Origin of the sequence: Bradyrhizobium sp. MOS001 (assembly GCF_004634465.1) — a bacterium.
In the GTDB taxonomy this organism is placed as follows: domain Bacteria; phylum Pseudomonadota; class Alphaproteobacteria; order Rhizobiales; family Xanthobacteraceae; genus Bradyrhizobium; species Bradyrhizobium barranii.
Map to the genome: position 1 here is coordinate 1 of NZ_SPVJ01000053.1, position 48063 is coordinate 48063.

The following is a 48063-nucleotide window of genomic DNA, read 5'->3' on the forward strand; positions in this document are numbered from 1 at the left end:
CAAGAAAGCGAGGTCCAACACCCCGCTTTCCTGCAAAATCGAATACTACATCAAGACAAATTCTGCTTATTTCTCAGATCAATCCGCATTCTTCACGGACGACGAAGTACACGTGGGGCATGCCGCGAAAGACGACATTGGATCGCGGTTGGGCCGCGCTCTGCTTCAGCGGCCAGGACTATTGCGGCAGGTGGATGGAGTCGGTGTCCGCGCGCGCCGAGCATTTCGTCAGACGCCAGTTCACCGTGCAGGCGACGCTATGGGGCAAGCCCGGCCTGACGCGGGACGTGGTCGTGCTGATCGTGCCACCGCGAACGAGCAGCGCGACGCCCGAGAGCGCCGCGCAGGACTTCAGCGCCAGCAGGCGCCCGACGGACTAGGCTTTGCGCTCAGCAGTGGCTGTCGCGGATTCGCTCGAGGCCTTCGCTCGCGAAGGGGGGAGTGAACGCAGTTCGGTCGGCGCCCGACGTCGGGCGTTCCGTTTCCGCCCGATCCGGGGTGGTGCTGTCTTCGCGATGTTCCGGTTCCATGAGGCGGCCTTTCGAATTGCTGCAGTACAACATCGATGCGGCCGGGAAGTTCCTCATGCGATGGGACGATGATGCGGCTTGAACAGCCGTCCTTTTTCCACCACCAGCACGATCGCAAGCGCCGCCAGCGTCGACAGGAAGAAGCCGACCGAGAACGGCAGCAGCGTGCCGTCAAAACTCTGCCCGATCGCCATGCCGACGACGATGCCGATCAGCGTCGTGATCGAGCCGTAGAGCGAGGAGGCGGTGCCGGCGATGTGGCCCTGCGGCTCCATGGCCAGCGCGGTGAAGTTCGCGACCATCATGCCGAACGAGAACATCATCAGGGCGGACAGCACCATGAACAAGGAGAGCGGCAGCATGCCGAGGCTTTCCGTCAGCAGCATCACGCCCGCAACCGCGGTGTAGAGTGTCAGCGCGCCGTGCGAGATCACGCGCATGCCGAGCCGTCCGACCAGCTTCGCATTGAGGAAACCGGCGATCGCGGTGCCGGCCGCGATCGCGGCGAAGGCAATCGGGAAATAATGGCCGAGATGATAGACGCCGGTAAAGACCTGCTGCGCTGAGAAGACATAGGCAAAGAGCGCGCCTATCACGCTGCCGGCGGCCGTCGCATAGCCGATGGTCTGGCGGTTGGTCACGGTCTGCCGGAACGCCGAGAGCACGTCTGCGGGCGCCAGCGACCTGCGTTCGGACTCGGGAAGAGTTTCAGGCAGCCGCAGCACGCTCCATGCAAGCGCGAGCAGCCCGTAGAGCATCAGTACGACGAAGATGCCGCGCCATTGCGTGACCAGCAGCACCGCCTGCCCGAACGAGGGCGCGATCACGGGCACCGCGATGAACACCATCATGGCGAGCGACATCACGCTCGCCATCCGGCGGCCGACATAACAGTCGCGCACGATCGAGGTCGCGATCACGCGCGTTGCCGACGTGCCGAGCCCTTGCAGCGCGCGCGCCAGCAGCAGCGTCTCGAACGAGGGCGCGGCGACCGCCAGCACGCTCGCCACCGCATAGACCGCCATGCCGCCGAGCAGCACCGGGCGGCGCCCGAAGCGGTCCGACAACGGGCCCATGACGAACTGGCCGGCGCCGAAGCCGATCAGGAAGGTCGAGAGCACCAGCTGAAGATGGTTGGCGTTGGGAATGGCGAAGGCTGCCCCGATGTTGGGCAGCGCCGGCAGCATCATGTCCATCGCAAGCGGATTCAGCGCCATGATGGAAGCGATCACGATGACGAATTCTGGAAAACCCATAGGCCGGTGTCCCGAGGACACCCAATCGTCGGCATTGACGTCGGACAAAGCTCACCTCTGAAAATCAGAGGCTTTTCTATCGGTTATGCTGCGTCGCACAACCCATGTTTCGGGATGGCTGACAGGCGGGTGCACAAGAATTGGTGATGTCGCCGGCTCGGGAAGGGCTGCCTCGTCCATCATCGTGCGCTACGGGCCTGCTCGACCAGGCCGAGCGCCAAGCGTCCCGCGGTGTCGACATAGTCGAGATCGCGATGGATCAGCATCACGGTCGTGGCGCCGTCGAGCAGGATCACAAGCTGGCGCGCGAGCGCCGGTGCACCGGCAACGCCATGCCCGCGCAATTCGGTTTCGAGCCACGCTTCAAAACGCTTCTTGTGCGCCGCGCCGGCCTTGACCGCGGGATGTGCCGGCGTGTTTGCGAGCTCGGCGATGGTGCGCAGGAATCCGCAGCCGCGCCATCGGGGCGTATCCACGGAGCGTCCGAGCCTTGTGAAGAGACCGCGGACCTTGTCGGCCACCGTGCCCTCGGTCTCGGCGAACCAGCGCATATAGAGCTCCAGCGTCGGCTGGTCCCTGGCCGCGATGGTCTCGGCGACGAGCTCGTCCTTGCTGGTGAAGTGATAATAGAGCGTCTTCTTGGTGACGCCGGCCTTCTCGGCGACCGCGTCCATGCTCACCGCCCTGATGCCTTCGCCATAGAACAGGCGCGTCGCCGCGATGACGATCTGCTCGCGCGTGGTGTCGCCTTTGCCTGACATCGCCAATGTATACTGCCTAGTGAGTATACACGACAAGATCGCTGTGGCTGACTTCCGCGCCTGTTCGACCTGGAATTCGACCTGGAAGGAGCCTGCACTTGTCCGATCTCATACTCTCCGAAACGCGAGGCGCTGTCGCGCTGCTGACGTTCAATCGCCCGAACAAGCTCAATGCGCTGAGCTACGCCCTCGTCGACCGTCTGATGGCGCTCCTCGATCGTATCGAGGACGATGCCGATATCCGCGCCGTGATCCTGACCGGGGCGGGCGACCGCGCCTTCTCGGCCGGCGCCGACATTGCCGAGTTCTCGGAGAGCGTGAAATGCGGGCCGGACGCGGCGGTAAAGGCCTTCGTACGGCGCGGGCAGGCGATGACGGCGCGCATGGAGGCGTTTCCGAAGCCGATCATCGCCGCCGTGAACGGCATCGCCTTCGGCGGCGGCTGCGAGATCACGGAGGCCGTGCATCTCGCCGTGGCGAGCGAGCGGGCGAGCTTCGCCAAGCCCGAGATCGCGATCGGAATCACGCCGACCTTCGGCGGCACGCAGCGCCTGCCACGGCTCGCAGGCCGGAAGCGGGCGCTCGAGTATCTCCTGACAGGAGTTTCCTTTTCACCACAACGGGCTCATGAGATCGGTTTGGTCAACCAGGTCGTGCCGCACGGGCAGCTCCTGGACGCAGCCTTCGCGCTGGCAGGCCGCATCACGCGGCATTCGCACCTGGCGGTCGCCCGGGTCATCACTGCCGCTACGCGGGGCCTCAACGTCTCGATTTCGGAAGGCCTCGCCATCGAGAGCGAGCAGTTCGCACGCATGGCGGCGACACGGGACACGCGCGAAGCGCTCGACGCCTGGCTTGCCGTCCGCTCGTCGCGGTAGGGCTGGCGCGGCTGATCTGGCGGTCGCGGCGACAGGGAACCGGTTCCCTGCCGTCCAGACGGACGGCTGGCAACCAGGGATTCACCATAAGCGCGAGCGCAACGCACAGGGGAGATGAATCCGCAACCCATCCTGTCCATGGTGGCACGGCCTGGCGCCGCGTTGGCGCCGGGAGAAACCTGGCCAAACAAGGTATCCGATTGTGTCCGACGTCACCGGTGCAGCACGATGGTTGGAACCCTCGGCCGACATGGCTTCGCGGCGGAACTTTTGGCTCGCCTGCCTGATCGCACTGACCGCACTGCTGGTGCTCGGCAATCTCGCCAACGACGCCGTGCTCGATATGAAATATGGCTGGGACACCCGCGTCAATTGCGCGGCGGTCGATGCGTATGCCAGCGGGCTCGATCCCTATTTCGTCAAGAACCTGAAGGGCACCAAGCTCTCTTATCCCTATCTGCCGGTGACGCTGGATGTCTTCCGCCCGTTGTGCGCGGGTGGACTTCTGGTCGATCACTACAAGGGCATCTTTCCTGTCCTCGCCGTGCTCTGCGGGCTCCTCTTGCCCGGTCTTGGCCGAACGCGCCCGAGCGCGCGCGATGTTGCGCTGAGGGTGCTCTGCACGCTCGGCGCGTTCGTCGGTTTCGAATGGGTGCAGGCGTCCGGCAATTTCGCGATCCTGAGCGGCATGCTGACCGCGATTGCGCTGAGGTTTCTGCTTTCTCCGTCTGTGTCCGACACGCCTGAGGACCGCAGTTTTCCGTTGCGGCTCGCCGGCGCCGCGCTGCTCGGCCTCGTGACATCGTTCAAGCTGGTGTTCTTTCCCGTGCTGGCCGCGCTCTATTTCCTGCCGCTACCGCGCAGCCGCAAGCTCACGCTGATCGCGATTGCGGCGTTCAGCTTCGCATTGCCGATCCTGATATCGCGGCTGATATACCCCGACCTGTTCGCAAGCTGGCAGCTGGCGATGAGCGGAAAGATCCCCGACCAGCATCTCGTCGATCTCTTCGAGATCAATCCGTCGCTGCTGCTGGCGGCGCGCGACCTCATGGATCATGCCGGCCTCGGTGACAGCAAGGCGGCGACGTTCGCGACCTATGCATTCGCAGCGCTCGCGCTCGTGCTGGTGCCGTTCGCCTTGTCCATCCTGCGCATGGTCACGAGCGAGCCAGCGCAGGCAGGCGGATCACTTCTTGTGCGACTGGATCGCTGGCTGATGGATCATCCGCGCGTCGCCATGCGCATCACGGTATTCGCGATGTTTGCGCTCTATCTCAGCTCGCCGCGCCTCAAGGAATATGCCTTCTTCGAGCTCGCGCTTTATGCCGCGATCCTCGTCGTCGATCTTCCGGCCCTGTCACTTGCAGCGTTCCTCGCCGTCGGTCTCGCCTTTCCGGCACTGATCTCGATTCTGGGGACGGCATTCGAGGGCAGCTTCATCCTCCTCATCATTGCGCTGACAAGTTTCTGGATCCTGCTGCTCGACCTTCGCGCCGTGCCGAAGCGACTGGAGACGGAAGGTGCGCAGTCATAGCGCATGCCGCCGCGTCCGCCGGAAAAGGGACGGCGCCTTGCCCCCGCGCAGGCTCCAGCCGGTTCGTGACTGCACCGGTCTGCCGTCCGCCTCTGGGCGGAGGCTCGCCCCGTCAGCTCCGATGGTGCGGGCAGCCGGGGTCGAACCGGCACAGCGCTTGCGCGCCGAGGGATTTTAAGTCCCTTGCGTCTACCAATTCCGCCATGCCCGCTTGATCCAACGAGATCAACTAGTTAAGTCCACCTCCGGCCGTCTGGAATTGGCGCGTTTCGCGGGCCGGATGGGCGGTTCTTCCTTAAGCGAGCCGGCCGCGCAAGGCAAAGCCTCAATCCGGACATCTGTTGTTGCTTTAGGCATTCTCAATCCACGGGGACTATTCATCCGGCATGGCTGCTACGTTTTCCTCTCGCCTGCGCGACTCGGGCGCATTTCTGGCGCTGCTCGCGGCGGGCGCGGCGCTGTCCGGTTGCGCCAGCATGACCGAGACGGTCGCACCGGCCTTTGCCGATCCCGGCAAGTACGAATTGTACGACTGCAAGCAACTCGAGGCTGAGCGTAAGGCGCTCGCCAGCCGCACCGAGCAGTTGCAGAAGCTGATGGAGAAGGCTGAGACCGGGGCGGGAGGCGCGGTCGTGTCCGAGCTCGCCTATCGCAACGACTACATCGCGGTGCGCGGGCAGTCGCAACTTGCCGAGGAGGCATGGCGCCGCAACAAGTGCCGGGAAACGCCGCCCGGTGCGACGCCGGCGGCCTCTGCTCCGCAGCGGCCGGACATCAAGCCCGCCCCGAAATCCGGTAGCGCCGTTCGCTGAGTTGACACGATTGCGCCCGCCTCACGGCCGCCAGCCGTAGATCCAGTCCTGCCGCGCCAGCATGCGCTCCGGGCCGAGCGCGCGGATCGCAACATCGCGCGCGATCGCGAACGGCCCACCGAGATGATAGATGCGGCCCTGCTGCCGCGCCGTCCGCTGCACCCGCCGCACCCGCGCCTGCCGCGCGCAGCCATATTGCTTGAGCGCCGCCGTGATGCCGGCCGCGCTCTCGGCAGCCTCGAGGCTCAGATGCCGGGCGAGCACGGCGGCATCCTCGATCGCCATGCCGGCGCCCTGGGCGGCGAATGGCAGCATCGCATGCACGGCGTCACCGAGCAGGCCGACCGGTCCTTGGCTCCAGGGGCAGCCGTCGGGCACGCCGAACAGCGCCCATTTGCGCCAATTGTCGACGGCAGTGAGCATCATCCTGGCCGCCGATGGCCAGCGCGGTGCCGCGAAGGCGTCCATCACCTCGAACGGGTCGCCCGGCGTGCTCCAGCCGGGCCTGTTCCAGGTCCCCGGTAGCACCGCGACCACGTTGATCTGGCGTCCGCCGGCGATCGGATAAGCGACGAGATGGGCGTTCGGACCCATCCAGAGCTGTACCCGCCGCGCGGTAAAATCCTTCGGCAGTTGCGTGGCATCGAGCGTGCCGCGCCAGGCGATCAGGCCGGAGAAGCGCGGCTGCACCTCGGGAAACAGATGCTGGCGTACCGTCGACCAGATACCGTCGGCGCCGATCAGTGCGCTGGCCAGATCGCTGCGGCGTATCGTGCCGCTGCGATGGACGACCGTCAGTCCCTTGGCGTGGGGCGCCACATCCTCGAAGGTCGCACCTAATTTCAGATCGATATCGGGATGGTCGGAGACCGCACCGGCCAGCGCGGATTGCAGGTCGGCGCGATGCACCACCCAATAGGGCGCGCCGGCCCGCGCGGAAGCGGCTTCGCCAAGCGGCATGCGCAGCAGTTCGCCGCCGGCCCGCGCGCTCATGACGCAGAGCGCCTCAGGCGTCACGGCGCTTCGCTTGAGCCGCTCGGTGAGGCCGAGCTCGACCAGCACGCGGCTGGCGTTGGGGGAGAGTTGTAGGCCGGCACCGACTTCCTCGAGCCGCTCGGCCTTTTCCAGCACGACGATGCGGAAGCCGCGGGCTGCGAGCGCAAGCGCGGCCGTCAGTCCACCGATGCCGGCACCGGCGATGACAATCGTTCTGGAGAGCGCCACCCCTGACCGTGAGAGGCGGTCAGGCCACCTTGTCCTTCAGCACGCATTCCGGCGGACGGGCTTCGCCCGGCTTCAGGTCGGCGGCGAAACGGTACAGCGTCGAGCAATAGGGGCAGATGATCTCGTTGTCGTTGCCGAGGTCCAGGAAGACGTGCGGATGATCGAACGGAGGATTGGCGCCGACGCACATGAACTCTTGCGAGCCGATCTCGATGACGGGGACACCGGCATCGTTATGGAAGTGCGGGACGACATGGTCGGACATCGTAGTTCATCCTGGAGTGGCAATGGCGGCAGACACAATCAAACACTGACGCGGCATCTTTGAGGCGCCGCGGACCATACTGTTGGGTGCAGATGATTGCTAGTCCAGCGGAACCGAAAGGTTCGCAATTGCCCCATGCTCATTTGCTCATGCAAATTCGACACAATCTTGCGGCCCGAGAGAAGCCCTTCTTTCGTCGGGGACGTTGTGTCGCAATTTTGGCATACTATGTCTTTGGACGAGCGGAACTGCGACGAAAGACGAACCATCAGGCGCAATGATCTCGGGATCGTCCAGGCTCTTGGCACAACTCTTGGTATGACTCTTGGCATGAAGTGGCTGCGAATCAGCACGGCGTTGACCGGTATTGCAGCATGCAGCTTCATGCTCGCGCAGGTAGCGCCGCATGCCCGCGAGGCCGGCGCGCTCCTCTCCGCCCAGGACGATCCGGCGGCGCTCTCCGAGCTCAAGCTCGATGCGCTGCTGCGGCAGAACGACCGCCTGGTTCAGGACAATATCGAGGCCGCGCTCGCCGCCGGCGACGCTGATCTCGCCGACAGTTTTGTCGCGCTGGCGCGTGAACGTAACATCGCGCTGCCCGACGACCTCCTCAACCGCGTCAGCGATGCGGTCAAGGAAGAAAATTCCACGCGGCATTTCGCCAAACGGTTCGCCACCGGCCTCGTCACCGGCAACGCCGACGATGTCGCGAGCCTGTCCGGAACCGTCGCCGGCGATCTCTTCGTGATCGGCGACATCAGGGACGTCGTCCGCGAGGGCAAGCACCTCGCCATGGGCGAGGACACCGATCGCCTGGTGCTGGGGCTTGCGACCGCGGGCCTTGCCGTGACGGCCGTGACCTACGTCTCCGTTGGCGGTGCTGCGCCTGTTCGCGCTGGACTGACGCTGGTGAAGGATGCCCGCAAGGTCGGACGGCTCGGCGAGGGACTCGCCGCATGGGCCGGCCGGTCGGCGCGTGAGGTGGTCGATACGCCGATGCTTCAGAATGCCGTCGCCAAGGGTTCGGTGTTCCGCCCCGGCGAGACCGCGAGCGCGATCAAGGCCGCGTTCCGTGCCGAGAAGGCCGGTGCGCTGGTCCGGCTCGGCAAGGACGTCACCCGCGTTGCCGAAAAGACCGGCACGCGCGGCGCCATGGATACGCTGCGCATCGCCGAAGGCCCGAAGGACGTCGCGCGCGCGGCCCGGCTTGCGGAAGCGCAGGGCGGCAAGACCCGCGCGATCATGAAGCTGCTCGGCCGCGGCGCCCTGCTGCTCGTCGGCGGCATGTTCGATCTGGCGCTCTGGCTGTTCGGCGCGGCACTGACGCTGTTCGGCCTGCTGTCTTCGATCAAGGCGGCGACGGAGCGCATGACCCAGGCCTGGTGCGATCGCAGACGGGCGCGCCGGCTCCGCCGCGCGCAGGCCGCGGCCGAGGCCGCTCTGGCGGACGGGGCCCTCACGGCCTGAAGCGCGATACGCTTCAGGCTATCGTTTGGGCATGATCTTGCCGGAAAACCGCTGCACACTTTTCCGGATCATGCTCTAAGATCAAACTTTCCCCTCAAGACTGCGGAACATGTGATGCCGAGCTTTCACAACGGCGCCGTTGAAATTGCCTATCTCGACGAAGGCGAGGGCGATCCGATCATCCTGGTGCACGGCTTTGCCTCGAGCAAGAACGTGAACTGGGTCTATCCGACCTGGGTCTCGGAACTGCGCAAGAACGGCCGCCGTGTCATCGCTCTGGACAATCGCGGCCACGGCGAAAGCGCAAAGCTCTACGAGCCCGCACAGTACTCGATCCCGACCATGGCCGGCGACGTGCTCGCGCTGATGGATCACCTCGCGATTCCGCAGGCCGACATGATGGGCTATTCGATGGGCGGACGGATGACGGCGTGGCTCTCCCTCAACGAGTCGCAGCGCCTGCGCTCGGCGATCCTGGGCGGCATCGGAATTGGCGGCCTAATCGAGGGCACCGGGCCCGGCGAGAATGTCGCAAAGGCGCTGGAGGCGCCCTCGCTCGACGACGTCACCGATCCGGTCGGCCGCACGTTTCGCGCCTTCGCCGATCAGACCCGTTCCGACCGTCGTGCGCTCGCCGCCTGTCTGCGCGGCACCCGCGATCTCATGACGAAGGAAGAGGCCGCGCGCATCGACGTGCCCGTGCTGATCGCGGTCGGCAGCACAGACGACGTCGCAGGATCCGCCAGCGCGCTCGGCGCCATCATCCCGGGATCGGAAGTGCTAGATATCCCCAACCGCGACCATATGCGCGCGGTCGGCGACAAGGTCTACAAGACCGGCGTGCTCGACTTCCTGTCACGCCGCGGCTGAGGTCTCGTCGTCAGGCAAATCGTCACCGAAACGACGCGCCAGCGCCATCAGCACCACGAAGGTCGCGACCCACACCATCCGCGCGCCGTAGCGGTCGTGCGGGCCCGAGATCACGCCGCAGATGAAGGCGTTGCCGAGCAGCGCCAGCGTGACGGTTGCCGCCAGCAGCGTCAGATCGTCGAGCCTGCGACTCGCGAGCGCATGCGCGAGCAACCCGACCAGCGCCAGCATCGAGGCCAGCGCGACGGGAACGTGCAGCCGGTTGACGTGATCGAAATCGAGGCCGTGATTCTGTTGCCGCGCCGCGCGCATCGGCGCGACTTGCGCCGGGATGTAGCGCTCGATGATGCCGTAGGTGTGCCCGATCCAGACACTGGTGCCTTCGCCGGTGGCCACATGCAGCAATTGCTGGCCCATCGCCCGCAACGCCGCGCCGGCCTGCCACGCCGGATAGTCGGCGAGCGAATGCACGACGATATAGCCCATCTCGTCGTTCATGCCTTCGAAGCGGCCGAGCGTGTTGAACATGCTCTTGCCCCACAGGAACTCGTCGGCGGTCGCCGGCAATTGGTCGCGATAGGGACAGAGCTTGTACCGCTCGCGCGGGCAATGATCGCTCAGGAAGCGCGCGACGATACCGTCCTGCATCATGCGTCCGAAAGCGACGCCATAGCCGCCGGGCGTCCAGGCCCATTTGCCCGACAGCGCATGGTTTGCCGACACCAGCATCAGGCCGCCCGCGACGATGGTGAGGCTCGCCTGCGCCAATCCGGCGAGCGGCAGGCGCGCGCCGAGGAACGGCCGCCCCATCCAGCCGGCGGCGCAGAGCCCGAGCAGCACGCCGAGTGTGGCGCTGTGGGTTGCGGCGGCAAAGGCGGTGAAGACGAACAGCGAGATCTTTTCGAGGCCCGACGTCCGGCTCGCGCCGACGACCAGCAAGAACACGGACAGGATCGACAGCCCTGCAAAGATGTCCGTGAGCAGCATGCTCGCGAGCCAGGGCAGCGCGGTCGACAGGATCAGGCAGAGGCTGATCGCGACGAAGCGAGACGTCTGCATCAACCCGAGTACGCGCAGCGTCAGTTGCAACAGCCACAGCGTCGCCAGCGACTGGACCGCGAGATTGATCCAGAAGCCGAAATTCTCGCCGTAGTGCAGATAGAGGCCGAACACGGTGGAGCGGCTCGGGACCAGATAGCCTTCGTACCAGCGCGCCAGATAGCCGCCGGTATCCCATTGCAACAGCGGATAGCCGTTCCAGAACGCCGGCGCGATCAAGAGGAGGGGCAGTCCCACCGCCGCCAGCCGCAGCCAAAGCGAGCCCGCGGCGCCCGCGCGCAATTGATCGGTGGTGATGCTCAAATCCGCTCCGTCGTGTTCCCCGACCATGCCCGCAACAGCCGTCGAGGCGGAATTCACCAATAGTTTGACGCTGCCCGGCTTGAATTTGGCAAAACCCTGACCATTTTGAGCCGACCTCGCCGCCTGGGGGCGTCAGAAGAAACTGTTGTGTTTCAAGGCGTTGGCGTGCTTTCGCGGAGCAACTCACTGTTCACTCTCAGGCAAGCCCGTCGGGACTTCGTCGGCTAGACTGTGGTATAGAGCCAGCAAAATGAGCCAATTCGAAAGAGCAGATCCTATGGCAGTGCATCAGGTCAGTCCGGGAGGAAAGCTCGCAACGCTCGATCCGATCTGGGATCGGATCCGCGGCGAGGCGGAGGACATCGTCCATCGCGAGCCGGAGCTTGCGACCTTCATCTACTCGACGGTGCTGCATCACAGTCGCCTGGAAGATTCGGTGATCCATCGTCTCGCCGACCGGCTCGATCATTCCGCGCTGTCGGGTGATCTCGTTCGCCAGACCTATGACGAGGCGCTGCGCGAGGCTCCCGATCTCGGCAACGCCTTCCGCGCCGATCTCGTCGCCGTCTACGACCGCGATCCCGCGACGTCGCGCTTCATCGACCCCTTGCTCTACTTCAAGGGCTTTCACGCCATCCAGACCCATCGCCTCGCACACTGGCTCTATCTGAAGGGCCGCAAGGACTTTGCGTATTATCTCCAGAGCCGCGCGTCTGCGGTGTTCCAGACCGACATCAATCCCGCCGCGCGCATCGGCCGCGGCATCTTCCTCGACCACGCCACCGGCTTCGTCTGCGGTGAGACCGCGGTGATCGAGGATGACGTCTCGATCCTGCACGGTGTCACGCTCGGCGGTACCGGCAAGGAGAACGAGGACCGCCATCCGAAGATCCGTCACGGCGTCCTGATCGGCGCCGGCGCAAAAATCCTCGGCAACATCGAGATCGGTCATTGCGCGCGCATCGCCGCCGGCTCGGTCGTCGTCAAGCCGGTGCCGCACAACGTCACGGTTGCCGGCGTGCCCGCCAAGATCGTCGGCGAGGCTGGCTGCGCCGAGCCGTCGCGCACCATGGATCAGATGATCAACGCGATGGGACTTTGAGCGAGAGAAAAGGGCCGGATTCTCTGGCCCTGTTCGTCCCCAAATTCTTTGGCAATTCATGCTGGCGGTTCGTCGCGTCTCGTCCTAAAACCCCGCCAACCCAGATTTCGATTGGAGACTTGCCGTGGACGTCAAGGAAGTAAGGAAGCTCGACGCGTATCTGAAGCGCGTATTCGGCAATCCCAAGATCCGCGTCGTGCCGCGGCCGAAGAAGGATGATTCCGCCGAGGTCTATATCGGCGAGGAGTTCATCGGCGTGCTCTTCGTCGATGACGAGGATGATGATCGCTCGTTCCAATTCCAGATGGCGATCCTCGAGGACGATCTCGTCGATCAGGAATAGTTTCTCTCTCCGTCATTGCGAGCGAAGCGAAGCAATCCAGGATCTTTCCGCGGAGGGATTCTGGATTGCTTCGCTCTGCTCGCAATGACGAACGTTAACTCCGCGGTTCCGTAGTTCTATTTCTTCGCGAGAATGCGCAGCCGCGCCGTGGCATCAGCGACAGTGATGCCGTTCGCATCGACGAGCTCGGCCTGCACGACCATATCGCGATCGGTCCGTTCGACAACGCGCGCGTGTGCCGTGATGGCTCCGACCGCTGCAGGCTTCAGGAAGCGCGTATCCAGACTTCTGGTGACCACTGTCAGGTCGGGAGACAGCGCTGCCAGCGCGCCAATCCCGGTGGCAGAGTCCAGCATCGCCGCGAGGAAGCCGCCCTGGATCGTGCCGTGCCTGTTGGTGAACGCGGGCTGAGCCTGGAAGCGGATCAAGGCCCGCCCGCCCTCGTCAAAGCCGAGCCATTCGCGCCCCAACAATTGGGCGCCCGGAGGCAGGTTTGCTGCTGCATCGGTCACGTCGATCGCCGCGCTTGATGTTGTTGGCGACGAGCCTATCAGCCGGTCAATGCGGCGCAAAGCGATCCGCGCTCATCCCTTCGGTCCGCGCAATTGCGCTGACAGCCTGTCCTGCGCTTCGGCGACATCGCGCCATTGCGACAGCCAGCTCCGCGGAAAACGGAAGGTGAGATCGGCGCCGCCGACACGGCGTTCGGAGAGGCACATGCCGGGCGTGGCGGCATCGCGCGTGCAGCGTGCGGTCAGCGCGGGGCTTGTCGCGGAATAGAAGTCCTCGCTGCCATAGGGCGTGTCGGCGCGGAACATCCGCATCGTCAGGCCGTCCGCCGCACTGGTCGCGGCCTGGTCGAGATAGCGCGGATAGATCGTGGCTGTTCGCTGCTCCGGCGCCAGCGCATCGTGATGCGCCGATATCGAGAGGAAGACACGGTCGATCGGTTGCATCGCCTCTTCCACGGTGTCGGCGGTGACATGTTTCGGCGCGCCCGGCGGCTCAAGCGAAGGGTAGAGGAAGTCGAGATCGATGCGCTCCTGCGGCCCGGAGTGCCGCTGGATCTTCATCCTGATCGCGGTCGTGGGAACGTTGAACAGCGTGCCGCCGACGCTCACCGGCAGCCGGTCCGGAGCATTCGCGCCGCCCGAGCCCCAGGTCGGCCACAGCAAATAGGCGACGAGCGCCACCGCGCCCAGCGCCGCAATGCCGCCGAGCACGATCGGGACGACATGCGCCCGAGGGTGCGTCCTGGAGGACCGAAGGGGAGCTGCCGAAAACATCGTCATGAGCTTGCGCAAGTCGAACCGGGAAGTCGGCCGGTGGCCGACGAATCAGCGGCGAATATGCCATGCGGCGGCGAATTCGCGGAGCGTTCCCGGCCGCCGGGACGGGGGAGGGCCCTGCGCGGATCGGCCACCGACGTTAACCTTCCCTTAAGGATAATGTAGCGTTAACCGGCACTCTTTGTCACAGGAAGGCTCCGGCGTTGCGTAAGGGCGGACCGTTCCGATGACACCTGAAGCCTTCAATTCTCTGTTCTCGATCTGCATCGGTTTCGCGCTCGCGGGAGCGCTCGTGAACGGATACCAGGCGTTTGCCCAGCGGCCTGCCGGCTTCGGCCTGTTGCAGGACGGCGTGGCGCCGAAGACGTTTGCCGCGGTTCCGTTCCTGGTCTTCGCGGCGCCCTTCATCATCATGCGCAACACGTTGCGTGGCATGCGGGTGGAAAGCCGCCGCGTCGAATTCGTGATGATGGCGACCGTCATCGCCGGCTTCTGGAGCATGATGAGCGGCACCTTCTTCCTGATGACGCTACGCGCCGCCGGCGTTCTGGTCTGACGCTTCCGTTGCACGGGATACTCTGCGTCCCCTGCGTGGCGCGGCGGCCCTTTGCCTCAGCGTCGCCGTTTCGCTATGGCTGGGGTTGACGCGACAGGAGAACCCCATGGCGATCTACGAGCTCGACGGACAGGCACCCGATCTTCCCGCCGACGGGAATTACTTCATCGCCGAGACCGCGACCGTGATCGGCCGCGTGCGCCTGAAGCCGGGTGCGAGCGTCTGGTTCGGCGCCGTGCTGCGCGGCGACAATGAATGGATCGAGATCGGCGAGGGCGCCAATGTGCAGGATGGCTCGACCTGCCACACCGACCTCGGCTTTCCCTTGGTCATCGGCAAGAACTGCACCGTCGGCCACAACGTCATCCTGCACGGCTGCACGATCGAGGAGGGCGCGCTCGTCGGAATGGGCTCGATCGTGATGAACGGCGCGAAGATCGGCCGCAACAGCATCGTCGGCGCGGGCTCGGTCATCACCGAGGGCAAGGAATTTCCCGAACGCTCCCTGATCATCGGCTCGCCCGCGCGCGTGATCCGCACGCTCGACGACGCCCAGGTGCAGAAGATGGGGAGTGCGGCGAGGTTCTACGTGGCCAACGGCCCGCGCTTCAAGAAAGGCCTGAAGCGGATCGGCTGAGAATAGCCGCGGGCCGCCGAGAAGATGGCGGTCGCCGCATAGCGGTCCGCGCGCGCCGCGCGTCAGCTTCCTTCGGATTCACTTGCTTCGATCGCGGCTGCTGATGCTCGCGCGGAAGTGAGGCAGTAAGGCTGTCAGGAAGGCGCGGGTGACGTTAGCTTGGTCCCGCTTTGAGCGTGGAACGTCTCCACGCGGAGGATTGAGTGATGTTACGCAAGATGATGATGGCGGCGCTGGCCGTCGCGGCAGTCGGCTTGTCGGCGCCGCAGGCGGCCGAGGCGCGGGGCGGTTTCGGTCATGGTGGCGGCGGCTGGGGCCACGGTGGTGGCTGGGGCCATGGCGGCCACTGGCGTGGCGGCGGCTTCTGGCCCGGAGTGGCGATCGGGGCAGGTCTTGCCGGCGCCGGCTACTATGGCGGCTATTACGGCTACGGCTACGGCGACCCCTATTACTATGGTACCGGCTACGACGACGGCGGTTACGGCGGCTGCTATGTCGCGCGGAAGCGTGTCATGACGCCGTCGGGCTGGCGTGTCCGCCGCGTGGATGTCTGCGAATAGCGGCCACGAGGCTCAGCCAGACTAGGAAGCCTGATCTGCCAAAAGACTGGACCCACTAAAGAACAAGGCCGTTGACGCAGTATACCGTCAACGACCTTGCCAGCCCCGGACATTGAAATCGGCTCACGCCATCCGGTAACCGGGAGCATGGCGCGGAATCATACGGGGGAATGTGATCCAGTTCACATGTGGAAAAATTTAAGTCGCAGGCCCTGACCCGGCTAGCCGCGCGAACGCTTGCGGGCGCTGGCGTGGACACGGCGCGACGGTTTCCTGCGGGTAACCGAGGGTGTCTCCGCTTCCGTGGCCCGGGCGCTGGCAAAGGACTGCCGAAGGCCGTCGATGGACTCGTTCAGCGTCGTGACCTGTTCGGACAGGCGCTTGGTGTCGGCCTGCTGCGCCGCCATCAGGCGCTTCATGGTCTGGAGTTGGTCCTGCACGACCTGGAGCTGGTCGATCGATTCCTGCTGCGTCGCCTCCAGACCCTTGGTCTTCTCGACGAGTTGCTCGGATGCCTGGGCCGTGCGGGCCTGGAGCTGCCGCGACGCCACCACCCGGTCGGTCTCAGGAGTTGCACCGGTAGAGGCGCGCCAGATCGCAATCGAGGTCACGCCGGCGATGAGGAGCAGGAGGGCTGCGGCGGTCAGCGCAATCGGCTGGGCGCCAAGGCGAAGGAGGGGGTTGGACGGCCTGTCCTGGGCGAGATCGATCATCGCTGACAAAACCCAAATTGAAACTTGGTGAGTGGCGAAGTGCGGCAACCAGAGGTCGCCGGGACGTCCCGAAAGTGTTACCATTCGGCAACAAATGGGACCAAAAAGAGGCTAACGGCAAAAAACCAGCAATCAGCTGGTCTTGGGACCCCTGAAGGTCCTCGAAAAGAGCCGGGATCAAGGCTGGAACGGCGAAAACGGTCCGGAATAGGTCTTCGAGCGCGGAGCCGCATAGGGCCCGAGCCGGGAGGTTTTCAGTCCCAGCCGCACCAGTGATTCTGCCAGCGTGACCGCCGCGGCGACGCCGTCGACCACGGGCAGGCCATGTGTGGCGGCGAGCTCGGCGGCGAGGTCAGCCATGCCGGCGCAGCCGAGCACGATGGCTTCCGCCCGATCGTCACGGACCGCGGCGGTGATCTCGGCGGAGATCCTGCCGAGGGCATCGGCATTGCGCTCCTCGAGCGCGAGCACCGGGACCTCGGCGGCGCGGACGCGAGCGCAGCGCTCGGCGAGACCGTATTTCCGCAAATTATGCTCGATCGGCACGATCGAGACACCGAGCGTCGTCACCACGGCAAAGCGCGCCGCGATCAGGCTCGCCATGTGGAAGCCGGCTTCCCCGATGCCGATCACCGGCGCTTTCGCGGCGGCACGCGCGGCGTCGAGGCCGGTGTCGTCGAAGCAGGCGATGACGTGGGCGTCGGCGCCGTCGCGATCGGCGTCGCGGATGCAGCCGAGCATGCCGGGCACGGCGAAGGCTTCGTCGTAAAAGCCCTCGATCGAGACCGGGCCCATCGCGGGCTGGCGCGCATCGATCAATGTGTCGGGCAGGGCGACGCTGCGTGCTGCAGCGGCGATCTTCGCCGTCATCGACGCGGTGGTGTTGGGATTGACGACGTGCAGCCGCATCAGTTCAGACAAGCCCCTTGTCAGACAAGCCCTTGGCCGGCATCCGAGCCCTTGGCCGCCTGCCGTTTGTTGAGCATGTGGATGGTGCCGAGTGCAAGGGCGATCACGGTGAACGACACCGCCGAGATCACGGTGCCGAGCGCATAGATATCGGGGTTCGTCACGGTGGTGGTGAGGCCCTGGAGATCGAGCGGCAGCGTGTTCACCGCCCCGATCGCCTGGCTGGAGCGGGCGAGCTCGTCCCAGGACAGCGTGAAGCCGAACAGGCCGATGCCGATGACGGAGGGCAGAATGATTGGCAGCACGACATGACGGAAGGCCTGCCACGGCGTCGCGCCGAGATCGCGCGCGGCTTCCTCGAGCCTGGGATCGAAGCGGTTGAAGATCGCGAACATGATGAGCAGGCCGAACGGCAGCGTCCAGGTCAGGTGCGCACCTAAGCCCGAGGTCAGCAGGCCCATCGAGGTCTCGAAATTCTCGTTCCGGTGCGCCTTGATCAGGTCGTCGATGATGCGGAATTCAAGCGAGATGCCGAGTGAGGTGATGATCGAGGGAACGATGAGGCTCGCGATCGCCGAGTAAAACAAGATGCTCTGCGCCTTGAACTTGCGGCGGAAGGCCATGCCGGCGGCGACCGACAGCACGACGGTCACGACCATCACGATCAGGCCAAGCAGCAGCGAGCGGCGGAAGGCCGCGCCGAGATCGACGATGCCGGTGCCCTGGAACAGTTTTGCGATCCAGAAGGTCGACACGCCATTCATCGGGAAGGTGAGGCCGCCCTGCGGGCCCTGGAACGAGAGGACGTAGATCGCGATCATCGGGCCGTAGAGAAACAGCACATAGGCCGCGAAGAAGATCGCGAGCACGTAGAACGAGCGCGGGCGTCCCTCCTTCATGCTCTAGAGCTCCTTCTTGATGTCGACGATGCGCGACATCATGGTGATGATCAGGAAGGTGATGATGAGCAGGATCACGGCGTTCGCGGCGGCAGCCGGGAATTGCAGCGCGTTCACCCGCGTCTCGATGATCTTGCCGGCGGCGGCGATCTGCTGGCCGCCCATCACGCCGATGGTGATGAAGTCGCCCATCACGATGGTGATGACGAAGATCGAGCCGATCACGATGCCGGGCTTGGAGAGCGGGATGATGACGTTGACCAGCGTCTGGAAGCCGGTGGCGCCGGCGTCGTAGGCCGCCTCGATCAGCGACTTGTCGATGCGCACCATCGAATTGAAGATCGGCACCACCATGAAGAAGGTGAAGAGGTGGACCAGCGCCAGCACCACGGAGAATTCGGAGAACAGCAGCCATTCCAGCGGATGGTTGATCAATCCGCTCTTGACCAGTCCGGAGTTCACGAGGCCGTTGCGTCCGAGCAGCGGGATCCAGGCGATCATGCGGATGACGTTGGAGGTCCAGAACGGGATCGTGCAGAGCAGCGACAATCCCATCTGCCAGGTCTTGGACTTGACGTGGAAGGCGAGGAAGTAGGCGACCCAGAAGCCGATGAAGAGCGTGATGACCCAGACCAGGAAGCACAGCTTCAGCGTCTTCAGATAGGTCTTGGCGATGGTGCAGAGATCGGGGAGTTGCGTGATGCAGCCCTCGAACGTGTCGGTGTAGCCGCGGCCGGAGAAGGCCGGCAGCAGCTGGTATTCGTTGTAGTCCCAGAACGAGACGATGACGACGAAGACCAGAGGGATCAAGAAGAAGGCGAGAAACACCAGCATCATCGGCCCGGCCTGGAGCCAGGAGATGAAGGAGGGCGACAGGCGCGTCGCTTTCGCGGCGCGCGCCGTGCCCGACCCCGGGATCAATCCCGGGGACGCCTGTTGCAGGATGTCCTCTGACGTGTCCATCACGTTAGGCCGCGATGAACTCGTTCCACTTGCGGACCATGTAGTCGTTCTCGTCCATCACGGCGTTCCAGCAGGCGACGCCGCCCATGCGGTCCTCGTAGGAGCCGCCGTCACGCACTGCGCCGGCCTTCTCGAGCAGCGAGCCGTCGGGCGCCTTGATGTCCTTCTCGGCCGGCTTGCCTTCCATCCAGTACGCCCACTCGTACGGCTCCATGTGCGCCTTCGCGGTCGAGAGCACGGCGGAGTAATAGCCCTGGCGGTTGAGATAGGCACCGGCATAGCCGGACAGGAACCAGTTCACGAACTCATAGGCCCATTCGAGCTTTGCACCCGACACGCCCTTGGAGACGCAGAAGCCCGAGGCCCAGGAGCGATAGCCTTCCTTGAGCGGCTGGAAGGTGCAGGGGATGCCCATCGAGCGCACCTTCGTCACGGCCGGCGACCACATCGACTGGATCACGGTCTCGCCGGAGGCCATCAGGTTGACGCTCTCGTTGAAGTCCTTCCAGAAGGCGCGGAATTGCCCCGCCTTCTTGGCCTCGGTCATCACCTTCATGGTGAGATCGATCTCTTCCTTGGTCATGTTGCCCTTGTCGGCATATTTGTACTTGCCGGTGGCTTCCACGACCATCGCGGCATCCATGATGCCGATCGAGGGGATGTTGAGGATCGAGGCCTTGCCCTTGAATTCGGGATTGAGCAGCTCCGACCACGAGCTGATCGGGCGCTTGATCAGGTCGGGACGGATGCCGAGCGTGTCGGCGTTGTAGACGGTCGGGATCAGCGTGACGAACTCGGTCGCCGACGTCGCGAACTTCTTGGAGTCCTTGCCTTCGAGATAGAGCACCTTCCAGGGTGCCGTGCCCTGGCCGCCGATCTTCTTGCCGCCGGGCGTCTCGCCCTTGGTGAAGACCGGCGTGATGTTGTCGAATTCCTTGATCTTCTTGGCATCGAGGGCAAGGATGTTGCCCGACGGCACGATCTTCTTCAGCGAGAAATATTCGGTGTCCAGCACGTCGAAGGAGTTGGGCTGGGTCATCACGCGCTTGGTGACGTCGTCGGTGGTCGCGGTGATGTATTCGATCTTGATGCCGGTGTCCTTGAGGCACTGCTTGGAGATGTCGTCGCCTTCGTTCACGGCGGTGCCGAGATAGCGCAGCACCTTCGCATCGGCCGATTTCACATAGGGGAAGCCGGTGATGGCACCGGAGCCGGCGGCGAGGCCCGCGAGACCTGCGGTGCCCTTGAGCAGCGTGCGGCGGCTGACGCCCTTCGTCCTGGTGGTCTCGGTCATATCAGTCACTCCTCTGTTGCGCATTCCAGTGATCGATCGGCGCTATTGCAGGCGTTGCGCCTTGGCGGGATCCCAGGTGGCCAGCACGCGATCGCCCGGACGGAACGGGTGGACGTCGAAGGCGGCCTCGGGGAGGTGGGAGAACAGGGCGGTGCCGTCGTCGAGCGTGAGCGAGACGGCGATGTAGGAGCCCTGGTACTCGGTCTGCGTCAGCAGCGCCGGCGCGCCGAACGCGCCCTCGGCGAACGGCGCGATGCCGAGCTGATCGGCGCGCACGGCGATGAGGCTTCCGGCGTCGCTGAGGACGTTGTGGCCGCCGATGAAGCGCGCCACGAATTCGGTGCGGGGGCGGTGGAAGATCTCGCGCGCGGTGCCCTGCTGTTCGATCCGGCCCTGGTTCATCACCACGATGTGGTCGGCGAGCGCCATCGCTTCTTCCTGGCCGTGGGTGACCTGGATGAAGCTGATGCCGAGCTCGCGCTGAAGGCGCTTCAACTCGCCGCGCATCCTCACCCGCAGGAACGGATCGAGCGCTGAGAGCGGCTCGTCGAGCAGCAGGATCTGCGGCTCGGTGATCAGTGCGCGAGCCAGCGCCACGCGCTGCTGCTGGCCGCCGGAGAGTTGGGCCGGGAGCCGGCCCGCATAGGGTGTCATCGCCACCAGCTCGAGCAATTCGCCGGCGCGCCTGTGCCTGGTCGCGCGGTCGACGCCTCGCATTTTGAGCGCAAACGCCACATTGTCGAGCACGGTCAGATGCGGAAACAGCGCGTAGGACTGGAACATCATCGCCGTGCCGCGCTTGGCGGGCTCGAGGTCGGTCACGTTCTGCGCACCGAGAATGATGTCGCCTTTGCTGACCGCCTCATGGCCCGCGATCATCCGCAAGGTCGAGGTCTTGCCGCAGCCGGAGGGGCCGAGCAGGCAGCAATAGGTCCCGGCCGGGATCTTCAAATTGACGGTGTCGACCGCCAGCGTCGTGTCGTAGCGCTTGGTGACGGCGACCAGTTCGAGGGCGGCGGGAGTGGCCATGGCGTGTCCAAGGGAGGGGCGATGCTCCCGTCTCTCCGCAAGGTCCGTGCCAACCGCCCTTGGCCGGCTAAATTCCAGAACTGTGCAGCAGAGTCAGGTCGTTAGATCGAATCCGCCGCCTTCGGCCGTCCCAGCACCCGTCTGTCTCGCTGCACACAAAACGGGCGCGGATTGTATAAACTTTTGCCTGTGATTGGATACAGGTCGTCGACTAACATTCAAGGCCGAACGTCGCCGATCGAGCCCTCACACCCAACCCTTCGAACTGATGGCCGCCAAGACTCGCCCGAAATCCGACGCGCCAGATGCGAGCGATCGCGTCAGCCGTATCAGTGAGGGGGTGACCGCCGCGATCCTCGAGCATCGCCTGCTGCCCGGTACGAAGCTCGGCGAGGACGAGATCGGCGAGATCTACGGCGCGAGCCGCACGCTGGTCCGCACGGCGCTGCAGCAGCTTGCGCATGAAGGCATCGTCAACATCGAGAAGAACCGCGGCGCCTTCGTCGCGCGGCCGACGCCCGGCGATGCCCGTGAAGTGTTCGAGGCGCGTCGCCTGATCGAGCCAACCATCGTCGATCACGCGATCGATGCGGTGTCCCCGGCCTGGATCGACCGCCTCCAGCAACATCTCACCGAGGAGCGCGAGGCGGAGCTGCGCGGTGACGCGCGCGCCTCGGTCCGGCTCTCCGGCGAGTTTCATCGCCTCGTCGCGGAGATGAGCGGCCACAGTATCTATCTCGGCTTCCTGAAAGAGCTGATCGCGCGCTCCTCGCTCATCATCCTGCTCTACCGCCGCCACGACACGCCGGCCTGTGGCACCGATCATCACGCCGGCATCGTCGCCGCGATCCGCAAGCGCGACAAGCAGGCTGCGCGCGTGCAGATGCTGTCACATCTGGACGAGATCGAGGCCGAGCTGTTCTTGAAGGATCCCGCCGCCGACGAGTTGCGGCTCGCCGACGTGCTGGGCGTGTGACCGCCTGCCGTCTGTCAGAACGGACGTTCCTGATTTCGCCTCATGATCTTGAGCACCAGCAGGACGGCTCCGAGGACGAGCAACAACACGCCGACGAAAGTCATGCCGCTGTATTCGAACGTCACGCCTACGGCCGTCAGCAGGCATCCCAAGATGATTGCGATGAGCCCGCCGAGCTTCTTGGCCAGCAGGATGCGTCCGTCACTCGTTTGCGCCACCATGTTACGCCTCGTCATTTGAATTCTACAGACGACCGCAAGCCCTCCTGCCCAGCGGCTCAAGTCGCGTAGACCGCGCAGGATCGTACTCCCGAGCGAGAAAGTTGCAATCTACCGTTGCTGGCGGGTCGAAATCGATAGTGCGTTTTAATTTGAGTTCGACGCGAGTGCGACAGGTGCACTTACCCATTCGCCTATCCAACTTGATGGGGACGCTTCTCTTCGCGTCCGTATGGCTGATTTGCAAAACCTCCCTGTGGTTGCAAATTGACTCGATGCGGTTTGCAGGCATCAATCCATAGCTGCATCCCGCGGTGTCAGCTGGCTGGCGTTCGCCCGGATCTGCGTGGAGATTGGACATGTGGGGTTGGACCACGCCGGCCGGACTCTTCAGAGCCGCCGCATTGCTTGTGTCGATTGGAAGCCTCGGTAGCCCGTTGCCCTTACAAGCCCAGCAGGACTCCGCCGTCCTGTTCCGCGACGTTCGGATCTTCGACGGAAAGAATGCCACGCTCTCGGCCGCGTCCAACGTCCTGATCAGGAACAGGAAGATCGAGAAGATTTCGACCGCCGATATCGCGGCCACCGGTCAGGTGATCGACGGCGGCGGCCGGGTGCTGATGCCGGGACTGATCGACGCGCATTGGCACGCGATGCTGGTGCGCCCGACGCCGGCCGCGGCCCTCGGCGATGTCGGCTACAACAATCTGCTCGCCGCCAGCGAGGCGACAGCGACGCTGATGCGCGGCTTCACCACTATACGCGACATGGGCGGGCCGAGTTTCGGCCTCAAGCGGGCCATCGACGAGGGTCTCGTCGCCGGTCCGCGCATCTATCCGTCCGGCGCCATCATCACCATCACCGGCGGTCATGGCGATTTCCGCCAGCTCACCGATCTGCCGCGAACCATCGGCGGCATGCTCAGCCGCATGGAGCTGATCGGCGGCAGCCTGGTCGCCGACAGCCCGGACGAGGTGCGCGTGCGCGCGCGCGAGCAACTGATGCAAGGCGCGTCGCAGGTCAAGCTCACGGCGGGCGGCGGCGTCGCATCGCCCTTCAGTCCGCTCGATGTCTCCACCTTCACCGAGCCCGAGCTGCGCGCCGCTGTCGAGGCCGCGGACAATTGGGGCACCTATGTCGCCACGCACGCCTATACGCCGGTCGCGATCCAGCGCTCGATCGCAGCCGGCGTGAGATGCATCGAGCACGGTCATCTCATGGACGAGGCGAGCGCGAAGCTGATGGCGGAGAAGGGAATCTGGCTCAGCACGCAGCCGTTCCTGGATATGTCCATGGCTGCCGCGCTCGGGCCTTCGGAACAGGACAAGATGCGGCAGGTGGTTGCCGGCACCGACCGCGTCTATGCGCTGGCGAAGAAGTACAAGATCAAGACCGCGTTCGGCACTGACGTCCTGTTCTCGAAGGCATTGGCGGACAAGCAGGGCTCGATGCTGGCCGCACTGACGCGCTGGTACACGCCGGCCGAAGCGCTGACGATGGCGACGTCGACCAACGCTGAACTCTTGAGCCTTTCGGGCCTGCGCAATCCCTATCCCGGCAAGCTCGGCGTGGTCGAGGAGGGCGCGCTCGCCGATCTCCTGCTGGTCGACGGCAATCCGCTCGACGACATCAAGCTGGTCGAAGATCCCGCGAAGAATTTTGTGGTGATCATGAAGGACGGCAGGATCTACAAGAACAGGCTCGCGCATTGATGCGCGCTGGGCAGGTGTGAGCCCGCGAAATTCAATCGCTTCTAGTCGCGCTCGTCGGGAACCGGCTTTCCTGGTCGAGAGCCTTTTGCGATCTCCGGGAGCGCAGGAGGCCGCGCGGGGCTTGTCACAATCTCCGGCCTGTCACCATCGGAGGCGTGACTTCTGAGCGTCTCCAAAACCAGAAAGAATTTTTCTGCTAGCATGAGTCAAGCTCGCTGACGCGTTCATCTCGGTTTCGAGAACGCCGAGATTCGCTATCAATTCGATCACTTACTGTACGCGGCGGCAATTTAATTCGTCACGCCAGACGAATTATGACAGTTCCGCCCGATCTTTAGCGTCGCGCGTGTCGCATGTGGACGATGATGCGTTGCGACGTAACGTTACTATTCCTTGTGGGCCTGACGAGCTATATGCTGCGCTCTGTCATCAAACCGTCATGTCACCGGAAATGTTGAAATCAGACGCTACGCCGGCTCGCAAAACCATGAGCGCGCCGGATGGGAATCCTGTCCCCAAGGACAGCAACAAGAGAACGGACGTCGTCGCCGGCTTCCTCAGGCAACGTGACGCAGCCGAGCCCGACCCGGAACATGCGATCGTCGAAGGCGCTGTGATTGATCAGACGCCATCGCAAGACACGACGCCTGCACCGGAGCCTGCCCAGTCCGGCACTGCTGCGCGTCCCGCCGGTGAGATCGAGCTCAAGCTTCTCGTCGATGCCGATCGCATGGCGCATTTCAACGCCGCGCCGGTCATCACGGCCAACGCGCGCAACAAGGGCACGCGCAAGCATCTCAAGTCGGTCTATTACGACACGGCCGAGCGCCTGCTTCGGCGCAATGGCCTGAGCCTGCGTGTCCGCCAGAGCGGCGCGCGCTTCGTGCAGACGGTGAAGACGGACGCCGCGGACGATCCGTTGCGTCGTGGCGAGTGGGAGGCGAGCGTGTCGTCGCTTGCGCCCGATCTCGCTCTGGCGATGCCCTTCATTCCGGAGAAGCTTCGTAGCCACCTCGTGACGCAGCCGCTCGAAGCCGTCTTCACCGCCGACATCCGTCGTCATGCGAGGATGATCGACTTGCCGTCCGGCGCGGTCGAAATCGCCTTCGATCAAGGCGAGCTGACGGCTGGCGATCGCACGCTACAGGTGAGCGAGATCGAGCTTGAGCTGAAGAGCGGCAGCGCCAGCACGATCTATGAGGTCGCGCTGCGGCTCGCGGAGCAGGGTGCGGTGAAGCCGTCTATCCGTACCAAGTCGGCGCGCGGCTTTGATCTTGCCGCCGATGAGCCGCCCCCGGCACGTCGCCCGCGAAAACTTCGCCTCGATGCGTCGGTCACGCTCGACGAGGCCTTCGCGACGATCCTGCGCTCCTGCTTCCTCCATCTGCTTCAGTCGCTGCCGGCGGCCGAGGACGGGCGCAACCCGGAAGGCGTGCATCAACTCCGCGTCTCGCTGCGCCGGCTGCGATCGGCGCTCGACCTGATGCGATCGGTCGGTACGCTCAGCAATCTCGACGTGCTGCGGTCGGAGGTCAAATGGCTGGCGCAAGACCTCTCCGCCGCGCGTGATTGGGACGTGTTCCAGCTCGAGACCTTGCCGACGATCGCACAGGCCTGTCCGTTGGTCGCCGGCTTCGATGCGCTGGGCCGGGCTGCGGCCGAGCGCCAGTCGGACGCCTATCGCAAGGCGCATGATGCGCTCGACGATCGCCGCTGCGCCGTGTTCCTGATCGGTCTCGGAAACTGGATCGAGACGCGAGGCTGGCGCAACGACGTTGCCGCCGAAGATCTCGGCCAGCTGGCCGAACCTGCCGTCGACTTCGCGCGGCGCATCTTGTCGGAGCAATACGCCAAGGTGCTCAAGCGCGGCCGCCGCTTCAAGTCGCTTCCTGCCGAGGAGCTGCACCGGGTGCGGCTCGCGACCAAGCGGCTGCGCTATCTCAGCGAGTTCCTGCTGCCACTGTACGAGGATCGCAAGTCGGCGCGACGTTTCTCGCGCGGGCTCGCAGCCTTGCAGGAGGAGCTTGGCGCTTTCAACGACATGGCGGTCACGGCATCGCTGCTCGATGGGCTCGGTACTGAACCCGACAGCGCCATCGCGGCCGCGGCGATCGCCGGCTGGCAGGCCCGTGCATCGATCGGCGTGCAGCCCGCTTTGCAACGCACGTGGCGCGATTTCACTGCGGCACGCGTGCCCTGGTCGTCGCAGGGCTGATTGCTCTCCCCAAAAAAGTTGCGGCCAGCCATTGGGGGATGGCTGGCCGCGCGCGAACCGGTCTGGGACGGGGAGGGGTGGGGATGTGACCGGGCCGCGTAACTCGTTTTCCTGACTGCTAGTTCTTGGCGCTGGCGGTGGAGACCGCCGGCTTGGTGTCGCCGAGCGAGACCCAGACGTTGGGATCGCTCTGTGACTGGCGCTTGACGAAGCGGTAGCCGGTCTCCGTCCAGGCAACGACGTTCTCGTTCTGATTGTCGAGAACGAACTCGCCCTTGTCGGTCTTCACCGTCAGCACCGCGTGTCCTTCGCCCTTCTTGTCCCGCACGACGGTGATGAGCAGGGCCTCGCGCGGCCATCCGGCATCGATCAGCATCTTGCGCTTCAGCAGCACGTAGTCTTCACAATCGCCGTAACCGTCGGTCGGCAGCGACCACTTCTCGATCACGCCCCAGTGCTCCTGGTCGGTCAAAGGCTTGACGGTCTCGTTGACCCAGCGATTGACCTTGACGAGGTCGCGCCATGCGGCCTGCGACATCACGATGTCGCGCGGTTGCGTCGGCGCGCCCTGGCACTGGGCGGCATTATCCGCACAGAACTCGACCCAGCCGATCGGCGCACGCGTGGTGTCGCCGAGGCTCGCGTAGAGCAGACGGCCTTCGCCGGCCTGCGCTGCCGCGCTGATCCCGAAGAGCATGGCAGCCAGTGCCAGCCCTTTCCCCTGTCCCCTGAAGTCCAACATTGCGGCCCCCGTTTCTTGTTGGGACCACATTTCGCATGGAGCTTTTGAGTTGCCGCTAAGTCGGCCAAGTCAAGTCGAGACGAATACAAGTAAAAGGCGCGATGAATTCGATCTATACTTGAATCGAATTCGACTAAGATTTGAAATGACTTCAATTGATTCAAATTTTATCTATTAACGCGGAAACGCTGGCGGAACTGTTGTTTGCGCGCGCACGCGGCCCTCGCGTTAACCCGCGCGAGGCGGTCGCCGGACACGAAAAAGGCGGCGTCCGCATCGCGGAAGCCGCCTTCAGGGCTGGAAATACAGGCGTTTTAGCGTCCTCGCGCTTTACCGCGCGGTAACGCTCTCTTCGAGAGTCTCTATCGGCTGCTCGTGCATGAACTCCAGCGCGAAGCCGTCCTCGAGGTTTCGGACCACGCGGCCCTGGACCCGGCCGAGCAGCACGATCGATTTCACCGGCGGGCGGTTCTCCGCGGCAATGGCGGCACCAGACAGCGAGAGGTCGATGATGCGGCAGGTCATCTTGGTGCCGTCCTCGAGCGTCAGCACCGCGATCGGGTTGCGCGGCACGATACGGTCGTGGCGGCGATCCTCCGGCAGATTGAGGATGTCGCGGTTGGCAAGCCAGGTCAGCTGGGCCGCCAGCTTGTCGCGCTTGCGCGGCGTCGCCCCGACCGTCATGGCGAAGCCGTTGTCGATGATGCGGGTGATCTTGCCCTCGACCCGGCCGATATGGTCGAGATAGGCGACGACGCGGTCGCCGACATTGCCGATGCCGGGGGCCAGAAGCGCTAGTCCGCCCGGCGACATGTTGATGACCTGGCAGGGGAATTCCCGGCGGTCCGGCAGCATGTAGCGGCCGAGCAGGTGAACCTTCACCCGCTGGAAACGCCGTCGTTCCTCGGCGGCCGGAAGAAATTTTTTGTTCGCCAACGCCATTTTCACAACCCGCCCCCCCGCCTGGCGGAGTCCGGGACGACCCTAAGGTGCACAGGGTTAACGCCGCGTTAGGATTGGGCGCGTCGATTACGGACAGACACAATGCGCTCGAAAAGCCACATCAGCGGCGGGCAGGCCAGCACCGTCAGCGCGCCGAGGTCGAGTGCCACCGCGGCCGTCCCGGCCGATTTGGCCAGCCGGCCGGCGACCGCCGGTCCCAGCATCATCGCGGCATAGAAGAGAGTGTAGAACACGCCCATGCCGATCGCCCTTGTTTCCGGCGCGAGCACGCGGGCGGCCAGGCTCATGATCGGGCCGGCCGGATGGCCGCCGATCAGGCCGATCAGGACGAGGACCGTGATCACCGCATCCGATCGCGGCAACCAGGCAAGCAGCCCGGCCACGATGAGGCTGGCTGCGGTCGCGAGCGTGAGCGGACGCTTGAAGCGGTCGGCGAGATAGCCGCCTGCCGGCACCGAGATCACCGACAGCCACATCACGAGGCTGATCGCGGAGCCTGCCGCAGCAATGCTCCAGCCGCGCTCGGCGAGCAGGGAGGGGCCGAACGAGAAGATCATGGCGAAGCCGACATTAAAGAGTCCCCAGATCAGGCCCGCGACGATCACCGCCAGCAGCGCGAGGGGGTCGAGCCGGCCTGGGCCGGCCGCGCTGACTGTGGCACCCGGCGGCGACTGATAGAGCGTGACCAGCACAATACCGATTGCGGTGAGGGCGCCTGCCGCCAGGAACACCGCGCTCGCGCCATAGGCCGTGCCGATCGCCGGCAGCACCAGCAGCGAGATCGCGACGCCGGCCGGCCAGGAGTTGACGAAGATCGCCATCGCGGTGGCGATCTCCTTCCCGGCGAACCAGTCGGTGCCCATCTTGGTGAGCTGCACCGTCAGCAGCACGCCGCCGGCGCCGGAGACGAGCCGGCCCGCCATCTGCCAGCCCCAGATGTCGGTGGTGGCCATGACCAGGCTGCCCGCGGTCATCAGCAGCAGCGCTGCGATCGTCGTCGGCTTGTCGCCAAGAGTCCGGCCGATCGCGCCGCCCGGCAGCGCCAGCACGATGCCGGGGGTGAAATAGAGTCCGATCAGGATGCCGATATCGGCGAGCCCGACGCCAAAGGTCTGTTGTAGCAACGGCGCGACTGCGGCCACGCTCTGGAACTGGAACGCGATGGTGAGGCGCACGACGAACAGGATCGCAAGAATGCCCCAGCGATTGCGCAACGTCTCATCTCCCCAAGCCCTCTCTCGAAGGTGCGGTGGAGAGGGACGAGAGTCAACCGGCTGTCTTCCTCGTCGCGCGTCCGTAGAGAAGGCACAGCAGCGCCAGCAGCACCGCGGCCGAGAGCCCGAGCGACCAGTGAATGCCGATCGCCGCGCCGAACAGGCCGACGGTGATGCCGCTGAAGGCCCGCATCCCGAGGCCGGCCATGTTGTAGAGCCCGACGACGCGGCCGCGGATGTCGTGCGGCGCGTTCAACTGCACCAGCGCCTGCGCCATGGTGTTGAAGGACAGCTCGAAGAAGCCGGCAAAGAACAGCAGCACGATCGCGACCGGATAGATCCGCACCGCGGCGAAGCCGAGCAGCGCCACGCTCCACAGCATGGCCAGCATGATCGCGGTGCGCGGCGTGCCCTTCAACCGTCCCCAGGATTCCAGCGCGATGCCGGCGAGCAGTGCACCTGCCGCATCGGCCGCGAGCAGCACGCTGTAGGAGACGCCGGGATCGCCGTGGCCGAGATCGCCGGCAAACCCCGGCATCTGGGCGTGATAGGCGTTGCCGATCATGAAGGAGGTGAGGCCGGCGAGCCACGTCATTGCGGTCAGCACCGGCTGCGTGCCGATGGCGCGCATCGTCAGCACGATGTCGGCAAGGCCGCGCATGGCGAAGCGCCGCACCGCGACGCTCTTGTCGCGCACCGGCGCCCAGAACAGCCAGAGCAGCATCGGCAGGTAGAACAGCGTGTTGAAGATGATGCCGTGCGAGGTGCCCAGCGTCAGCATGATGACGCCGCCGACGGCGGGCCCGACCAGGATGCCGAGATAGCGCGCCATCGCATTCAGGCGCACCGCGCTCGGAAGATCCGCGGGACCGACGAGATCGTAGAGCAGAAGCTGGTTCGGCGTCTGCCACAGCACGCCGGCGCAGCCATGGATCACCAGCAGCAGCATCGCGTGCCACATCTGGATGGTGTCGGTGATGAAGAAGAAGCCCCATCCGGCCGAGGCCACGATGAACAGCAGCATGCCGCATTGGATGATGCGTCGCGGATCGAACCGGTCGGCGAGCCCGCCGACCGCGACCGAGAACAGCAGGAACGGCAGCCAGTGCGACAGCACGGCAAAGCCCCCCAGCGTCGGCGAATGGAATTTTTGGAACACCACCCAATAGCTGATCACATGCTCGATGTTGTCCGCCATCATCGCCAGCACGTAGGCGATGAACTGGAGCCGGTACGGCACCGACTTCATCGCCGCGAACGATCCGGACGCGACAACAGGATTTTGGGGCAGGGGGTTCAAGCGATCACCTGGGTGGGACCCTTGGGGCCATACACGTTCGCCGCCGGCCGCTCAAGACACTTGGGTGTTTGTCCGTAGCCCGCAACCCGGGACCGCCGGCCCCGCATTCCGCAAAGCTCCATGCGGGCTACGAAGCAGCGCGTCACGCGATCTCCGTCGCCAGAAACGATCTGACCACCGCAGCAAACTCATCCGGCTTGTCATATGGCAACCCATGGCCCGCATTCGCGATCACCTCATGGCTGAGGTGTGGATTGAGCCCCTGCAGCTCCCGCGCCGTCTCGACCGAGACAACGCCATTGTCTCCGATGACAAGCAGGCTCGGGACGGCAATGGCTTTGACAAGCTCGCGATAATCCGGGTTCGGCGGCGTGAGAACCTCGAAGGCGCTGATCTCGGTCCGCAGCCGCGCATCAACGATCAGGTCAAGCAGCTCGGATGAGCGGTGCGGATGCCGCCGCCGGGCCTCGGCGAGTACCTCATCCTTGTCCTGCCCCAGAAGCCGGCGATGCTGCTCGGCGACATCACTCTCATAAACCTCGCGCTGACGCTCCGGTCGCAGGAAGGTCGGATCGGCGAGGATAACGCTGCGAATGGTCGTACCCATCTCGCTCGCAACCACGGCGGCGGTCATGCCGCCCATAGAATGGCCGAGCAGGATCGGGGCAGTCAGCCCGAGCGCGTCAATGAGGCCGATGACGTCGCCTGCGAGATCGCGGTACAGATACCCGCCGGACGGTGCGCTCGACGCGCCATGTCCCCTCGCGGAGGGCATGATGACGTCGTAGCCGTCTTCGAGCGCACGCGCCAACGGTGTCCAGCAGGCACCGCTTCCAGTCAGACCATGCAGCGCGATCAGCGCAGGCTTCTCGTCCCCGGTCCGTAAATAATGGATGTCGATGCCATTTGCCGCGCAGGTTCGGCTCGTCCAGTTTGTCATTCGCAACGACTGTCAAAGAATCAACGCCGACGCCATCCTACCCCAGCGTCCTGACGTACACCGCATAAGGCACGCCCAGAATATCCGGCGCCTCGCGAACCCTGGTAAATCCCATCCGCTGATACATCGGCAATGCGACCGTCATGATCGGCGTCGTGTGTAGGGCGATGACGCCCGACTGGTCGCGCTCGGCGCGGCGCAGGCATTCCTCGGTCAATTGCCGGCCGATGCCCTTGCTGCGCGCGGCCGGATCAACCACCAGCATGCGGATGACCGGCCAGGCCGGATCGAAGAAGGCAGGCTTCGGGGCTTGCGGACCGACATAGGCGACGGCGCCGACGATCTGGCCGCCATCCTCGGCGACGATGATCTCGCCGGTCTTGGCCAGCTCCGGCATCTTCGCGACATGGGTCGTAAACAACGGCCAGTCGGAATAATCCTGCTCGAATTGCGCGAATGCCGCGAGAGCGACGCGCACGATCGCTTCCGCATCCGCTGGCTGATAGTCACGCAGCATCGGCGTTGTCCTTGTCGCCCGGGTGGAGCGAAGCGTATTCCGGGGACGCCGGTCTTGCATTTCGCTTCGCTCCGTGCGGGCTTCGAGACTCACGCTTGGCACGACCGCGCATCTCACATACGCTTTGCCTCACGCCCGCACCATCAATCATAACAGACGGGCCGCGAGGAAACAGCCATGGACCAGATCCGCGTCTGCACTCACGCAGGGCCGGGCTCGGAGCCCGTCATCAAGACCGTGCCATGGCCGAAGGTCGGCAAAAAGGCTGCGCTGATCAAGGTCGGCGCCTGCGGCGTCTGCGGGACCGATCTGCACATCCTCAAAGGGCATTGGCCGAAGCCGCTGCCCTGGCCGTTCACGCTCGGCCACGAGCTCGGCGGAATCATCGTCGAATGCGGCGAGGAATTCACCGAGGACTTCATGAGCAAGCCGCTCAAGGTCGGATCAAAAGTGATGATCCCGCCGCTGATGCCCTGCGGCCACTGCTATTACTGCATCCATTATCCGCAGACCGCGAACAAATGCCTGACGCCGGTCTATTACGGCCGCTATCTCGGCTTCGACAAGGCGCCGCATATGTGGGGCGGCTGGGCCGAATATGTCTATGCCGATCTCGAGATGCTGCCGGGCACCAAGATCTACAAGCTGCCCGACGACATGTCGCTGCGGCTGGGCGCGCTGTCGGAGCCGCTGACCTCCTGCATCCGCGCCTTCAACCGCGCCACCCGCGCCGGTGGTTTTTCCTGGGGCGACACGGTGGTGATCCAGGGCTCGGGTCCGATCGGCATTCTCGCGGTCGCGGCCGCCAAGGAGATGGGGGCGGGGCGCGTGATCTGCGTCGGCGCGCCGGAAGAGCCGCGGCTCAAGCTCGCGCGCGAGTTCGGCGCGGAGGCGACGGTGAACATCGAGGAGATCAAATTGCCGCAGGAGCGCATCGCGTGCGTCCGCGAGATCGTAGGCCACTTCGGTGCCGATCTCGTGATGGATTGCTCGGGACATCCGTCCGCCGGCCCCGAAGGCATCGAGATGCTCCGCGACGGCGGTACCTATGTCGAGATGGGTCAGTTCACCGATGCCGGCTCGATCGCGACCTCCTGGCACCGCATCTGCACCAAGGACCTCAACGTGCTGGGATCCTGGGGCTTTACCGGTAATGATCTCCCGCTCGGCGTCGACATGCTCTACCGCACCCGTGACAAATATCCCTGGCTGAAGATGCAGACGATCTATCCGTTCACGGAAGCGGGCGTCGCGCAGGCGGTGAGGGATGCGATGGCGATGAAGACGGTGAAATCGACCATCGTGCCGTGGCCGGAACTGGTGGACTAGACAATGCCGTCCATTCCCCCCGATCTCGCAGCGTTCCTGGTCGAAGCCAAGCGGCGCACCTATGCGGGGCTGGACGACGACGCGACCGTGGCCGCGCCGCTGCTCGCCGGCTCCAAGCAGCTCGAGCATCGCGCGCCACCTTTTGTCTATCGCGATATCTATTTCGGGATAGGATTCTTCGTTGGCCAAGAGACCGTGTCACGGGATGACCGCGTCATCTGGTCGATGAGCTACAGCGGCGGCGCCCGCGCGGACATCACGGATCGGTCCACGCTGCTCGAGATCTACCAATTCCTGCGCCGGGCGCTGTTGGGCGTAAGCGTCGAGGAGCCTTATCGGGGACCGTGCCTGTTCGAGCAGGCAGGCATGACTTACCGCAACGAGGTCGAAAGGGCGCTCGATCGCTTCCACGGCGTCGAGACGATCTCGCGGCATGATGGCGCACCGCTGTACGAGCTGCGCTATAGCGGTGGCTTGTTGCGATAATTCTTGAACCTTGTAGCCCGGATGGAGCGCAGCGCAATCCGGGGCCGCCGGTCCCGCATTCCGCTCCATGCGGGCTACGAGCCTGAGTTTGGAATGAGGGCTACAATGACAGACGAACCTAACCCGCGCACCCGCTCCCCCTTCCACGCCATTCGCGCGATCGACTACACCGTCATCTTCGTGCGCGACATGGTGGCGATGCGCTGGTTCTACGAGGACGTTCTCGCCTTTCCGCTGCTGCGCGAGCTCTCGCCGAACTGGATCGAGTACGGCCTGGGTGGCAATACGCTGGCGCTGGCGAGACCGAGCCGGACCGCGGCCGACGCGCCGACGCCGGCGGGCAGCGCCTCGCTGCAACTGGCCTTCAAGGTGTCCGCGACCGAGGTCGATCAATGTGCCGAAGAGCTGGTGCGGCAGGGCGTGGCGCTGCTGTCACCGCCCACGAACCAGTCGTTCGGACACCGGACGCTGTTTTTTCGCGATCCCGACGGCAATTTGCTGGAGGTCTATGCCGAGATCTGAGGCGCCCAAAAAGTTCCATCGGGAATCCCCGATCTATCCATGTTAAGGTGAAACTTAGGCCCAGGTTCCGACTTTCACTTCACGGGAGAGGTATCGTGAAGCGAATCCTGAAACCCGTTACTTACATCCTGGCGGCCATCTACTTCCTGGTGGATGCCGTCTTCATGGCCGTCGCGCGGCCAATGGCGCGCTGGATTGGGCGGCATTTCGAATTCAAGTGGTTGCGCACCTGGATCAGGTCGCTGTCCCCTTATCCCTCGCTCGCCCTGTTTTCAGTGCCCGTGATCATTCTGGAGCCGATCAAGCCGGTGGCGGCCTACCTCGCTGCAACGGGTCAGGTCGTGAGCGCCGCCGTGACTTTCATCGTCGGCGAATTGCTCAAGCTCGTGCTGGTCGAGCGCCTGTTCCATCTTACGCGCGACAAGCTGATGCGGATTCCGGCGTTCGCCTGGGCGTACGGCAAGTTCTCCGAGGTGAAGGCGTGGCTGCAGGCAACCGACGCCTGGCGCGCCATCCGCGCCCTGAGCCGCGCGGCGAGGGACACAGTTGCACGGGTCAGGGCGAGGCTGGTCGGCCGCTTCAGCAAGCTGGCGACCTCCAGAGATTAGACGCGCGCCAAGCGCGTTGTCCTCTATGCGAGCTTGCGTGCTGCGGCTGTGGCCTTGTCGCCCGTGTTCGGGGTGCCGGTGGGCTCGATGAGCAGGAGGTGAACCTCCTCGCGTGCCACCGGGCGATGCTCGACACCTTTGGGCACGACATAGAGTTCGCCCGGGCCGAGCGTCACCGTGCGATCCCGCAATTCAATGTCCAGACTGCCTTTCAGGACGAGAAAGAAATCGTCGGTGTCATCGTGCTTGTGCCAGGTGAACTCGCCCTTCACCTTCACCACCATCACGTCGCAATCGTTGAAGGTCGTGACCGTGCGCGGCGACCAGAAATCCCCAAAGGTCGCGAGTTTGTCGGCAAGCGATATCTTGTCGGCCATGTTTCACCCCGTTGCTCTCTCGTGAGGCACGATTTGGGATCGAATGACCGACGTGGCAAGGCCAGCTATTTGACATGTCCTGATAACATGGCCTCCGCCCATTCCGGGCGGCCGTTGGCGAGCGCCTGCGCGGACGCGGCTTCCCAGTCGTATTCCAGGGCCAGCAGTTCGACTTGCCAGCCTCTTGTTCGTTTCGTGAGGATCGCGTAGCGGGCGTGAGGCGAGCGATGCTCCAGGTTTGCGGCAAAAGGAATGTCCGCGAACACCGGGCAACCAACGCTGCCGGGATTGAGGACCAGGCGGTCGCCCGGGCCCTGAACAGCCGCCTGGCGGTGGCTGTGACCACACAGCACGACACGCGCCGTTGGCGCGCTCGAAAGGCGCGCGGTCAGCACGTCGCGACGCGCCGGCACGAAGCGGCCGTCCTCGAGCGCTTCTTCGAGCAGGCACGTTGTATCGTCGTCGGGGGTGCCGTGGCAGGCCAGGATCCCGTCGTCCAGCCGTATTTGGGAGGGCAGGCTGTGAAGTGCGCGGCGCTGCTCTGCGGTCAATGCGCTACGCGCAAACAGACCTGCCGGCGAGAGCTTGTCGTCTGGAAACTCCTCAATCCAGCGATCATGATTTCCGCGCACCGTCGGCAACGACAGCGACTGGAGAGCCTCGAAAGTTTCCTTTGGCCACAGCGGGCTGGTGACGCAATCGCCGAGGTTGACCGTACGATCGACGCCGCGCGCCTTGATGTCGGCCAGCACCGCTTCCAACGCAGCGAGATTGCCGTGGATATCGGAAATGACTGCCAATCGCATCGTCGTGCTCCCCGTGCTGCTTTGCCTGAACTTAACTCTGCCAGGTCACCGGACCTATCTAGCATCGGCTGATGGGACGTTCACCAACCAGCCATGGCTGATCTGATGTTCCTTCACCACCGTCGCGCCGACGACCTTGGTCCCCTCCAGCTCCCGCACGATCCGCTCTTCCGGCCCGACGATGCCGCGATCGAACTCGCGGTCCGGCGTGACGAGGATCATGCGCTGGCCCATTCGGCCGGGCGTTCGGCATAGATCGCGCAGCCCTGGCCGGGTTTGCAGTGCCGGCACCAGCTTCCAGCCGGTTTGGCCAGCGCCTCGATGGCCATGACCTTGCAGCAAAGCGTGCAATCGCCGCAGGCGCGTTTGGCGGAAGGCGTCACGCGGTCGTCCCCCTCTAAGCCGGTTGGCTTCAGGTTAACGGAGGTGGCCGCGAACGTCCGCTGCAACCTTCAGGCGCGGTTCTTTCCGTCAAGCCATGCATCATAGGCATGGTGATTTCAGAGCACTTGGCGTAAAGAGCGCCCTGATCACATCCAGCGTGCGGCCGGGCCGTTTGCCGCGCACGCAACTCAGGTCCGCCGGTTCACCGTTCCGCGCCTGACATTAACCAAGGTTCTCCATCCCGTGTCTTTTCCGGCCCTGACCCCGCCGCTCGCCCACGCTTTGGCCGAGCGGAACTATGATTCACCCACCCCCGTCCAGCTCGCCGTGCTCGCAGACGAAGCCGCCGACCGCGACCTCCTGGTTTCGGCCCAGACCGGCTCCGGCAAGACCCTCGCGTATGGCCTCGCCATGGCCAAGGATCTGTTTGGCGATGCCGAGCGGTTCGAGCAGGCGGGGGGGCCGCTCGCCCTGATCGTGGCGCCGACCCGCGAGCTCGCCTTGCAGGTTCAACGCGAACTGGCATGGCTGTATGGGCATGCCGGCGGGCGGGTCGTCTCCTGCGTCGGCGGCATGGATCCGCGGCGCGAGCAGCGCGAGCTTGCGGCGGGCGCTCACATCGTCGTCGGCACGCCCGGCCGGTTGTGCGACCATTTGCGTCGCGGCCGTCTCGACATCACGGAATTGAAAGTGGTCGTCCTCGACGAGGCCGACGAGATGCTCAATCTCGGCTTTCGCGAGGACATGGAATTCATCCTCAAGACCACGCCGGAGACACGCCGCACGTTGCTGTTCTCGGCGACGTTTCCGCGCGGTATCGTGGCGCTGGCCAAGCAATATCAGCAGCAGGCGTTTCGGATCGAGGTCGCCGGCGATGAAGGCGGTCACGCCGACATCGAGTACCGCGCCATCCGGGTCGCCCCCGGTGATGTCGAACATGCCGTCGTCAACGTGCTGCGCTTCTTCGAGGCGCCGAGCGCGCTGGTGTTTTGCAGCACGCGCGATCACGTCAGACATTTGCAGGCGGCGCTGCTGGAGCGCGGCTTCTCCGTGGTCGCGCTGTCAGGCGAATTGACGCAGAACGAGCGGACCACGGCGCTGCAGTCGCTCCGGGACGGACGCGCTCGCGTCTGTGTGGCGACCGACGTCGCCGCCCGCGGCATCGACCTGCCGAGCCTCGATCTCGTCATCCATGCCGATCTGCCCAACGACGCCGAGGTGATGCAGCATCGCTCCGGCCGCACCGGGCGGGCGGGCCGCAAGGGGACGAGCGTCCTGCTGGTGCCGCCTGTACGGCGGCGACGTGCGGAAATGCTGCTGAATGTCTCGGGGATCGACGCGGTCTGGGGAACGGCACCGCAGGCGGAGGAAATCCGCAAGCTCGATCACGACCGCATGAAGGACGTGTTGTTCACCGAGGAGACGACCGCGGACGATCTGGTGCTGGCGCAGGCGCTGCTGGCCGAGCGGTCGGCCGAGGATATCGCAGCCGCACTCGCGCGGCTCTATCGCGCACGGCTGCCGTCGCCCGAAGACATCATCGATCCCGGCGAGCGAGCCGGCCGGCCGCGCGATGATCGCGGGCGCGACAATGTCCGCGCACCGCGCGACGATGCCCGCACTTCGCGCGGCGATGATCGCCCCGAAAGGTCTCGACCCAAATCAGGAAAATCGTCAGCGAAACACGGCATGGCGGACGGCAGCGTCTGGTTCCGGGCCAACATCGGACGAAGAAAGAATGCGGAAGCACGCTGGCTCTTGCCGATGATCTGCCGCCGCGGCGGCATCGACAAGGGCGACATCGGCGCCATCAAGATCATGGACACCACGACCGAGTTCGAAATTTCCGAGCGGGTCGCGGAATCCTTCGCTGCCAAGATCAAGCGTCCGGACAAGGAAGACAATATCCGCCTCGAGCCGATGACCGATGCGCCGCAGCGGCAGGCGCCTTCGGAGGAGCGGTCAAAGCCGCCCCGGCGCGAGAGCGGCGACAGCGATCATCGTGAACGTCGCGACGATCGCCCGCGCGATGCAGCTGGGTTCAAGCCCCGCGACAAGGCTCACGGCGAGCGCAGGCCGAAATTCGACGATGCTCCTTCGTTCGGAAAGAAAAAGAAGCACAAGAACAAGCCTGGCCATGCCGAGCCGGCGGTGACGCCGTGGCCGTTGAAGGGCGCGCCTGGAAAAAAGAAGGCGAAGAAAAAGCATCGGGGCTGAACTGCGCCTGAGCGTGCAGACAGCAATGATGCCGCCGGATTGCGCCGGCGACATCATCTGAAAAGTCAGCTGCGAACTCAGCGGCCACCGCCACCGCCGCCACCACCACCTCCGCCGCCGCCACCGCCGGCATCGCGCATCGACGAGCTGTAGCGGGGGTCGGTCTGCTTCATGTAGATGGGCGAGGTGTCGTGAGTGAGGTTGACGCGGCTTCTGCCGCCCGGGGTCGGCGTCTCGACCAGGATACCGCAGCCCTCGAAGAAGGCGGAATCGCAGCCATAGGTCCGGACCTGCGCCGCGTTGGCACTGGTTGCGCTGAACGCGGCCGCCGCGGCGAATGCAATCAAAGCAACTTTCGACAATGTAAGTTTCATGGAAATTCTCCAGTCTCGATTCGGCGAGACCAGAACGGCCCGCGCACACCTTCGACGGGGGGTGATCGAAGGCGGTTCGAGGGACGGCTTCACGCCCGCGTGAGCCGGGCGGGGACGTTATGTCGCAGCGAGGCAGCGAAGCATGTAGGTCGCGCCTTCGCCATAGGAGGCGAGCTTTGCGCGCGCCTCCGCATCCGCCGCGACGGGCCGGAAGCCGAGACGCTCCCATAACGGCCGCGTGGCGTAGACCGAGACCAGCGCGAGCGTTGTGATGTGTGATACGCGCGCCAGCTTCTCGATATCGGCAATATAATCGCGCGCGATGCCACCGCGGAAATCGGGCAGCACGGCGACGTCGTGCACGTAGAGACAATCCGCATCATCGGGCAGTTGTTGCAGGAAGCCGTTGAGCGGCGGAATCCGGTGCTGCCTCCACGGATGCGCGAGTCCGTAGCCGGCGATCTCTTCGTCGGCGATGAGCAGACGGCAGCCATCAGGATAGAGCCGCATCTTCTCCGCGAACACGTCGGGACTCTCAGGGAGATCAGGATGGATCCGCGCTGCGATCGCGCTGATCGCGACCAGGTCGGAGGCGCGCGCGGGACGCCAATGCGGCTTGCTCATGTCGGTCCGTTGGTCGGTCTCATCCATTCCAGTTTATTCCGTCGCGACGACGCGCGCAGCGAAAAATATCTTTGCCGCAGTCCCAGGAATACGAAGCGTTGCGCGGCGTCCTACCCCATGCAAGCCAATTGCATGACAGGAGAAACCATGACGTCCTCGATCCGCTTCGCGCTCACGCTCGCCGTATCGCTCGCCATCATCCCCGCTGCCTTCGCCGCGCCGCCGACCAAGACCGGCAAGTCCGACAAGGGCAACGTGCTCACCGATGCCAAGGGCATGACGCTCTACACCTTCGACAAGGATGCGGACGGCAAGTCGGCCTGCAACGGACCGTGTGCGACAAACTGGCCGGTGCTGAAGGCCGAGGCGAGCGATGCCGCGGGCGACGGCTACACCGTCATCACGCGCGATGACGGATCCAGGCAGTGGGCTTATAAGGGCAAGCCGCTCTACACCTTCGCCAAGGACCAGAAGCCCGGCGACATCACCGGCGACGGCTTTCTGAATGGCGCCTGGCACCTGGCGACGCCGTGAGCGGACAATCCGCCGCGGCAATGCGAGGTGGTGTCTGACATTGACGGGATGCCACCGGTCTCGTGCCTCGGACGCAGCGCAACGCCGCATTGGCGATGCGACGTATCGTTCAATGCGGTGCGCTGCGGAGCGGCTCCATCAACTCGCAATCAATCAATGACAGGGCGCCATCTGGAAACGGCCGAATCCTCGCCGCGCACCCAGTGGAAGGCTACCGGCGCCGGCGTCTCCGAACCGCTTGCCGGACTGATCTCAAGTTGGCGGAGGTAATCGCGACAACTTCGAAGAAGTAAAAACGCCGCCCGTGGCGCGCCGTCGCTTGAATCGAATTTATTCAAGTCGAGAGTCCGAAAGCGAACCGAAGGCCCGATTTTGGTTGGTCATAGTTGGTTCCGGCAGGGGGCGAAAGCGGCATATCGGCAGCAGCATCCCTCCATTTGAGAGTAGGGGCACTGGTTTCCCGGTGCGGTCCGCACCTGGGAGCTTCTGGGAGTCTTCAATCCATTATCTGGTTTCGCGTGAGGGGATGAATGACCATGAATGATGCCAATCTGAAAACCGAGACGAACGCCACTGCGCTGAACGGGACGGCGAATGGCGGTGCAACGCCCAGGTTCGACATGCCGTTTTTTAACTTCCAGGCGATCTTCGGCGATCTCGCCGAGCAGGGCGCCGCGCGGGCCAAGGCAAATTTTGAGCGGATGAGGGCAGCTTCCGAGGAGATCACCGAAGCGCTCCGCGAAGCCTGTTCGACCAATGCCACGCGTGCCGTCGATTACGGCTCCAAGGTCATCGAAATATCAAACGTCAATACCAGCTCCGCGCTGGAATTCATGTCCCAGCTTGCGGATGCGAGGTCGTTTGCGGATGTCGTGAACCTCTCCACCACCCACAGCCGCAAGACCTTTGAAGCGGCTTCTCGCCAAAACCGGGAGCTTTGGGACCTCGCCCAGAAGGTCGCAACCGAGACGGCCGAGCCGATCAAGAAGAGTTTCAACCTGGTTCTGCATAGGGCTGCTTGAATCGAGGCTACTGGCCGCGTGGATCGGCTGGACGAGCGTCTTCGCCAGAAGGGGCGCGGTCCAGCCGAGGCGGTGAAGCCTTGCCGTGAGAAGCCTTGCCGTGAGGTGATGCCAAGCTGGAGGAAGTCAGGATGGGTATGGTGATGATCAAATGCCCGGAAACGGGCCACGCCATTCCGACGGGCATCGAGATGGATCGCGAAAGATTTCGGTGCAGTACGGTGTTCTTCTCACGCACATATTGCGGGATGTGCGCGGCGACGCATGAGTGGTTCGCCAGAGAGGCCTGGGTCTATGAATCGGTCTTGGCGAACGGGAAGTCCGGGGGCGGGCAGCCGTTCCGCGCGGGCGCGGTGTGAAGCCGCCTGACGGCATCCTGCGAAACGATCCGATCGATCCTGTGGCTCATCACCTTGTAGCACTCGCAGGCGACGACCTCGAGCCGCTGCCTGTCGATCTCGAGTTGGCCGCGCCGACTGGATTTCAGGGCCCTTGAGGTTCGAAGTGCGCTCACGACGTGCGTGACGGTGGTCCGCCGGACGCCGAGCAATTCCGACAACGTCTCTTGCGTCAGGTGCAGGACGTCACCACTGCCCTCCGTCCGATCGTGAATGTGAAGCAGCCAGCGGGCGAGGCGGGCCTCGACGGAGTGCAGTGCATTACAGGCCGCGACGTGCAGGAATTGCGTCATCATCGCCCTGGTGACGATCTGAACCGCGCTTGCGAGGGCGGGACTGCGTTCGAGCGTTGCTTGAAATCGCGCGGGCGAGATCTGCAGTGCGGTCCCGGCCACGCGGACAACCGCCGTCAGGGGGGATCGCACGGGGCCGAGCGCCGTCATGAGGCCGACTTCGTTGCCGATCACGGCGGTTGCGGCCGTCTGTCCGTTCGGCAACTCCATGATGAGGGCGATCGCGCCGCTGCACGGGAAGCAAAGGTGCTCGACCCGGTCGCCCGATCGAACCAGGACTGCATCGTGCTGGAGCGGTACTTTCCGGAGATACGGTGCAAGCAAAGCGAAGTCGGCCGGCGGTAATGCAGCTAACAGGCGATTACCAACTCTGGTCGCGTGCTCCATCACGGGGAATCGTCCCTCGACGGAGGCCCGGCGGCGAGCAAACGCATCGTCTCCGGCCGAGCCGCGTTGCCGTGCAGGCATATGCCCGGCAAACAGCTAAACGTCCTGCAGCAGGTAAGGTTCCAATGATGGATCGCGAGCCTGGCTCACGCTGCCGGCGCGGGCACCAGTCCGTAGCGCAGCATCGTCTCTTTCATCTTCGCGGGATCGGGTGGCGCGCCGGCCGACAGGAGTGCGGCCATCTCCGTGAAATATTGCGGGCCCAGTACCCCGGGGCTCAGGATGCACAGGCATGTTGCCGGTCCCGCCGAACGGTTGGTGAAGCCGTGCACGATGCCGCGCTTGATGAAGACCGATTCTCCGGGGCCGAGATCGTTCTGCTTGCCGTCGATCGTCCAGGTCGATACGCCGGACAGCCCGTAGATCGTTTCGTCCCAGCGGTCGTGATAATGCGGGATCGGCATCCGCGCATTCGGCTGGAGCGTCATTTCGAAGATGTCGACGCTGCCGCCGGTGTCGTCCTTGCTGTGCAGGAAGCGGAGCTGAAGCGTACCGAAGTTGATGATGTCGGACATGGCTGTGTCATCCCGGTGAAAGGCTGCATCGAGGTCGCGGCGTTTGCCCTCGTCGAAACGAAAACTACCTCAGCCCCTCATACACCATCAGCCCGCGTGCGATCTGCAATTTGCGGATTGCGCGCGGCAGCAGCTTCTCCGGCTGATGCAGATAGCGCCAGGAGGTGAGGGCGAATGCGGACAACGCGCCGCATTCGTCGTTGAACGGTGCGAGCACGCCGGTGACACTCACCGGCGTATGGGGGCGGGCGTTGAAGGGCAGCAGCAGCAGCTCGAGATGCGCCTTGCTGCCATCCTCGCGCGCGGCGGTGACGCCGGCGATCGCACCTAACGTCTCGTCGGCGACGATGGTGGTGATCTCCTCGATCTCGCTGCGGCTGGCCTCGGTGAACAGCGCCGCAAAGCTCTGGTCCTTGAGGTCGAGTCCCGCGAGCGCGCAGACGCGCGTGCCGGCGACGCGGAACGGGAAGCCGAGGTTTTGTTCGCAGGACAGCACGAAGATGTCGCCGAGCAGGCCGCGGACCGCGGCCGGATCGATATCGGCCCGATCAGGGGCCCGCGCAGTGCCGCGCTTCTTGTCCCAATACGCGAAGAACGCGCGGCTCGACGGATGTTTCATGACTGAACGCTTACCCCGGGGCGCTAGCTCGCGGGACAAACCTGTCCCGCTTCAGTGCACCCGCGATCCCTTTCGTTGTTGTGCAGGAGGGGATTTGCAGCGTCTATGCCGTGGAGGCGTTTTCGGGCCTCCGGAGGCTGTCTTTGCGTCGTTAACGTTAAATTAACTATGCGCTTTCCGTCCGGCGCCCGGCTGCTATGGTGATCGCGGTCGCAAGCCTCGCCGCTTTCATCCAGGTTCTCGGCGGGGCCTGTACACGGGCGTCAAACAGTTTGGTCGCGGGCCGCGGGGAGGGGTGGGGATACACCTTATTCCTCTGGGTACCGGAAGACCGACACGGACAGGCAGGGCTTTCCCAGGGCCCTGCCTTTTCCTTTTGTGCACTTGCGCAAGGCCGGCAAAGGCGACTATCTCCAAGGCTGTCGTTAAGCCTGTCGCTCCGATCGCGCCTGAAAGCGAAGCTGCCTTGGATTCCCCGCAAGATTCTCCGCCGGAGATACCGGCCGTTGTCGAGGAAGCTCCGCGCGAGCCGATCCTGACGCTGCCGGTCGCGCTGACCGCCTATATCCTCCTTTTGGCGGTGATCCATCTGCGGGTGCTGCTACCGCCGGAGCTCGAGAACTGGACCATCGACGTCTTCGGCTTCATCCCGAAACGTTACGATTCCTCGCTGCTCAACCTGCAAATCCCCGGTGGGGCCGGCGCCAAGGTCTGGACTTTCGTCACCTATTCGCTGCTGCACGCCAATCTGACCCATCTCGGTTTCAACGTGCTGTGGCTGCTGCCGTTCGGCAGCGCGCTGGCGCGGCGCTTCGGCGCGATCAGGTTCTTCCTGTTTCTCGCGGTGACGGCAGCGGCCGGCGCGCTCGCCCATCTCGTCACCCATGAGCACGCGGTGGCGCCGATGATCGGCGCCTCGGCCTCGGTGTCCGGCGCGATGGCGGCGGCGATCCGCTTTGCCTTTGTCCGCGGCAGCTTCCTGTCGTTCAACCGATCAGACGCCGATACCGCCGCAAGGGTTCCGGCACTGCCACTGTCGCGTGCACTGCGCGACGGGCGGGTGGTCGGCTTCCTCGCCGTTTGGTTCGGCGTCAACATCATCTTCGGCGTCGGCGCGATCGGCGTCGATTCCGAAACCACGAGCGTCGCCTGGCAGGCACATATCGGCGGCTTCTTCGCGGGCCTTCTGTTGTTCGCGCTGTTCGATCCCGTGCCGCGCGTGCGAAACGATGCTGCGGATGCGTCATCACAGGACATTTCGAACCGCATTTGAAGCGGCGCTTGCGGCGCCGCCCGAATTCATCCATCATTCCCGAGAAGAATGTTCCGAAGCGACAAGCCGCTAGCGGCGATGCTTCGCAAAGCGCCTCAGCGTGCAACCGGCGCCTAAACTGTTAGTTGAAGACTCGACGAACAAGTCCGGTCCGCGAAATGCGGACGGATCCGATTCAGGGAGGCCGACAATGACGGTACGTTCCATTCTCAACACCAAGGGCCACCAGATCATGAGCGTCGAGCCCGACGCCAAGCTGGCTGCCGCGGTCAAACTGCTCGGCGAAAAGAAGATCGGCGCGGTGCTGGTGATGAACCAGAGCCGGCTCGAAGGTATCCTGTCCGAGCGCGACATCGTGCGCGTGATCGGCGAGCGCGGCGCCGGCGCGCTGGAGGAGCCGGTCTCTCAGGTCATGACCCGCAAGGTCGTGACCTGCAAGGAGACCGACACGGTCGCCGAGCTGATGGAGACGATGACCACCGGCAAGTTCCGCCATCTGCCGGTCGTCGACGGTGGCAAGGTGGTCGGCCTGATCTCGATCGGCGACATCGTCAAGCGCCGCGTCCAGGAATACGAGACCGAGCAGGAAGCCTTGCGCGACTATATCAAGACGGCCTGAGCGGCCTTACTCGTCGGCCTCACTCGTCTGCCTTGGGCTCGCCCGCCTTGGGCGCGCTGCCCGCGGGCGCCGGCGCAAGCACCTCGATCGCCTCCTGGATCGACTCCAGCGCGCGCTCGGCGGCGCGGGTGCCGTGCGCGATCAGATCCTCGCCACGGTGGAAGTCGAACCAGCCGAAATGACCGACCCGCGGCGTGATCAGGAGATCGGGCGGATCGCCGGCGAGGCGCGCGCGGGTAATGCGGTCCTGCATGATGTTGAAGGCGTCGACCATCACCGAGGAGATGCCGGGCCGTCCGGCGCCGCCGAAGAACTCGCGCTTCATGGTTTTCTCGGGCGAGAACAATCGCGGAAAGCGCCGCTTCGCCGTGGTCGCCTCGGCCGCGGGCGGGACCGTCTCGGGCACCGCGCCGTGCGAATAGATCGTCGTGGAATGGGTGAAGATGTCGCTGGAAAGATTGGCGGCAATGACGATTTCGGCGCCGAGCGCGCGGGCGGCCGAGACCGGCACCGGATTCACCAGCGCACCGTCGACCAGCCAGCGGTCACCGATCAGGACGGGCGAGAAGATGCCGGGTAGGGCGTAGGAGGCGCGCATGGCGTCGACCACGCGGCCGCGCGTCAGCCAGATCTCGTGGCCGGTACGGACCTCGGTTGCGACGGCGGCGAACTTGATCGGAAGATCCTCGATCAGGGTCTGGCCGACCGCGTCCTCGAGCCGGGTTGCCAGCTTCTCACCGCCGATCAGGCCGGAGCCGCTCAGTCGGATGTCGAGATAGCCGAGGATGTTGCGCATCCCCTGCAGGCTGCGTCCCCACTCCTGTAGCGTATCGAGCCGGCCGGCCGCATAGAGGCCGCCGACCACGGCGCCGATCGAGGTGCCGACCACGACGTCAGGCACGATGCCATTGGCGGCCAGGGTTCTCAGGATGCCGATATGGGCAAAGCCGCGCGCCGCGCCACCGCCGAGCGCCAGGCCAATGACCGGCCGTCGCACGCTGCCAAGACCGACCTTCTCTCCATTGGAGCCGTTCACGCCCCGACCCTTCAAGATATCTAGCACCGAAACCCTCCTACCCCGGGCCAGCCCTCACAGCAGAGTAGGCGCCGTACGTCCGCTCCGCCAGAACGAGGGCAAAGCATGGTTTATACCGTTCGGGAAGCAGGGGGCAGGAGTGTGGCGAGGACCGGCTGCCTCCCGTTTAATCACGCAGGCGTCAACCGGGTTCCAATGAACCGCATCGAGCCGAATTTCCTGGGGAATCGGAGGCTTGAATTTGCCGCGTTTTCGGTGAAAAGCAGGTGGCATGACTCTCGGGGGTGACGGCATCATCGGATGGCGGCGCAGCACATCGCTGCTGCCGACGCTGATCATTGCTGCTTGCCTCTACACCCTTGGTCAAAATGCTGCGCGGGCGCAGCTTTTCTCCGATCGTCCGCCCCCGGTGCCGCCCGCCTCGGTGCCCGACCCCGGCGGCGCCGTCAGCCTCGCGCCCCCCTCCGGCCCGGGTGCTGCGCCGCCGAGCCTGCCGCCGACCCTGCTCCAGCCGAACACGCCCAGCATGCCGCCGCCAGCGGTCAGCACCGTGCCGGCGGCCCCGCCGCTCAACGCGGCCGTGCCCGGCCAGGGCGTTCTGTCGCTGACCGCGAAATACGGCAAGGACACACCCGCGATCACCAGCGGCCTGGTCTGGCGCGTGTTTGCCGACCGTCCTGACGAGAACGGTACCTTCAAGCTGATCCGCGAGGATCGGAACGCCACGCCGAACATCGTGCTGCCGCCGGGCAATTACGTCGTGCACGTCGCCTTCGGCCTCGTGAGCGCGGTGCGCACCGTCAGCCTGAAGGCCGAGACCGACCGCGAATCCTTCGTGCTGCCGGCCGGCGGCCTGCGCATCGAGGGCCGCGTCGGCACCAGCCGCATTCCGCAGAACCAGATCTCGTTCGCGATCTACAAGGGCAGCCAGTTCGAGTCCGGCGAGCGCGCCTCGCTGGTGCCGAACGTCGCCGCCGGCGACGTCGTGCTGATCCCGGAGGGCACCTACTACATCATCTCCAACTATGGCGACGCCAATTCGGTGGTGCGCTCGGACATCCGCGTCCAGGCCGGCAAGCTCACCGACGTCACCATCACCCACCGCGCCGCCGTGATCACGCTTAAGCTCGTCAGCGACAGGGGCGGCGAGGCGCTGGCCAACACCGCCTGGTCGGTGCTGACCCCCGGCGGTGACGTCATCAAGGAATCGATCGGCGCCTTCCCGCGCGTCGTGCTCTCCGAAGGCGAATACCGCGCTATCGCCAAGAACGAGGGCAAGGTCTACGAGCGCGGCTTCAACGTCGTCAACGGCGTCGACGGCGAAGTCGAAGTCGTCGCGCGCTAGTCTCGTGTCCCGGACGCGGTGCGGCATGCAATGCCGCTCCGCAGAGCTGGGACCCAGGAAGCCACAAGCACATATCTCGATAGTCGTCCGTGAAGAATGCGGATTGATCTGAGAAATAAGCAGAATTTGTCTTGATGTAGTATTCGATTTTGCAGGAAAGCGGGGTGTTGGACCTCGCTTTCTTG

Annotated in this window: 54 protein-coding genes and 1 tRNA gene; 24 read left to right on the forward strand and 31 right to left on the reverse strand. The window is 64.6% G+C overall.

Annotation, left to right across the window (positions count from 1 at the left end; translation table 11 throughout):
• Positions 1 to 137 precede the first annotated feature (137 nt).
• Entirely contained in the window at positions 138 to 380 is a 243-nt protein-coding gene (locus CT676_RS37085; RefSeq protein WP_343287562.1) for a hypothetical protein, read from the forward strand.
• A gap of 203 nt (positions 381 to 583) precedes the next feature.
• On the opposite strand, the gene CT676_RS37090 is transcribed toward CT676_RS37085, so the two are convergent.
• The gene (locus CT676_RS37090; protein WP_071912578.1) at positions 584 to 1834 is read right to left on the reverse strand and encodes a multidrug effflux MFS transporter; all 1251 of its coding nucleotides are present in this window, start codon (positions 1832 to 1834) and stop codon (positions 584 to 586) included.
• 131 nt (positions 1835 to 1965) lie between these two features.
• Complete coding sequence (locus CT676_RS37095; protein WP_063982468.1) at positions 1966 to 2547, reverse strand: TetR/AcrR family transcriptional regulator; 582 nt, start codon at positions 2545 to 2547, stop codon at positions 1966 to 1968.
• A gap of 98 nt (positions 2548 to 2645) precedes the next feature.
• Here CT676_RS37095 and CT676_RS37100 point away from each other — a divergent pair, with 98 nt between their 5' ends.
• Both CT676_RS37100 and CT676_RS37105 read left to right on the forward strand, forming a co-directional pair.
• Positions 2646 to 3425, forward strand: coding sequence for a crotonase/enoyl-CoA hydratase family protein (locus tag CT676_RS37100; protein WP_135216630.1), 780 nt, complete (start codon positions 2646 to 2648; stop codon positions 3423 to 3425).
• Positions 3426 to 3675: 250 nt separating this feature from the next.
• Entirely contained in the window at positions 3676 to 4959 is a 1284-nt protein-coding gene (locus CT676_RS37105; RefSeq protein WP_244623395.1) for a hypothetical protein, read from the forward strand.
• Between the two features lie 122 nt (positions 4960 to 5081).
• Here the strand turns inward: CT676_RS37105 and CT676_RS37110 are convergent.
• Positions 5082 to 5170, reverse strand: a tRNA-Leu gene (locus tag CT676_RS37110).
• A gap of 175 nt (positions 5171 to 5345) precedes the next feature.
• Here CT676_RS37110 and CT676_RS37115 point away from each other — a divergent pair.
• Positions 5346 to 5771 (forward strand): twin-arginine translocation pathway signal, encoded by a 426-nt coding sequence (locus CT676_RS37115; RefSeq protein ID WP_135216632.1) that lies wholly within the window; start codon positions 5346 to 5348, stop codon positions 5769 to 5771.
• Positions 5772 to 5792: 21 nt separating this feature from the next.
• On the opposite strand, the gene CT676_RS37120 is transcribed toward CT676_RS37115, so the two are convergent.
• Both CT676_RS37120 and CT676_RS37125 read right to left on the reverse strand, forming a co-directional pair.
• Positions 5793 to 6995, reverse strand: a complete 1203-nt coding sequence (locus CT676_RS37120; protein ID WP_135216633.1) for an FAD-dependent monooxygenase — start codon at positions 6993 to 6995, stop codon at positions 5793 to 5795.
• Between the two features lie 19 nt (positions 6996 to 7014).
• The gene (locus CT676_RS37125; RefSeq protein ID WP_008562814.1) at positions 7015 to 7260 is read right to left on the reverse strand and encodes a zinc-finger domain-containing protein; all 246 of its coding nucleotides are present in this window, start codon (positions 7258 to 7260) and stop codon (positions 7015 to 7017) included.
• A 330-nt stretch (positions 7261 to 7590) separates the two neighbouring features.
• Here CT676_RS37125 and CT676_RS37130 point away from each other — a divergent pair, with 330 nt between their 5' ends.
• Positions 7591 to 8727, forward strand: coding sequence for a hypothetical protein (locus CT676_RS37130; protein ID WP_135216634.1), 1137 nt, complete (start codon positions 7591 to 7593; stop codon positions 8725 to 8727).
• A gap of 114 nt (positions 8728 to 8841) precedes the next feature.
• Positions 8842 to 9597, forward strand: a complete 756-nt coding sequence (locus CT676_RS37135) for an alpha/beta hydrolase (protein ID WP_135216635.1) — start codon at positions 8842 to 8844, stop codon at positions 9595 to 9597.
• Here CT676_RS37135 and CT676_RS37140 read toward each other — a convergent pair.
• Positions 9583 to 10959, reverse strand: coding sequence for a hypothetical protein (locus tag CT676_RS37140; protein WP_167768293.1), 1377 nt, complete (start codon positions 10957 to 10959; stop codon positions 9583 to 9585). The genes CT676_RS37135 and CT676_RS37140 overlap by 15 nt on opposite strands.
• Positions 10960 to 11236: 277 nt before the next feature.
• On the opposite strand from CT676_RS37140, the gene cysE reads away from it, so the two are divergent.
• Positions 11237 to 12061 (forward strand): serine O-acetyltransferase, encoded by an 825-nt coding sequence (gene cysE, locus CT676_RS37145; protein ID WP_014494283.1) that lies wholly within the window; start codon positions 11237 to 11239, stop codon positions 12059 to 12061.
• Positions 12062 to 12185: 124 nt separating this feature from the next.
• Complete coding sequence (locus CT676_RS37150; protein ID WP_007602550.1) at positions 12186 to 12404, forward strand: DUF3126 family protein; 219 nt, start codon at positions 12186 to 12188, stop codon at positions 12402 to 12404.
• Between the two features lie 116 nt (positions 12405 to 12520).
• Here CT676_RS37150 and CT676_RS37155 read toward each other — a convergent pair whose 3' ends face one another.
• A complete protein-coding gene (locus CT676_RS37155; RefSeq protein WP_244623397.1) occupies positions 12521 to 12976 on the reverse strand; it encodes a PaaI family thioesterase in 456 nt (151 codons plus the stop codon).
• 12 nt (positions 12977 to 12988) lie between these two features.
• Complete coding sequence (locus CT676_RS37160) at positions 12989 to 13696, reverse strand: hypothetical protein (protein ID WP_135216636.1); 708 nt, start codon at positions 13694 to 13696, stop codon at positions 12989 to 12991.
• A 223-nt stretch (positions 13697 to 13919) separates the two neighbouring features.
• Here CT676_RS37160 and CT676_RS37165 point away from each other — a divergent pair, with 223 nt between their 5' ends.
• The 3 genes from CT676_RS37165 to CT676_RS37175 all read left to right on the forward strand — a co-directional run bounded on the left by CT676_RS37165 (position 13920) and on the right by CT676_RS37175 (position 15446).
• On the forward strand, positions 13920 to 14249 hold the full coding sequence (locus CT676_RS37165) for a hypothetical protein (protein WP_014494286.1): 330 nt from the start codon (positions 13920 to 13922) through the stop codon (positions 14247 to 14249).
• A 106-nt stretch (positions 14250 to 14355) separates the two neighbouring features.
• A complete protein-coding gene (locus CT676_RS37170) occupies positions 14356 to 14886 on the forward strand; it encodes a gamma carbonic anhydrase family protein (RefSeq protein WP_028150041.1) in 531 nt (176 codons plus the stop codon).
• A 206-nt stretch (positions 14887 to 15092) separates the two neighbouring features.
• The gene (locus CT676_RS37175; RefSeq protein WP_135216637.1) at positions 15093 to 15446 is read left to right on the forward strand and encodes a hypothetical protein; all 354 of its coding nucleotides are present in this window, start codon (positions 15093 to 15095) and stop codon (positions 15444 to 15446) included.
• 221 nt (positions 15447 to 15667) lie between these two features.
• Here CT676_RS37175 and CT676_RS37180 read toward each other — a convergent pair whose 3' ends face one another.
• The 6 genes from CT676_RS37180 to CT676_RS37205 form a co-directional block, all read right to left on the reverse strand.
• Positions 15668 to 16159: a hypothetical protein gene (locus tag CT676_RS37180; protein ID WP_135216638.1), complete on the reverse strand. Its 492-nt coding sequence runs from the start codon at positions 16157 to 16159 to the stop codon at positions 15668 to 15670.
• Positions 16160 to 16336: 177 nt separating this feature from the next.
• A complete protein-coding gene (locus tag CT676_RS37185) occupies positions 16337 to 17068 on the reverse strand; it encodes an aspartate/glutamate racemase family protein (protein WP_135216662.1) in 732 nt (243 codons plus the stop codon).
• A gap of 20 nt (positions 17069 to 17088) precedes the next feature.
• On the reverse strand, positions 17089 to 17967 hold the full coding sequence (locus CT676_RS37190; RefSeq protein WP_135216639.1) for an ABC transporter permease: 879 nt from the start codon (positions 17965 to 17967) through the stop codon (positions 17089 to 17091).
• Positions 17968 to 17970: 3 nt separating this feature from the next.
• Positions 17971 to 18930, reverse strand: coding sequence for an ABC transporter permease (locus tag CT676_RS37195; RefSeq protein WP_135216663.1), 960 nt, complete (start codon positions 18928 to 18930; stop codon positions 17971 to 17973).
• 4 nt (positions 18931 to 18934) lie between these two features.
• A complete protein-coding gene (locus CT676_RS37200; protein ID WP_028150047.1) occupies positions 18935 to 20224 on the reverse strand; it encodes an extracellular solute-binding protein in 1290 nt (429 codons plus the stop codon).
• A 42-nt stretch (positions 20225 to 20266) separates the two neighbouring features.
• Positions 20267 to 21253, reverse strand: a complete 987-nt coding sequence (locus CT676_RS37205; RefSeq protein WP_135216640.1) for an ABC transporter ATP-binding protein — start codon at positions 21251 to 21253, stop codon at positions 20267 to 20269.
• 268 nt (positions 21254 to 21521) lie between these two features.
• Here CT676_RS37205 and CT676_RS37210 point away from each other — a divergent pair, with 268 nt between their 5' ends.
• Positions 21522 to 22229, forward strand: a complete 708-nt coding sequence (locus CT676_RS37210; RefSeq protein WP_135216641.1) for a GntR family transcriptional regulator — start codon at positions 21522 to 21524, stop codon at positions 22227 to 22229.
• 14 nt (positions 22230 to 22243) lie between these two features.
• On the opposite strand, the gene CT676_RS37215 is transcribed toward CT676_RS37210, so the two are convergent.
• A complete protein-coding gene (locus CT676_RS37215; RefSeq protein ID WP_063982481.1) occupies positions 22244 to 22450 on the reverse strand; it encodes a hypothetical protein in 207 nt (68 codons plus the stop codon).
• 356 nt (positions 22451 to 22806) lie between these two features.
• Between CT676_RS37215 and CT676_RS37220 the strand changes: the two genes are divergently transcribed.
• Both CT676_RS37220 and CT676_RS37225 read left to right on the forward strand, forming a co-directional pair.
• On the forward strand, positions 22807 to 24159 hold the full coding sequence (locus CT676_RS37220; protein WP_135216642.1) for an amidohydrolase family protein: 1353 nt from the start codon (positions 22807 to 22809) through the stop codon (positions 24157 to 24159).
• Between the two features lie 451 nt (positions 24160 to 24610).
• Positions 24611 to 26374 carry a CYTH and CHAD domain-containing protein gene (locus CT676_RS37225; protein WP_135216643.1) on the forward strand — a complete coding sequence of 588 codons (1764 nt, stop codon included), beginning with the start codon at positions 24611 to 24613 and terminating at the stop codon, positions 26372 to 26374.
• Positions 26375 to 26492: 118 nt separating this feature from the next.
• Here the strand turns inward: CT676_RS37225 and CT676_RS37230 are convergent, their stop codons facing one another.
• The 6 genes from CT676_RS37230 to CT676_RS37255 all read right to left on the reverse strand — a co-directional run bounded on the left by CT676_RS37230 (position 26493) and on the right by CT676_RS37255 (position 32050).
• Complete coding sequence (locus tag CT676_RS37230) at positions 26493 to 27116, reverse strand: transglutaminase-like cysteine peptidase (protein WP_028154093.1); 624 nt, start codon at positions 27114 to 27116, stop codon at positions 26493 to 26495.
• Between the two features lie 330 nt (positions 27117 to 27446).
• Positions 27447 to 28058, reverse strand: a complete 612-nt coding sequence (locus tag CT676_RS37235; protein WP_063982484.1) for a PilZ domain-containing protein — start codon at positions 28056 to 28058, stop codon at positions 27447 to 27449.
• Positions 28059 to 28126: 68 nt separating this feature from the next.
• A complete protein-coding gene (locus CT676_RS37240; protein WP_135216644.1) occupies positions 28127 to 29293 on the reverse strand; it encodes an MFS transporter in 1167 nt (388 codons plus the stop codon).
• 52 nt (positions 29294 to 29345) lie between these two features.
• Entirely contained in the window at positions 29346 to 30593 is a 1248-nt protein-coding gene (locus tag CT676_RS37245) for an MFS transporter (RefSeq protein ID WP_256376483.1), read from the reverse strand.
• Between the two features lie 142 nt (positions 30594 to 30735).
• The gene (locus CT676_RS37250; RefSeq protein WP_135216645.1) at positions 30736 to 31533 is read right to left on the reverse strand and encodes an alpha/beta hydrolase; all 798 of its coding nucleotides are present in this window, start codon (positions 31531 to 31533) and stop codon (positions 30736 to 30738) included.
• 37 nt (positions 31534 to 31570) lie between these two features.
• Entirely contained in the window at positions 31571 to 32050 is a 480-nt protein-coding gene (locus CT676_RS37255; RefSeq protein WP_135216646.1) for a GNAT family N-acetyltransferase, read from the reverse strand.
• Positions 32051 to 32227: 177 nt separating this feature from the next.
• Here CT676_RS37255 and CT676_RS37260 point away from each other — a divergent pair, with 177 nt between their 5' ends.
• The 4 genes from CT676_RS37260 (at position 32228) to CT676_RS37275 (ending at position 34995) form a co-directional block, all read left to right on the forward strand.
• Entirely contained in the window at positions 32228 to 33379 is a 1152-nt protein-coding gene (locus CT676_RS37260; protein ID WP_135216647.1) for a zinc-binding dehydrogenase, read from the forward strand.
• A 3-nt stretch (positions 33380 to 33382) separates the two neighbouring features.
• Positions 33383 to 33865: a DUF5680 domain-containing protein gene (locus CT676_RS37265; protein WP_135216648.1), complete on the forward strand. Its 483-nt coding sequence runs from the start codon at positions 33383 to 33385 to the stop codon at positions 33863 to 33865.
• Positions 33866 to 33970: 105 nt separating this feature from the next.
• Complete coding sequence (locus tag CT676_RS37270; RefSeq protein ID WP_135216649.1) at positions 33971 to 34387, forward strand: VOC family protein; 417 nt, start codon at positions 33971 to 33973, stop codon at positions 34385 to 34387.
• Between the two features lie 95 nt (positions 34388 to 34482).
• Positions 34483 to 34995 carry a hypothetical protein gene (locus CT676_RS37275; RefSeq protein WP_135216650.1) on the forward strand — a complete coding sequence of 171 codons (513 nt, stop codon included), beginning with the start codon at positions 34483 to 34485 and terminating at the stop codon, positions 34993 to 34995.
• A gap of 23 nt (positions 34996 to 35018) precedes the next feature.
• Here CT676_RS37275 and CT676_RS37280 read toward each other — a convergent pair whose 3' ends face one another.
• From CT676_RS37280 to CT676_RS45580, 4 genes are all read right to left on the reverse strand, one after another.
• Positions 35019 to 35372 carry a cupin domain-containing protein gene (locus CT676_RS37280; RefSeq protein WP_063982493.1) on the reverse strand — a complete coding sequence of 118 codons (354 nt, stop codon included), beginning with the start codon at positions 35370 to 35372 and terminating at the stop codon, positions 35019 to 35021.
• 65 nt (positions 35373 to 35437) lie between these two features.
• Positions 35438 to 36178 carry a metallophosphoesterase family protein gene (locus CT676_RS37285; protein ID WP_063982494.1) on the reverse strand — a complete coding sequence of 247 codons (741 nt, stop codon included), beginning with the start codon at positions 36176 to 36178 and terminating at the stop codon, positions 35438 to 35440.
• Positions 36179 to 36232: 54 nt separating this feature from the next.
• The gene (locus tag CT676_RS45575) at positions 36233 to 36400 is read right to left on the reverse strand and encodes a hypothetical protein (RefSeq protein ID WP_244623399.1); all 168 of its coding nucleotides are present in this window, start codon (positions 36398 to 36400) and stop codon (positions 36233 to 36235) included.
• Complete coding sequence (locus tag CT676_RS45580; protein WP_244623400.1) at positions 36397 to 36561, reverse strand: hypothetical protein; 165 nt, start codon at positions 36559 to 36561, stop codon at positions 36397 to 36399. Before CT676_RS45580 ends, CT676_RS45575 begins: the two co-directional genes overlap by 4 nt.
• 244 nt (positions 36562 to 36805) lie before the next feature.
• On the opposite strand from CT676_RS45580, the gene CT676_RS37295 reads away from it, so the two are divergent.
• Positions 36806 to 38779, forward strand: a complete 1974-nt coding sequence (locus CT676_RS37295) for a DEAD/DEAH box helicase (RefSeq protein ID WP_135216651.1) — start codon at positions 36806 to 36808, stop codon at positions 38777 to 38779.
• Between the two features lie 77 nt (positions 38780 to 38856).
• Here CT676_RS37295 and CT676_RS37300 read toward each other — a convergent pair whose 3' ends face one another.
• Together CT676_RS37300 and CT676_RS37305 are read right to left on the reverse strand one after the other, a co-directional pair.
• Positions 38857 to 39153: a hypothetical protein gene (locus CT676_RS37300; RefSeq protein WP_135216652.1), complete on the reverse strand. Its 297-nt coding sequence runs from the start codon at positions 39151 to 39153 to the stop codon at positions 38857 to 38859.
• Between the two features lie 117 nt (positions 39154 to 39270).
• A complete protein-coding gene (locus tag CT676_RS37305) occupies positions 39271 to 39777 on the reverse strand; it encodes a GNAT family N-acetyltransferase (RefSeq protein WP_135216664.1) in 507 nt (168 codons plus the stop codon).
• A gap of 147 nt (positions 39778 to 39924) precedes the next feature.
• Here CT676_RS37305 and CT676_RS37310 point away from each other — a divergent pair, with 147 nt between their 5' ends.
• Together CT676_RS37310 and CT676_RS37315 are read left to right on the forward strand one after the other, a co-directional pair.
• Positions 39925 to 40311, forward strand: a complete 387-nt coding sequence (locus tag CT676_RS37310; protein WP_135216653.1) for a hypothetical protein — start codon at positions 39925 to 39927, stop codon at positions 40309 to 40311.
• Between the two features lie 530 nt (positions 40312 to 40841).
• Positions 40842 to 41333, forward strand: coding sequence for a phasin (locus CT676_RS37315; protein ID WP_244623402.1), 492 nt, complete (start codon positions 40842 to 40844; stop codon positions 41331 to 41333).
• A 292-nt stretch (positions 41334 to 41625) separates the two neighbouring features.
• On the opposite strand, the gene CT676_RS37325 is transcribed toward CT676_RS37315, so the two are convergent.
• The 3 genes from CT676_RS37325 to CT676_RS37335 all read right to left on the reverse strand — a co-directional run bounded on the left by CT676_RS37325 (position 41626) and on the right by CT676_RS37335 (position 43605).
• Complete coding sequence (locus tag CT676_RS37325; protein WP_135216654.1) at positions 41626 to 42414, reverse strand: Crp/Fnr family transcriptional regulator; 789 nt, start codon at positions 42412 to 42414, stop codon at positions 41626 to 41628.
• A gap of 143 nt (positions 42415 to 42557) precedes the next feature.
• Positions 42558 to 42986 (reverse strand): cupin domain-containing protein, encoded by a 429-nt coding sequence (locus CT676_RS37330; protein WP_135216655.1) that lies wholly within the window; start codon positions 42984 to 42986, stop codon positions 42558 to 42560.
• A 64-nt stretch (positions 42987 to 43050) separates the two neighbouring features.
• Positions 43051 to 43605, reverse strand: coding sequence for a PAS domain-containing protein (locus CT676_RS37335; protein WP_041958462.1), 555 nt, complete (start codon positions 43603 to 43605; stop codon positions 43051 to 43053).
• Positions 43606 to 44071: 466 nt separating this feature from the next.
• Here CT676_RS37335 and CT676_RS37340 point away from each other — a divergent pair, with 466 nt between their 5' ends.
• Positions 44072 to 44878 (forward strand): rhomboid family intramembrane serine protease, encoded by an 807-nt coding sequence (locus CT676_RS37340; protein WP_135216656.1) that lies wholly within the window; start codon positions 44072 to 44074, stop codon positions 44876 to 44878.
• A 190-nt stretch (positions 44879 to 45068) separates the two neighbouring features.
• Positions 45069 to 45497 carry a CBS domain-containing protein gene (locus CT676_RS37345; protein WP_135216657.1) on the forward strand — a complete coding sequence of 143 codons (429 nt, stop codon included), beginning with the start codon at positions 45069 to 45071 and terminating at the stop codon, positions 45495 to 45497.
• Positions 45498 to 45516: 19 nt separating this feature from the next.
• Here CT676_RS37345 and CT676_RS37350 read toward each other — a convergent pair whose 3' ends face one another.
• Positions 45517 to 46560 (reverse strand): patatin-like phospholipase family protein, encoded by a 1044-nt coding sequence (locus tag CT676_RS37350; protein ID WP_135216658.1) that lies wholly within the window; start codon positions 46558 to 46560, stop codon positions 45517 to 45519.
• 244 nt (positions 46561 to 46804) lie between these two features.
• On the opposite strand from CT676_RS37350, the gene CT676_RS37355 reads away from it, so the two are divergent.
• Complete coding sequence (locus tag CT676_RS37355; RefSeq protein WP_135216659.1) at positions 46805 to 47878, forward strand: hypothetical protein; 1074 nt, start codon at positions 46805 to 46807, stop codon at positions 47876 to 47878.
• Positions 47879 to 48063: the final 185 nt, after the last annotated feature.

Bases quoted from the DNA above. Each gene is read 5' to 3' on its own strand.
- CT676_RS37355 (WP_135216659.1), top strand. From the start codon at position 46,805: ATGACTCTCGGGGGTGACGGCATCATCGGATGGCGGCGCAGCACATCG.
- CT676_RS37265 (WP_135216648.1), top strand. From the start codon at position 33,383: ATGCCGTCCATTCCCCCCGATCTCGCAGCGTTCCTGGTCGAAGCCAAG.
- CT676_RS37225 (WP_135216643.1), top strand. From the start codon at position 24,611: ATGTTGAAATCAGACGCTACGCCGGCTCGCAAAACCATGAGCGCGCCG.
- CT676_RS37165 (WP_014494286.1), top strand. From the start codon at position 13,920: ATGACACCTGAAGCCTTCAATTCTCTGTTCTCGATCTGCATCGGTTTC.
- CT676_RS37160 (WP_135216636.1), bottom strand. From the start codon at position 13,696: ATGACGATGTTTTCGGCAGCTCCCCTTCGGTCCTCCAGGACGCACCCT.
- CT676_RS37095 (WP_063982468.1), bottom strand. From the start codon at position 2,547: ATGTCAGGCAAAGGCGACACCACGCGCGAGCAGATCGTCATCGCGGCG.
- CT676_RS37115 (WP_135216632.1), top strand. From the start codon at position 5,346: ATGGCTGCTACGTTTTCCTCTCGCCTGCGCGACTCGGGCGCATTTCTG.
- CT676_RS37175 (WP_135216637.1), top strand. From the start codon at position 15,093: ATGTTACGCAAGATGATGATGGCGGCGCTGGCCGTCGCGGCAGTCGGC.
- CT676_RS37300 (WP_135216652.1), bottom strand. From the start codon at position 39,153: ATGAAACTTACATTGTCGAAAGTTGCTTTGATTGCATTCGCCGCGGCG.
- CT676_RS37185 (WP_135216662.1), bottom strand. From the start codon at position 17,068: ATGCGGCTGCACGTCGTCAATCCCAACACCACCGCGTCGATGACGGCG.
- CT676_RS37210 (WP_135216641.1), top strand. From the start codon at position 21,522: ATGGCCGCCAAGACTCGCCCGAAATCCGACGCGCCAGATGCGAGCGAT.
- CT676_RS37285 (WP_063982494.1), bottom strand. From the start codon at position 36,178: ATGCGATTGGCAGTCATTTCCGATATCCACGGCAATCTCGCTGCGTTG.
- CT676_RS37215 (WP_063982481.1), bottom strand. From the start codon at position 22,450: ATGGTGGCGCAAACGAGTGACGGACGCATCCTGCTGGCCAAGAAGCTC.
- CT676_RS37125 (WP_008562814.1), bottom strand. From the start codon at position 7,260: ATGTCCGACCATGTCGTCCCGCACTTCCATAACGATGCCGGTGTCCCC.
- CT676_RS37335 (WP_041958462.1), bottom strand. From the start codon at position 43,605: ATGAAACATCCGTCGAGCCGCGCGTTCTTCGCGTATTGGGACAAGAAG.
- CT676_RS37260 (WP_135216647.1), top strand. From the start codon at position 32,228: ATGGACCAGATCCGCGTCTGCACTCACGCAGGGCCGGGCTCGGAGCCC.
- CT676_RS37310 (WP_135216653.1), top strand. From the start codon at position 39,925: ATGACGTCCTCGATCCGCTTCGCGCTCACGCTCGCCGTATCGCTCGCC.
- CT676_RS37180 (WP_135216638.1), bottom strand. From the start codon at position 16,159: ATGATCGATCTCGCCCAGGACAGGCCGTCCAACCCCCTCCTTCGCCTT.
- CT676_RS37255 (WP_135216646.1), bottom strand. From the start codon at position 32,050: ATGCTGCGTGACTATCAGCCAGCGGATGCGGAAGCGATCGTGCGCGTC.
- CT676_RS37235 (WP_063982484.1), bottom strand. From the start codon at position 28,058: ATGGCGTTGGCGAACAAAAAATTTCTTCCGGCCGCCGAGGAACGACGG.
- CT676_RS37170 (WP_028150041.1), top strand. From the start codon at position 14,356: ATGGCGATCTACGAGCTCGACGGACAGGCACCCGATCTTCCCGCCGAC.
- CT676_RS37305 (WP_135216664.1), bottom strand. From the start codon at position 39,777: ATGAGCAAGCCGCATTGGCGTCCCGCGCGCGCCTCCGACCTGGTCGCG.
- CT676_RS45575 (WP_244623399.1), bottom strand. From the start codon at position 36,400: ATGATCCTCGTCACGCCGGACCGCGAGTTCGATCGCGGCATCGTCGGG.
- CT676_RS37250 (WP_135216645.1), bottom strand. From the start codon at position 31,533: ATGACAAACTGGACGAGCCGAACCTGCGCGGCAAATGGCATCGACATC.
- CT676_RS37315 (WP_244623402.1), top strand. From the start codon at position 40,842: ATGACCATGAATGATGCCAATCTGAAAACCGAGACGAACGCCACTGCG.
- CT676_RS37220 (WP_135216642.1), top strand. From the start codon at position 22,807: ATGTGGGGTTGGACCACGCCGGCCGGACTCTTCAGAGCCGCCGCATTG.
- CT676_RS37345 (WP_135216657.1), top strand. From the start codon at position 45,069: ATGACGGTACGTTCCATTCTCAACACCAAGGGCCACCAGATCATGAGC.
- CT676_RS37105 (WP_244623395.1), top strand. From the start codon at position 3,676: ATGGCTTCGCGGCGGAACTTTTGGCTCGCCTGCCTGATCGCACTGACC.
- CT676_RS37330 (WP_135216655.1), bottom strand. From the start codon at position 42,986: ATGTCCGACATCATCAACTTCGGTACGCTTCAGCTCCGCTTCCTGCAC.
- CT676_RS37200 (WP_028150047.1), bottom strand. From the start codon at position 20,224: ATGACCGAGACCACCAGGACGAAGGGCGTCAGCCGCCGCACGCTGCTC.
- CT676_RS37280 (WP_063982493.1), bottom strand. From the start codon at position 35,372: ATGGCCGACAAGATATCGCTTGCCGACAAACTCGCGACCTTTGGGGAT.
- CT676_RS37230 (WP_028154093.1), bottom strand. From the start codon at position 27,116: ATGTTGGACTTCAGGGGACAGGGGAAAGGGCTGGCACTGGCTGCCATG.
- cysE (WP_014494283.1), top strand. From the start codon at position 11,237: ATGGCAGTGCATCAGGTCAGTCCGGGAGGAAAGCTCGCAACGCTCGAT.
- CT676_RS37190 (WP_135216639.1), bottom strand. From the start codon at position 17,967: ATGAAGGAGGGACGCCCGCGCTCGTTCTACGTGCTCGCGATCTTCTTC.
- CT676_RS37130 (WP_135216634.1), top strand. From the start codon at position 7,591: ATGAAGTGGCTGCGAATCAGCACGGCGTTGACCGGTATTGCAGCATGC.
- CT676_RS37270 (WP_135216649.1), top strand. From the start codon at position 33,971: ATGACAGACGAACCTAACCCGCGCACCCGCTCCCCCTTCCACGCCATT.
- CT676_RS37135 (WP_135216635.1), top strand. From the start codon at position 8,842: ATGCCGAGCTTTCACAACGGCGCCGTTGAAATTGCCTATCTCGACGAA.
- CT676_RS37205 (WP_135216640.1), bottom strand. From the start codon at position 21,253: ATGGCCACTCCCGCCGCCCTCGAACTGGTCGCCGTCACCAAGCGCTAC.
- CT676_RS37195 (WP_135216663.1), bottom strand. From the start codon at position 18,930: ATGGACACGTCAGAGGACATCCTGCAACAGGCGTCCCCGGGATTGATC.